Annotated in this window: 50 protein-coding genes and 2 pseudogenes (1 of these 52 running past the window's edge); 9 read left to right on the top strand and 43 right to left on the bottom strand. The window is 44.0% G+C overall.

What is annotated here, in order from left to right; all coding sequences use genetic code 11:
- On the bottom strand, positions 1-577 hold the 5' portion of the coding sequence (rlmB, locus tag BMI76_RS08845; RefSeq protein ID WP_075347214.1) for a 23S rRNA (guanosine(2251)-2'-O)-methyltransferase RlmB. The gene continues 164 nt to the left of window position 1, outside the view; only the first 577 of its 741 coding nucleotides appear in the window; it begins with the start codon at positions 575-577; its stop codon lies beyond the left edge, outside the window.
- 113 nt (positions 578-690) lie between these two features.
- Between rlmB and BMI76_RS08840 the strand changes: the two genes are divergently transcribed.
- Both BMI76_RS08840 and BMI76_RS08835 read left to right on the top strand, forming a co-directional pair.
- Positions 691-1,209, top strand: coding sequence for a PadR family transcriptional regulator (locus BMI76_RS08840; RefSeq protein ID WP_075347213.1), 519 nt, complete (start codon positions 691-693; stop codon positions 1,207-1,209).
- A gap of 2 nt (positions 1,210-1,211) precedes the next feature.
- Entirely contained in the window at positions 1,212-1,844 is a 633-nt protein-coding gene (locus BMI76_RS08835; RefSeq protein ID WP_075347212.1) for a GyrI-like domain-containing protein, read from the top strand.
- Positions 1,845-2,152: 308 nt separating this feature from the next.
- Here BMI76_RS08835 and BMI76_RS08825 read toward each other — a convergent pair whose 3' ends face one another.
- The 8 genes from BMI76_RS08825 to BMI76_RS08790 form a co-directional block, all read right to left on the bottom strand.
- Positions 2,153-2,548: a Mini-ribonuclease 3 gene (locus BMI76_RS08825; RefSeq protein ID WP_075347211.1), complete on the bottom strand. Its 396-nt coding sequence runs from the start codon at positions 2,546-2,548 to the stop codon at positions 2,153-2,155.
- A complete protein-coding gene (gene cysS, locus BMI76_RS08820; RefSeq protein WP_075347210.1) occupies positions 2,541-3,884 on the bottom strand; it encodes a cysteine--tRNA ligase in 1,344 nt (447 codons plus the stop codon). Before cysS ends, BMI76_RS08825 begins: the two co-directional genes overlap by 8 nt.
- Before the next feature lie 205 nt (positions 3,885-4,089).
- Positions 4,090-4,707 (bottom strand): serine O-acetyltransferase, encoded by a 618-nt coding sequence (gene cysE / locus BMI76_RS08815; RefSeq protein WP_075347209.1) that lies wholly within the window; start codon positions 4,705-4,707, stop codon positions 4,090-4,092.
- An 18-nt stretch (positions 4,708-4,725) separates the two neighbouring features.
- Entirely contained in the window at positions 4,726-5,466 is a 741-nt protein-coding gene (locus BMI76_RS08810) for an SseB family protein (protein ID WP_075347208.1), read from the bottom strand.
- A complete protein-coding gene (gene pnp, locus BMI76_RS08805; protein WP_075347207.1) occupies positions 5,456-7,648 on the bottom strand; it encodes a polyribonucleotide nucleotidyltransferase in 2,193 nt (730 codons plus the stop codon). The genes BMI76_RS08810 and pnp overlap by 11 nt, the downstream gene beginning before the upstream one ends.
- 345 nt (positions 7,649-7,993) lie before the next feature.
- Positions 7,994-8,263, bottom strand: coding sequence for a 30S ribosomal protein S15 (gene rpsO, locus BMI76_RS08800; RefSeq protein ID WP_003090378.1), 270 nt, complete (start codon positions 8,261-8,263; stop codon positions 7,994-7,996).
- 238 nt (positions 8,264-8,501) lie between these two features.
- The gene (gene adhE, locus BMI76_RS08795) at positions 8,502-11,171 is read right to left on the bottom strand and encodes a bifunctional acetaldehyde-CoA/alcohol dehydrogenase (RefSeq protein WP_075347206.1); all 2,670 of its coding nucleotides are present in this window, start codon (positions 11,169-11,171) and stop codon (positions 8,502-8,504) included.
- A 340-nt stretch (positions 11,172-11,511) separates the two neighbouring features.
- The gene (locus BMI76_RS08790; RefSeq protein WP_075347205.1) at positions 11,512-12,684 is read right to left on the bottom strand and encodes an MFS transporter; all 1,173 of its coding nucleotides are present in this window, start codon (positions 12,682-12,684) and stop codon (positions 11,512-11,514) included.
- A gap of 346 nt (positions 12,685-13,030) precedes the next feature.
- Here BMI76_RS08790 and BMI76_RS08785 point away from each other — a divergent pair, with 346 nt between their 5' ends.
- Positions 13,031-13,678, top strand: a complete 648-nt coding sequence (locus BMI76_RS08785) for a cyclic nucleotide-binding domain-containing protein (protein WP_075347204.1) — start codon at positions 13,031-13,033, stop codon at positions 13,676-13,678.
- A 73-nt stretch (positions 13,679-13,751) separates the two neighbouring features.
- Complete coding sequence (gene def / locus BMI76_RS08780; protein WP_075347203.1) at positions 13,752-14,366, top strand: peptide deformylase; 615 nt, start codon at positions 13,752-13,754, stop codon at positions 14,364-14,366.
- Positions 14,367-14,473: 107 nt separating this feature from the next.
- Here the strand turns inward: def and BMI76_RS08775 are convergent, their stop codons facing one another.
- The 11 genes and pseudogenes from BMI76_RS08775 to BMI76_RS08730 all read right to left on the bottom strand — a co-directional run bounded on the left by BMI76_RS08775 (position 14,474) and on the right by BMI76_RS08730 (position 31,095).
- Positions 14,474-15,463 carry a lipoate--protein ligase gene (locus BMI76_RS08775; protein WP_075347202.1) on the bottom strand — a complete coding sequence of 330 codons (990 nt, stop codon included), beginning with the start codon at positions 15,461-15,463 and terminating at the stop codon, positions 14,474-14,476.
- A 95-nt stretch (positions 15,464-15,558) separates the two neighbouring features.
- On the bottom strand, positions 15,559-17,298 hold the full coding sequence (gene lpdA / locus BMI76_RS08770) for a dihydrolipoyl dehydrogenase (protein WP_075347201.1): 1,740 nt from the start codon (positions 17,296-17,298) through the stop codon (positions 15,559-15,561).
- Positions 17,299-17,365: 67 nt separating this feature from the next.
- Positions 17,366-18,385 (bottom strand): annotated as a pseudogene (locus BMI76_RS08765) (dihydrolipoamide acetyltransferase); the annotation flags it as partial.
- A gap of 101 nt (positions 18,386-18,486) precedes the next feature.
- A pseudogene (locus tag BMI76_RS10990) lies at positions 18,487-18,736 on the bottom strand (biotin/lipoyl-containing protein); the annotation flags it as partial.
- A 238-nt stretch (positions 18,737-18,974) separates the two neighbouring features.
- The gene (locus BMI76_RS08760; RefSeq protein WP_075347199.1) at positions 18,975-19,976 is read right to left on the bottom strand and encodes an alpha-ketoacid dehydrogenase subunit beta; all 1,002 of its coding nucleotides are present in this window, start codon (positions 19,974-19,976) and stop codon (positions 18,975-18,977) included.
- A 182-nt stretch (positions 19,977-20,158) separates the two neighbouring features.
- On the bottom strand, positions 20,159-21,127 hold the full coding sequence (locus BMI76_RS08755) for a thiamine pyrophosphate-dependent dehydrogenase E1 component subunit alpha (RefSeq protein ID WP_075347198.1): 969 nt from the start codon (positions 21,125-21,127) through the stop codon (positions 20,159-20,161).
- 300 nt (positions 21,128-21,427) lie between these two features.
- On the bottom strand, positions 21,428-21,982 hold the full coding sequence (locus tag BMI76_RS08750) for an NADPH-dependent FMN reductase (protein WP_075347197.1): 555 nt from the start codon (positions 21,980-21,982) through the stop codon (positions 21,428-21,430).
- Positions 21,983-22,060: 78 nt separating this feature from the next.
- Complete coding sequence (locus BMI76_RS08745) at positions 22,061-22,489, bottom strand: MarR family winged helix-turn-helix transcriptional regulator (RefSeq protein WP_075347196.1); 429 nt, start codon at positions 22,487-22,489, stop codon at positions 22,061-22,063.
- Between the two features lie 170 nt (positions 22,490-22,659).
- The gene (locus BMI76_RS08740) at positions 22,660-27,054 is read right to left on the bottom strand and encodes a PolC-type DNA polymerase III (protein WP_075347195.1); all 4,395 of its coding nucleotides are present in this window, start codon (positions 27,052-27,054) and stop codon (positions 22,660-22,662) included.
- A gap of 402 nt (positions 27,055-27,456) precedes the next feature.
- Complete coding sequence (locus BMI76_RS08735) at positions 27,457-29,055, bottom strand: Ig-like domain-containing protein (protein ID WP_075347194.1); 1,599 nt, start codon at positions 29,053-29,055, stop codon at positions 27,457-27,459.
- A 129-nt stretch (positions 29,056-29,184) separates the two neighbouring features.
- Positions 29,185-31,095, bottom strand: a complete 1,911-nt coding sequence (locus BMI76_RS08730) for an LPXTG cell wall anchor domain-containing protein (protein WP_075347193.1) — start codon at positions 31,093-31,095, stop codon at positions 29,185-29,187.
- Positions 31,096-31,327: 232 nt separating this feature from the next.
- Between BMI76_RS08730 and zupT the strand changes: the two genes are divergently transcribed.
- Together zupT and yaaA are read left to right on the top strand one after the other, a co-directional pair.
- Positions 31,328-32,122, top strand: a complete 795-nt coding sequence (gene zupT, locus BMI76_RS08725) for a zinc transporter ZupT (RefSeq protein WP_075347192.1) — start codon at positions 31,328-31,330, stop codon at positions 32,120-32,122.
- Positions 32,123-32,143: 21 nt separating this feature from the next.
- Positions 32,144-32,875, top strand: coding sequence for a peroxide stress protein YaaA (yaaA, locus tag BMI76_RS08720; RefSeq protein ID WP_075347191.1), 732 nt, complete (start codon positions 32,144-32,146; stop codon positions 32,873-32,875).
- A 119-nt stretch (positions 32,876-32,994) separates the two neighbouring features.
- Here the strand turns inward: yaaA and nrdG are convergent, their stop codons facing one another.
- From nrdG to BMI76_RS08685, 9 genes are all read right to left on the bottom strand, one after another.
- Positions 32,995-33,600 (bottom strand): anaerobic ribonucleoside-triphosphate reductase activating protein, encoded by a 606-nt coding sequence (gene nrdG / locus BMI76_RS08715; RefSeq protein WP_075347190.1) that lies wholly within the window; start codon positions 33,598-33,600, stop codon positions 32,995-32,997.
- Positions 33,560-34,102: a GNAT family N-acetyltransferase gene (locus tag BMI76_RS08710; RefSeq protein ID WP_075347189.1), complete on the bottom strand. Its 543-nt coding sequence runs from the start codon at positions 34,100-34,102 to the stop codon at positions 33,560-33,562. Before BMI76_RS08710 ends, nrdG begins: the two co-directional genes overlap by 41 nt.
- Positions 34,077-34,247 (bottom strand): hypothetical protein, encoded by a 171-nt coding sequence (locus tag BMI76_RS10785; protein ID WP_180372838.1) that lies wholly within the window; start codon positions 34,245-34,247, stop codon positions 34,077-34,079. The genes BMI76_RS08710 and BMI76_RS10785 overlap by 26 nt, the downstream gene beginning before the upstream one ends.
- 271 nt (positions 34,248-34,518) lie before the next feature.
- Complete coding sequence (nrdD, locus tag BMI76_RS08705; RefSeq protein WP_075347188.1) at positions 34,519-36,723, bottom strand: anaerobic ribonucleoside-triphosphate reductase; 2,205 nt, start codon at positions 36,721-36,723, stop codon at positions 34,519-34,521.
- Between the two features lie 99 nt (positions 36,724-36,822).
- On the bottom strand, positions 36,823-38,388 hold the full coding sequence (locus tag BMI76_RS08700; RefSeq protein WP_075347187.1) for a DUF2079 domain-containing protein: 1,566 nt from the start codon (positions 38,386-38,388) through the stop codon (positions 36,823-36,825).
- Positions 38,389-38,430: 42 nt separating this feature from the next.
- Positions 38,431-38,559, bottom strand: a complete 129-nt coding sequence (locus BMI76_RS10900) for a hypothetical protein (RefSeq protein WP_257615263.1) — start codon at positions 38,557-38,559, stop codon at positions 38,431-38,433.
- Between the two features lie 69 nt (positions 38,560-38,628).
- Positions 38,629-38,940 (bottom strand): DUF1292 domain-containing protein, encoded by a 312-nt coding sequence (locus tag BMI76_RS08695; protein ID WP_075347186.1) that lies wholly within the window; start codon positions 38,938-38,940, stop codon positions 38,629-38,631.
- Between the two features lie 67 nt (positions 38,941-39,007).
- On the bottom strand, positions 39,008-39,427 hold the full coding sequence (ruvX, locus tag BMI76_RS08690) for a Holliday junction resolvase RuvX (protein ID WP_075347185.1): 420 nt from the start codon (positions 39,425-39,427) through the stop codon (positions 39,008-39,010).
- The gene (locus tag BMI76_RS08685; protein ID WP_003089901.1) at positions 39,424-39,693 is read right to left on the bottom strand and encodes an IreB family regulatory phosphoprotein; all 270 of its coding nucleotides are present in this window, start codon (positions 39,691-39,693) and stop codon (positions 39,424-39,426) included. The genes ruvX and BMI76_RS08685 overlap by 4 nt, the downstream gene beginning before the upstream one ends.
- Positions 39,694-39,859: 166 nt before the next feature.
- Here BMI76_RS08685 and BMI76_RS08680 point away from each other — a divergent pair, with 166 nt between their 5' ends.
- Together BMI76_RS08680 and BMI76_RS08675 are read left to right on the top strand one after the other, a co-directional pair.
- A complete protein-coding gene (locus BMI76_RS08680; RefSeq protein ID WP_075347184.1) occupies positions 39,860-40,294 on the top strand; it encodes a LytTR family DNA-binding domain-containing protein in 435 nt (144 codons plus the stop codon).
- A 14-nt stretch (positions 40,295-40,308) separates the two neighbouring features.
- A complete protein-coding gene (locus tag BMI76_RS08675; RefSeq protein ID WP_075347183.1) occupies positions 40,309-40,755 on the top strand; it encodes a DUF3021 domain-containing protein in 447 nt (148 codons plus the stop codon).
- Between the two features lie 157 nt (positions 40,756-40,912).
- On the opposite strand, the gene BMI76_RS08670 is transcribed toward BMI76_RS08675, so the two are convergent.
- The 10 genes from BMI76_RS08670 to argR form a co-directional block, all read right to left on the bottom strand.
- Positions 40,913-41,332: a hypothetical protein gene (locus BMI76_RS08670; RefSeq protein ID WP_075347182.1), complete on the bottom strand. Its 420-nt coding sequence runs from the start codon at positions 41,330-41,332 to the stop codon at positions 40,913-40,915.
- A 503-nt stretch (positions 41,333-41,835) separates the two neighbouring features.
- Positions 41,836-42,234 carry a transcriptional regulator Spx gene (spx, locus tag BMI76_RS08665; protein ID WP_027975240.1) on the bottom strand — a complete coding sequence of 133 codons (399 nt, stop codon included), beginning with the start codon at positions 42,232-42,234 and terminating at the stop codon, positions 41,836-41,838.
- A gap of 84 nt (positions 42,235-42,318) precedes the next feature.
- Positions 42,319-43,467: a recombinase RecA gene (gene recA, locus BMI76_RS08660; RefSeq protein ID WP_075347181.1), complete on the bottom strand. Its 1,149-nt coding sequence runs from the start codon at positions 43,465-43,467 to the stop codon at positions 42,319-42,321.
- 42 nt (positions 43,468-43,509) lie between these two features.
- On the bottom strand, positions 43,510-44,766 hold the full coding sequence (locus BMI76_RS08655) for a competence/damage-inducible protein A (RefSeq protein ID WP_075347180.1): 1,257 nt from the start codon (positions 44,764-44,766) through the stop codon (positions 43,510-43,512).
- 266 nt (positions 44,767-45,032) lie between these two features.
- Positions 45,033-45,593: a DNA-3-methyladenine glycosylase I gene (locus BMI76_RS08650; protein ID WP_083623734.1), complete on the bottom strand. Its 561-nt coding sequence runs from the start codon at positions 45,591-45,593 to the stop codon at positions 45,033-45,035.
- Between the two features lie 38 nt (positions 45,594-45,631).
- The gene (gene ruvA, locus BMI76_RS08645) at positions 45,632-46,225 is read right to left on the bottom strand and encodes a Holliday junction branch migration protein RuvA (RefSeq protein ID WP_075347178.1); all 594 of its coding nucleotides are present in this window, start codon (positions 46,223-46,225) and stop codon (positions 45,632-45,634) included.
- Between the two features lie 194 nt (positions 46,226-46,419).
- On the bottom strand, positions 46,420-48,384 hold the full coding sequence (mutL, locus tag BMI76_RS08640) for a DNA mismatch repair endonuclease MutL (protein ID WP_075347177.1): 1,965 nt from the start codon (positions 48,382-48,384) through the stop codon (positions 46,420-46,422).
- A gap of 72 nt (positions 48,385-48,456) precedes the next feature.
- On the bottom strand, positions 48,457-51,006 hold the full coding sequence (mutS, locus tag BMI76_RS08635) for a DNA mismatch repair protein MutS (protein ID WP_075347176.1): 2,550 nt from the start codon (positions 51,004-51,006) through the stop codon (positions 48,457-48,459).
- The gene (locus BMI76_RS08630) at positions 50,999-51,346 is read right to left on the bottom strand and encodes a YlbF family regulator (RefSeq protein WP_075347175.1); all 348 of its coding nucleotides are present in this window, start codon (positions 51,344-51,346) and stop codon (positions 50,999-51,001) included. Before BMI76_RS08630 ends, mutS begins: the two co-directional genes overlap by 8 nt.
- Positions 51,343-51,780, bottom strand: coding sequence for an arginine repressor (gene argR / locus BMI76_RS08625; protein ID WP_075347174.1), 438 nt, complete (start codon positions 51,778-51,780; stop codon positions 51,343-51,345). The genes BMI76_RS08630 and argR overlap by 4 nt, the downstream gene beginning before the upstream one ends.
- A gap of 171 nt (positions 51,781-51,951) precedes the next feature.
- Between argR and argS the strand changes: the two genes are divergently transcribed.
- Positions 51,952-53,643: an arginine--tRNA ligase gene (gene argS, locus BMI76_RS08620; protein WP_075347173.1), complete on the top strand. Its 1,692-nt coding sequence runs from the start codon at positions 51,952-51,954 to the stop codon at positions 53,641-53,643.
- Positions 53,644-53,718: 75 nt separating this feature from the next.
- Here the strand turns inward: argS and BMI76_RS08615 are convergent, their stop codons facing one another.
- The 4 genes from BMI76_RS08615 to BMI76_RS08600 all read right to left on the bottom strand — a co-directional run.
- On the bottom strand, positions 53,719-54,597 hold the full coding sequence (locus BMI76_RS08615; protein ID WP_075347172.1) for a YitT family protein: 879 nt from the start codon (positions 54,595-54,597) through the stop codon (positions 53,719-53,721).
- Between the two features lie 28 nt (positions 54,598-54,625).
- Positions 54,626-55,564, bottom strand: coding sequence for a YitT family protein (locus BMI76_RS08610; RefSeq protein ID WP_075347171.1), 939 nt, complete (start codon positions 55,562-55,564; stop codon positions 54,626-54,628).
- Positions 55,557-57,317 (bottom strand): aspartate--tRNA ligase, encoded by a 1,761-nt coding sequence (gene aspS, locus BMI76_RS08605; protein WP_075347170.1) that lies wholly within the window; start codon positions 57,315-57,317, stop codon positions 55,557-55,559. Before aspS ends, BMI76_RS08610 begins: the two co-directional genes overlap by 8 nt.
- 259 nt (positions 57,318-57,576) lie before the next feature.
- The coding region (locus BMI76_RS08600; RefSeq protein WP_142355034.1) for an IS3 family transposase at positions 57,577-57,671 on the bottom strand (95 nt) is incomplete at its 5' end.

The following is a 57,671-nucleotide window of genomic DNA, read 5'->3' as shown; positions in this document are numbered from 1 at the left end:
TCCCTGCCGTATTCCACTTATACGACGGGGTGCCGTTCATGTCTGTCCCAAAAATCCAGAAACCGTGTTCCTTTAGTTTATCAAGAGTTTGGCTGAGATTGGTCACACGGGCAATAGGCACATGCTCCACCGCACCAGTTGAAGTCTTGGCAACAACTGGTGTCACACCAACCGCACGGTGTTTGGGAATAATCACCCCGCAGACATTGGTTGCATCAGCCGTACGCAGAATAGAGCCGAAATTATGCGGATCTGTCAGTCCGTCCAAGATAAGGATAAGAGGATTATCTTCCTGCTCTGCCTTTGCCAAAAGAGCAGCCAGCTCAGTATAGGCGAACTCGGAAACACGCAGGACAAAGCCTTGATGAACAGCGCCGTCTGTCATGTCAGACAGGGTCTTTTTGGACGTCCAGGAAATAGCTACCTTTTTCTCGGCGGCCAGCGTCTTAATCTTATCAACATTTTTACCGCACAGGTCATCCTGAATGTACAGTTTATTGCCGGTATTGGCTTGGAGTGCCTCAGTTACAGCATGAACACCGTAAACAATATCTATATTGTCAGTTTTTTCTTTCATGCCCCTATTATAGCATGAAAATAAAATCTCGTAACGCAAGAATTTCATTTGACACAAGTATATTCTAGTGTTAGAATATAGTTATTCTACCACTAGAATAAAAGGAGGTATCTATGGCTATTTCACTGACTGAACAGCTCATTCTTGGTATTTTGCTTGAAGGACCGCAGCATGGTTATCACATTGAGCAAATCATTAAGGAACGCGGCATGCGCAAGTGGACAGATGTTGGTTTTTCATCCATTTATTATGTTCTTGACAAGTTGGAGAAAAAAGGATTGGCAGCTGCTACTTCCAGCAAGGGCAAGGAGAAAAAAGAATATCAAATCACTAAAGAAGGGCTGGAAATCCTAAAAAGAACTACCCAAGAACTCATCAGTGAGTGTAAACCAGCAAACGCTCACTTGATGACGGGGCTCGCGACTGCTTATCTTTTGGATGGCAATGAGCTGCGCGCAGCATTTTCCAAACGAAAAGAAAAACTGGAAACAGAACTTGCAGATATGCAAAATAAAAAAGAAAATGGGCAGCACGAAACTCCTATCGCTCAACAGCTTTTCAGCCTCGGTGAGACACTTTTAAAGGCTGAACTCGACTGGCTCAAACAGGAAGTAAAGAAATTGGAGGGCTAAAAATGGCTTTTGATTTTAAAAAAGAATTCAAAGAATTCTACCAGCCTAAGACAAAACCGAGTATTGTCACCATCCCTAAGATGAATTATCTGGCAGTGCGCGGCACTGGCGATCCTAACCAAGAAAACAGCGCCTATAAAGACTCTATTGAGCTGCTTTATGGCGTCGCCTATACTCTAAAAATGAGTCACAAAACCGACTATAAAATAGATGGATTTTTTGATTATGTCGTGCCACCCCTTGAAGGCTTTTGGTGGCAGGATGGACTAAAAGGCATTGATTATGAGCATAAGGAAAACTTTTCCTTTATTTCTGTCATTCGCCTGCCTGACTTTGTAACCAAGGCTGATTTTGATTGGGCGATAAGTGAAGCAGCTAAAAAGAAGAAACGAGATTTTTCCAAGGTAGAATTTTTCACCTACGATGAAGGGCTGTGTGTCCAATGCATGCATATGGGCCCCTACAAGGACGAGCCCAAAACCGTTGAAGCGATGCATGATTTCATGATACAGGAAGGCTGCACTCTTGACATCACCAATGAGCGCAGGCACCACGAAATTTATCTCTCCGACGTTAGAAAAACAGCACCGGAAAAATTGAAAACGGTGCTACGGCATCCAATTAAGAAGGGCTAACACCATTAAAAAGACCGATTTTCAGAACAAATCGGTTTTTTTATGCTTTCAAAATGATGATGGGCCAAACTGCTTTGGTCTCCAGTGAACCTGATATAGATGTGCAAAGCAATTCAAAAAGTACGCAGATCTCCGTTATCAAGGGGAGGAAACGGCTCCAGAACACTTGAAAATACTTGAAAACCATCGCCTATTCTTGCAGGAAAAGCTCTCCCAATACCAAACATATATTGAGAAACTGGAGGACAAAACTGCGCACTATCGCTCTCAGATCAAAACACTGCAGGACAATGAATTCCGATAATCATTTAACTTTCTACCGTCTCAATACACCAGTCCACCAGCTCTTCCAACCGACGGGTTTGCTCAGTCATGTGCAGGTAGCCCATAACAGCCTCAAAACCCGTAGACATCTTGTAAGTCACAATGTCGGTATTCTTAGCTTTGGTGTTGGCATTGGCATTGCGTCCGCGGCGGTAGATTTCTTCTTCTTTTTCGGTCAATAGCTGCGCTTCCAGCATCTTAGTGATCAACATGGCTTGCGCCTTAGCAGATACATAATGCGTAGCTTTGCGGTGCAGCTGACCGGGCTTGGTCAGCCCCTGAAAAATCAGGTGCTTGCGAATGTAAGTGGAATAAACAGCATCCCCCTCAAAGGCAAGAGCAATCCCATTGATCAGATTGACATCAACAGCCCTAGTCACGTGTCCACCTCACACCGTCTTTGGTATCCAGAAGCTTGATGCCTTGGGATGCCAACTGGTCACGAATGGCATCGGCTTTTGCAAAATCCCGAGCTGCACGCGCTGCCTGACGTTCTTCAATCAAGGCTTCAATATCACTGTCAAGAACTTCTTCCTCAAAGACAATGCCAAAGACAGCAAGCATTTTTGCAAAGGCTTCCTTGACTGTTTCTGTGTAGTTTCCGGAATTGATCCATTTGGACATCTCAAAAATCACCGTAATACCGTTGGCCGCATTGAAATCATCATCCATAGCAAGTTCAAAATCTGCCATAAACCGCTCTAAAGCAGCCTGATCAGCCCTTTCTCCGACAGGAAGCGTATAGGTATTCTTCAGATATTTCAAATTAATTTCGGCATCGTGAATAGCTTTGTCAGTAAAATTGATCGGTTTGCGGTAGTGCTGCGTTGCCAGAAAGAAACGCAAAACCTGACCGTCTACAGTCTGTAAAAGATCATGAACGGTCACGAAGTTTCCAAGGGATTTGGACATTTTTTCATCATTCACATTGACAAAACCATTATGCATCCAGTAGTTGGCAAAAGGCTGCCCTGTTTTAGCTTCCGACTGAGCAATTTCATTGGTGTGGTGGGGAAATTCAAGGTCAGCACCGCCGCCGTGAATATCAATGGTATCGCCTAAAATCGTCGTTGCCATAACCGAACATTCAATATGCCAGCCCGGACGGCCCTTGCCCCAAGGACTGTCCCAGGAAATTTCCCCCGCTTTGGCTGATTTCCAAAGAGCAAAATCAAGCGGGTCTTCTTTGAGCTCACTTTCGGCATCCACCCGGCCGCTGGCTCCGATTTCTAGTTCTTCCAAAGTCTTATTGGCAAGAGCGGCATAATGATCTGATTTACGAACCCTAAAATAAACATCCCCTGCTGCTTCGTAGGCAAAATCTTTGTCCACCAAAACCTGCACAAATTCAATAATTTCCTGCATGTAATCAATAACACGCGGATTGGCAGTTGCCGGCTTTACACCAAGGGCAGCAACATCCTCTTTGAAAGCGGCAATGAACTTATCAGACAGCTCTTTGGTTGTCATTCCAGCTTCAGCAGCTGCCTTGATGATTTTGTCGTCAACATCTGTGAAGTTAGAAACATAATTAACCCTGTAGCCGCGATATTCAAAATAGCGGCGCACAGTGTCAAAAGCTACTGCACTTCTGGCATTGCCGATATGAATGTAATTATAAACTGTCGGACCGCAGACATACATGTTAACTGTATTCTTATGAATAGGCACAAATTCACGCAGACTGCGCGTCATGGTATCGTAAATTTTAATCATCTATCAACTCTCCAATCATTTTTTAGGAGCCTTTGTTTCTCCAGTAACAAGAACAAGCACCCTTAGCCAAGCCAGACTAATAAAGCCAAACTTCCTTTATGAATGTCACCGTGTTATATTTTCTTTTAATTTCATTAAATAAAGAGCGTCTAACACCCTTAGCTTTCAAGTCTTTTTGTCTCTTGTCCTTATAATCACCTAGAATTTACAGCCCTGACGAATGCAAGCTGGCTTCCTTGGCCTCTTCTAATTTTTTGAGGTAATACTCACGTTCTTCTTCAATTTGATGAATGGCCAGCTCATCCTTTTTACCATGTACGCGGACAACCTTGGCCGGAACACCGACGACTGTTACATCTGATGGCACATCAGAAACAACCACAGCAGCGGCGCCTACTTTGGCATTCTTGCCGATTTCAACCGGTCCGATAACTTGAGCATGGGCAGATACCAGAGCTCCTTCACGGACTGTGGGATGGCGTTTGCCAACATCCTTGCCGGTACCGCCAAGTGTCACGCCGTGATACAGCATGACACCTTTTTCAATAACCGTTGTTTCACCAATGACCAAACCTGAACCGTGGTCGATAAAAACGCCTTCAGCAATTTTAGCTCCAGGATGGATTTCAATCTGCGTCCAAAAACGCCAGAACTGGCTGTGCATCCGCGCCAATAATTTTAAATGATGTTTCCACAGAAAATGAGAAATCCGATGAGCGGCTAAGGCCTTGACGCCCGGGTAGGTCAAAAGAACCTCAAGCGTTGTCCTTGCTGCCGGATCTTTTTCTTTGACAATATCAATGGTTTCCTTCCACCAACCCATGTTCGTCTCCTTTTGCTTTTAATCCATACCAGACCATTCGACAACAATTTGTTTGTCATCAAACGGATTGATAACCACTCCCAGAGCTGCTTCTTTGGTTTTTGGATCTTGAATATCTGCTATTTTCCAGGTCATGATAACACCCTGAGCTTCTCTAAATGGTAGCCCGAACTCCTTGTCATGGTACCATTTGACAAAGCTCGGCAGGTTAGAAAAAATCGGCACATAGCTTTCCCCGTCCGGATTGGACATGGTCGGAAAGCCCTTGTCAAAATCGTCGTTTTCTTTAGGGTGAATAAAGGCCGGCACCAGATAATATTTATCCAAAATATCTGCCGCTTGGTTTTCTTCACTGAAGACGGTATTCAGGATAGCAGTGTAGTTGTTGATAAACTGTACCATTTCATTGCTTTTGAAAATGGTAGAGTTGCCAAAATCTCCTGTACGCTTAATGTTATAAACAATGCCGTTTAAACCGTTGACAATGACTTCTTCCAAAACTTCAAGACTCGGGCGCTCCACCCAGTTTTGCTTTCTGGCACTGGTTTGCTGCGCCCTGAACAGCTTCAAATCTTCCATATCTGTAAAGACAGGCGTCACCTTTTGCCCTTCAAGCGAAATGGCATAGGGCTGATCGCTTGCTAAGACAGGGAAAGAATGAAGGCTGTTAACAAGGGTTAAACTGTTTAAAAAATTATCCGGTTCCTTGATAAAGCTCCGCAGAGCCATGTCAAGTTCTTTGTTAAATTTATGCATCATGTTTTTCTTCTCTATCCTTATGTTCTTTTCCAGGACGATGATGTTTTTCAGACTTATGATGGCCGAAGATTTTTTCCGCTTTCGGCGGCCGCGGAAGAAGAGCCTTCATAGAAGCATCAACACGTCCCTTGTCATCTATTTTGATGACCTTAACGGTGACCGTATCCCCTATCGCCAGCACATCTTCGACTTTACTGGTTCGGCTCCAGGCAATCTCAGAAATGTGAACGAGAGCATCTGTCTGGTCAAACAGATTGACAAAGGCTCCAAATTTTTCAATGCGGACAACCTTCGCTTCATAAACCTCACCGACCTTTGCTTCACGCACCAAGTTTTTGATAATTTCCTTAGCACGGTTGATCGCATCTTGATCGCTGGAATAAATGGCAACATTGCCTTCGTCATCGATGTCAATTTTAACGCCGGTTTCTTCAATGATTTTATCAATCGTTTCGCCGCCCTTACCGATAACAACCTTAATCTTATCAATATCAATCTTAATGGTATCAATTTTTGGTGCTGTCGGAGCCAATTCCGGACGGGGCTCAGGAATGGTTGCTTCAATTAAATCAAGAATTTCAAAGCGGGCTTTTTTCGCCTGAGCGAGAGCTTCCTGCAAAATCTGCGGGGTAATTCCGGCAATCTTAATGTCCATCTGCAGAGCGGTAATTCCTTCACGGGTTCCGGCAACCTTAAAGTCCATGTCGCCGAAGTGATCTTCAAGTCCTTGAATATCTGTCAGCACAGTGTAATTTGTTCCGTCTGAAATAAGTCCCATAGCAATTCCGGCAACCGGTGCCTTAATGGGCACCCCGCCAGCCATCAGGGCAAGAGTACCCGCACAGATAGAAGCCTGTGAAGAAGAACCGTTTGACTCTAAAACTTCGGCTACTAAACGAATAGCATAAGGGAATTCCTCCAGGCTTGGAAGCACCTGAGCAAGGGCACGCTCTCCAAGAGCACCGTGACCAATTTCGCGGCGGCCAGGAGCACCGTAGCGGCCGGTTTCACCGACAGAATACTGCGGGAAATTATAGTGGTGCATGAAGCGCTTCTTATATTCCGGATCAAGACCGTCAACAATTTGTGTTTCTCCCATCGGAGCCAGTGTCAGAACGGACAGAGCCTGAGTCTGGCCGCGTGTGAAGAGACCTGAACCATGCACCTGCGGCAGAAAATCAATTTCGGCATCGAGCGGACGGATTTCATCAACACGGCGGCCGTCAGGACGAATTTTATCCTCAGTGATAAGACGGCGCACCTCCGCATGCTCCATCTGCTCGAGAATCTCTGCCACATCACGCATGATGCGGTCGTACTCTTCATCATCAGCATAGCGCTCATCATATTCAGCAATCACACGCTCCTTAACAGCTTCCGTTGCTGCTTCACGCGCTTTCTTCTCTTCGACTTGAACCGCTTGGGCCAGCTCCGTGTTGTAGTTTGCAATAATTTCAGCCTGTAAATCGCTGTCTACCTGCAGCAATTTGACCTCAGCTTTTTCCTTGCCAACTGCTGCTGTGATTTCTTCTTGGAAAGCAATCAGCTCACGCACAGCCTCATGTCCCTTAAGAAGAGCTTCCAGCATGACCTCTTCTGGCAATTCTTTGGCACCGGACTCAACCATGTTGATGGCATCCTTGGTTCCTGCCACGGTCAATTCTAGCAGCGAAGCTTCTTTTTGTACTGCGGTTGGATTGATGATAAATTCGCCATCAATATAGGCTACCTGAACCCCTGCAATGGGGCCATTAAAAGGAATATCTGAAATAGACAGAGCCAGCGAACTGCCAAACATGGCTGCCATCGGAGCACTGGCATCTGCATCATAGGAAAGGACGGTGTTGATAACCTGAACTTCATTGCGGAAGCCTTCAGCAAACATCGGACGGATAGGACGGTCGATAAGACGGGCTGTTAAGGTTGCATCGGTTGACGGACGTCCTTCTCGCTTGTTAAAACCGCCGGGGATTTTCCCAGCCGCATACATTTTTTCCTCATAATTGACCTGCAGCGGGAAAAAGTCACCTGTTGACATTTTCTTAGACATAACAGCAGCCGTAAGAACGGTTGAATTTCCGTAACGAACGACAGCGGCTCCATTAGCCTGTTTTGCAACCTGACCAATTTCCACAACTAACTTTTTACCAGCAAAGACTGTTTCAAACACTTGTTTCGACATTATTTTCTCCTGAAAAATTGTTCTACGTGTTTTCCACAAAATTGAGGGAGTAAGTCCAAAAATGGTAAGCCAGCAGGCTTATTTCGACGGCTGATGAGTTTGCTTTGTGAACCATTCAGCAGCATCTTATGATTAGTCTTGAAATCAGGCCGAACTTACTTCTTCAACTTTGCACAAAACCACGTATCCCGTCTATTTTAACATATTTTCGAGGAAAAGAAAAAGGCAGGAGATGACTTTTCTCTCGTTTACCCTAGAAACTGTATTTAGCAGATAAACCAAAAGCAGCCCGCTGGAAATTATTCTCCAACAGGCTGCATTGCATTTTTTTCGGATGCCTTCAAATTAACGGCGAAGTCCGAGTGAACTGATAAGATCACGGTAACGGTTAACATCTGTGCGGCGAAGATAAGCCAAGAGGTTACGGCGATGACCGATTTTTTTCATCAAGCCACGGTAAGTTGCATGGTCTTTTTTATGCTGTTTGATGTGTTCGTTGAGGTGGTTGATTTCCCAAGTCAGGACAGCAACCTGTACTTCTACTGAACCCGTGTCGCCTTCGTGGCGGGCATATTGTGCGATGATTTCATTTTTTTTCTCTTTTGAGATTGCCATAATATTTTCTCCTTCTGAATCCCTAATCCGAGTGCTGGGTTTTGGCGAATCCCAGAACCAAGAAAAGGTTACTTGTCTTTAAGACAGTTCTTATTTTAGCAAATTAGCCCCCCAACGTCAACTGATTTTCTTTGCTGAGCAAAATGCAAGCTTTAGCTGACAGTATGAGAAGTATTTTTATACTAATTGAAAAAGGCCCGCCGAAGCGGACCCTGACTGCAAACTATATTAATAGAGCTTAGAACATATCAATCAAAAGCTGTTTCAATTCTTCAATGTATGGCTGACGCGGATTAGCCGGCGTACATTGGTCATCGTAAGCCAAGCTTGCCAAACGGTCAACTGCTGCGTCAAAGGCTTTCTTAGTAACCCCATTAGCTGACAGTTTTGGTTCGACACCGACAGCGTGCATCAATTTGTCAATGCGTGCGCAGAGTGCTTCAACCAATTCAGCATCGTCCTTGCCTTTAAGGCCGAGATAGCGAGCGATATCTGCATAGTCACGCTGTGCACGGTATTCTTCGTAACGCGGATAAACAGAACGTTTCACATTGCCAGAAACCCCGTTGTAGCGGATGACATGCTGCATAGCGATTGAGATAGCCAGACCATGCGGAAGTCCGAATTCACCACCTGTTTTGTGAGCCAGTGAGTGGTTGATACCAAGGAAGGCATTACCGAAGGCCATACCTGCAATAGTTGATGCGTAGTGCATGTTTTCTTTAGCTTGTTCCCCGCGAAGAGTTGGGTTCTTAGGATCGTAGTTATAAGCATCTTCCAAGTTTTCAATGATCAATTTAATCGCTTCAAGTGACCATGGACGTGTGAAGTCAGATGCCATCACTGATACGTAAGATTCAAGAGCGTGTGACAAAGCGTCAAGACCTGACCAAGCAGCTGTACGTTTTGGTACCGTCATAACAAATTCTGGGTCAACGATAGCGACTTGTGGCACCAATTCATAGTCAGCAAGAGGGTATTTTACGTGTGTGAAGTCATCTGTGATAACGGCAAACGGTGTTACTTCGGCACCCGTACCAGATGTTGTTGGAATACAGAAGAGACGTGTGACGGTTTGGTGTTTGAATTTCACAATACGTTTGCGGATATCGATGAATTTTTGCTGCAATTCAAGGAAGAATTCGCTGACGTTTTCGTAAGAATCAAGCCAAGCGTCTTCTTTATCAAGAGAAACTTCATAAATCAAACGAGCAATCTTAGATGCATCAATGGCAGAACCACCACCGATAGCGATGACTGTATCTGGTTTGAAATCGCGCATTTGTTTAGCGATTTCAATGGTTTGACCAAGCGTTGGGTCAGGTTTGATGGTACCGTAAAGTGATGTCACAACTTTTTCATCACGAAGTGCCAATTCCGCGTAAACAGTGTCAACGAAGCCAAATTGAACCATACCCGGGTCGGCAACAATGAGTGCACGTTTCATTGGTTCGTATTCATCTTGCAAATAAGAAATCGCATTTTTTTCGTAGTAAGTTTTTTCTGGCAAACGAACCCATTGAGGACGGTTACGGCGTTTCGCAACAGTTTTCACGTTCAAGAGGTCGCCAGTAGATAGATTGTGTGACAATGAATTTTTCCCCCATGATCCTGTTCCAAGAGTTAAGCTGGCTTGCAATGCATCCGTATAAACATCACCGATACCGCCGACTGAGTCTGGCTGGTTAACCAAGATACGAGATGAATTAAGCGCATCGCCATATTCAGCTACAAATGGGTCAGCTTGAGAGCCGATTTGGATGGCACAGTTGTGACCAGCTCCTTGGTAATCAAGCAATGCAGCCACAATTTCGATACCGTCTTTGCGGTCTTTGGCCTTGTAAACAGAAAGGAGCGGAGAAAGTTTTTCAGAAGACAGCTTTTCACCAATGTTTTTCTTATCCAGTTCAAACAAGAGGACATCTTTGCCTTCTGGCAGTTTCACACCAGCCTGCTCGCAGATCCACTGTGCAGACATACCAGCAACCGGTCCGTTGACACCGTGGTGATCATTGAAGACGAAGTCTTCTAATTTCTTGTAGTCTTTTTTAGGAACGAGATAAGCCCCTTTTTCCTGCATTTTGGCAAGCCATTCCTTATAGATTGGTGCTTCAACAATGGCTGAGTTTTCAGTCGCACAAATCATACCATTGTCAAAACGCTTAGAAAGAAGGAGGTCCTCAACTGCACGGTCAAGGTGGGCAGTCGCGTCCACATAAACCGCACCGTTACCAGCACCAACACCCATTGATGGGTTACCAGATTTAAGGGCTGCATTAACCATACCAGGTCCGCCGGTTGCAAGGATAGAAGCAATCTTTTTATTTGAGATCAAAGCGCTTGTATTTTCAAGAGATGGTGTTTCAATCCATTGAACAATATTTTCAGGAGCACCGGCTTTAACCGCTGCATCGTAGAGGATTTGAGCGGCATGGGCAGAACATTTTTGCGCTGCTGGGTGGAAGGCGAACACGATAGCGTTACGTGTTTTCAAAGCAACCAAGATTTTAAACATGGTTGTTGATGTTGGATTGGTTGTTGGCACGATACCAGCTAAAACACCGAGCGGTGCTGCGATTTGGATACTGCCGGCAACTTTGTCTTCTCCGATGATACCTACTGTTTTTTCATTTTTGATGCGTTCGTAAACATACTCTGTCGCAAAGTGGTTCTTGGTATCTTTATCTTCGACAACTCCGCGGCCAGTTTCTTCGTGGGCTTCTTTAGCCAATTCCAAGGATGCTTCAGAACCAGCAAGTGCCATGGCAGCTACGATTTTATCAACTTGTTCTTGGGAATAAGTTGCGTAAAGACGTTCAGCTTCCAGTGCCTTGTCTACAAGTTCACCCGTGTACTGCTGCGCCAATTCTTCAGCACTGAGTTCTGCAGTTTTAGTTGCTTTAGCCATTAAAAAATCCTCCTACATAAGTACTTTACAAAGTTGTTTCCAGAAGAATTGCAGTAGATCAAATCATTTTTAAGCTTCAGCTGATCGCTATGCTGGTCAGGCTTGCAGTTTAGCGCTTTCATTTAAAGGAAAGCTTCTCCCAATCGAGATTGGCCAAACAAGCAGCCTCTAAGCAAGATAATCAGCCGAGCACTAAGCTGGTTTAATCCCTTATGCTGTTTGTGATATTCTTCACCAATTATAATAAACTTATTTTTTAAAAAGGTCAAGTGTTTTTGTGAATTTTTTCTCAAATTTTTTATTTTGCTATTTTCCCTCTAACCAAAAAGCCCCAAAATTGCTATTTGGAGCTTTTAGACCAAGCTTTTGTACGGATCAGCAGAATGAAGCCCAAAATAAAACTTGTAAGAGCAAATATTAAAAAAGCAGCATTCAAATGCGGACTGATTTTCGTTAACAGCTGGAGGACAAGAGAAGCACAGCCGCCGCCAAGATTACAGCCAATCAGCACCAGTGTTGTTGCTGTAGTCAGCTGATGGCGAGGAATGCGCTCTGAAATTTTATGAAAAACCAAGGTCACGCCTAAACTGTATACAAAACCGGTGATCAAGGCTCCCAGCCCCAACAGCCATAACTGCTGAGCCTGCCAAAGCAGCAAGAGTCCCATTCCTAAAACTAACAGAACCAGAGGCATCAAATAATCTTTCAGCCAGCTAAGCAAAACACTAAACAGTGTTCCTGCCAGAATGCCCATCAGCATCATCAAGCTTAAAATCAGACTGGCTTGACCGGCTGTCCCCAGATGCAGCCTATCAACTAAGATTGGAATGCGCAGGGTATTGGCAGAATTCACCAAAATAACAAAGCTGGCATACAGAGCCATTCCTAAAATATAGAGCAGCTGACGTGGTGTAAAGCTTTCCCGGCGGTCTTTCCCGCTGACTGTCTGCTCTTTCTTTTCCTCCCTCTGCGGAACAAACAGCAGATACAAAACCAAAATAGGCAGCCCAAAGCCATAAACCAAAAAAGCAGCTGACCAAGAATAATCCAGCAGCTGACCGGCTAAAAAGGTCAAAACCGCCGATCCCAAAACTTCCATGGAGCCTCTAAGTCCCAGCATTTGCACGCGGGTTTTCCCCGAAAACCGTTCACTGATGATATTGATAGCACGAGCGTTGATTAAGCCAATCCCAAATCCCAAAAGCAGGCGGGACAAAAAAACGAACTCATAAACCTGAACAGCAAGCGGCACCATGCCTCCAAGAGAAAGAAGCGACAGCCCCAAAATAACACTCAAACGCTCTGAGAGCAGGGTATTCAGCCAAGGGTTGAGCAGCAGAGCCGCTAAAATAGCAAAGGAAGACAGGGATAAAAGCAATTCGACCTGAGCACTGCTGTAACCTTGTTCTTGATAAAAGGCCACCATTTTAGGCAGGGCAGGGGCGACCGCGAAAGTCGATACCAGCATTAAAGATAATGATAGAAGACTGATTTTCTCCATCAACTGTTTCATAAAAACTCCTCGAAAGCAATACTCAGCGAACATCAAAATCAGACTGGGAAAGGCGGCAAAGTTAATGAATCCAAGCGCTTCATTGACCGGCGACAGCCGCTAGCAGCGGTCTGTCTACTACTTACTGACTTAGCAGTGAAATGGCGTCAATTGCGCTTTTTCCTGTCACAACTGGCCATAGACAGTATGGAACTAGGAGACTTGAGCAGCGAAACGGGCATCAGCCGCACAGCAATCTATCATTTTGATTTTCTAAGAGTATAAAACTTGTTTTTTCTTGTAAATAGAGTATAATCAAACTTGGCTAAGAAAAATATGACATATGTCATAAACAGGAGGCGAAGCCGTGAAAACCCTAACCGATTGGATTCAAGAATTTCAGCTGGAAAATATTTTTCCTGCCCATTATTTTGAAAAGCTGCAGGTCAAATCTTTCTCAGCCGGAGAAAGCATCTGCCAGCAGGGCCAAGACTTACAGGCACTGTCTTATTTTGTCCAAGGAAAAATCAAAATTGTCCGCCGCCTCTTTAACGGCAAAGAGCATATTCTGGATATTCAGGATAAGCCTACGATTATCGGCGATATTGAATTTTTAACAGATCAGCAGACGGTATCTTCTGTGATCGCTCTTGAAAAGTCTTGGGTCATCCAGCTGCCGCTTGAAAATAATAAAAATATGCTGCTGAAAGATCCGCTGTTTCTGCTCAAATTAGGACAGGGACTGGCTCAGGCTCTCTACCAGCAGAATATCCGCGCCTCAACCAACCTTTCCTATACCGTTAAGGAGCGTCTGGCCAGCCATATTTTAGCTGTCCAAAAAGATGGCAGATTTCATTTGGAGCTGAGCACGCTGGCAGATTCATTCGGTGTCAGCTACCGCCACTTGCTGCGTGTCATTGGGGAGTTCATTGCCTTAGGGTTGATCCGCAAGCAAAAACCCTATTATCACATTGTTGATTCCAAGCAGCTGAGCCGATGGCAGATCAAGGAATAAAGGGATTCTTCTAACTTTATTTATCCCTTATTTTGTGCTATATTTAATTTAGTGTAAGAACAAGGAGAAAAGAATGTCTATTATAGAAAAACTTACTCGAGCCAGTCATTTGATTGATATGGATGATATTATCCGCGAAGGCAATCCGACTCTTCGCGCCGTTGCCCAAGATGTTACTTTTCCTTTGACCGATGAGGATATTATTCTGGGTGAAAAAATGCTGCAGTTTCTGAAAAATTCACAGGATCCTACAACTGCTGAAAAAATGGGGCTGCGCGGCGGTGTCGGTCTGGCTGCGCCCCAACTGGATATTTCAAAACGCATTATCGCAGTTCTCGTTCCCAATCCTGAAGACGAGGATGGCAATCCTCCCAAAGAGGCCTACGCCTTGGAAGAAGTTATGTACAATCCTCGGATTATCGCCCACTCTGTTCAGGACGCAGCACTTGCTGACGGTGAAGGCTGCCTGTCAGTTGACCGTGTCGTAGAAGGCTATGTCATCCGCCATTCCCGCGTGACTATCGAATATTATGACAAGGATGGCAACAAAAAGAAAATTAAACTCAAAGGATTTAACTCAATCGTTGTACAGCATGAAATTGACCACACTAACGGCATCATGTTTTACGACCGTATCAACGAAAAAAATCCTTTTGAAGTTAAGGAAAATCTGCTGCTGATTGAATGAAGCAGTACAATAAAAAGAGCGGAATACATGTTCCGCTCTTTTTATTGTTGTCAAGGCTGTTTAGCATGCTTGAAAACTAAGCATAGAAAGACAATGCCTCTGTTTATTTAAGCCACAATCGCTTTAGCCACTTCTTCTGTTGTCATGCGGCTGAAATAGTGAGTTGTATCAACCGTTTTGAGTTTTTCCAAAATATCCTTATACTCATAACGGCTGCCAACAAGGAGCTGTTCTATATCTGATACATCACCGATACCAAAGAAGTCACCGTAGATTTTGATCGATTTAATAACGGATTTTTCGACATTAGCATAGGTGGTAATCTTACCGGCAGGATAACGGACACTGCGTTTAATAGTGTATTCCGGTGCTGCCCCGTAAATCCAATTCCAGTTGCCGAACTGCTCTTTTTCAGACTGTCTGATACGCTCCAGCTCAGCTTCTGAAAATTCATATTCTGTCATATCGGGATTTTCTTCTTTGACTTGTTCAAGAAGAGCATCGCGGAAGGCCAGTACATCCATTTTCTGGGGCAGCTCATCATTAATATTCGTCACCCGAGCTCGGACAGATTTTATCCCTTTAGATTCAATCTTATCCTTGCTTACTTTAAGTGCATCTGCTAAAACAGATGTGTCCACATCAAACATGAGGCAGCCATGGTGCATCATCCGCCCCTTGTAGTAAGCCTGAGCATTGCCGCAGAATTTTTTCCCGTCAATTTCGAGGTCATTGCGGCCGGTAAATTCAGCTTTGACTCCCAATTTGGCCAGAGTATCAATAACAGGTTTTGAAAAAGTCTTGAAATCAAAGGCTCCTTCATCTGCTTTATTTGAAATAATCGTATAATTGAGATTGTTCAGATCATGGTAGACAGCTCCGCCGCCTGATAAACGGCGGACAACATGAATACCGTGAGCGTCGGTGTATTCCTTGTTAATCTCTTCAATAGCATTCTGGTGCTTGCCGATAACAATAGTCGGCTCATTAATCCAGAGAATAAAAATTTCATCTTCGTCCAGCATTTCCCTAAAAGCGTAAGCCTCTAAAGCAATATTAAAAGCCGGGTTGTTCGAATGACTGACAATATACTTCATTTTTTCTCCCAAAAATTATTTAAAGGGGGACAGCTGCATAAGACAGACACTTATTCGTCCAGCCCCCATCAGATACAATCTAAATTTCTCATTTATCAGCGGCGTTTTGGCGGATTGTGAACGGCTTCACCCAAAACATCGGCAAAGGCTTCATACATGTTTTCTGAGAAGGTTGGATGTCCGTGGATGGATTGAACTACTTCATCAACCGTCAATTCATTTTCCATGATAGTTGAAGCTTCGTTAATCAATTCTGCCGCAGCCGGACCAATGATGTGAACTCCGAGAATTTCATGGTACTTAGCATCGGCAATGACCTTAACAAATCCTTGAGCTTCATTTGAAGCAATGGCACGTCCGTTGCCTGTAAAGCTGGATTTTCCAATCAGCACATTGCCATATTTAGCCCGTGCATCTTCTTCAGTAATTCCGCACATCGCCACTTCAGGATGTGTGTAAACTGCTGCTGGCGTATAGGCAAGATGGGCCTTGCGAGTGTTCCCTTTCAGAGCATTTTCGGCAGCCACTTCTCCCATACGGTAAGCGGCATGAGCCAGCATCTTAAGACCGTTGACATCACCGGGAGCATAGATTCCAGAAATAGAGGTTTCTTGGTAATCATCCACTTTAATGCGGCCGCGTTCCATTTCAAGGTCAAGTTTTTCAAGCCCCTTCATCTGCGGTACACGTCCGATGGAAAGCAGAGCTTTTTCAGCCACAACTTCTTCGCCATTATTTAGCTTCAAAGTCAGCTGGTTATTGGCTTCAACAATTTCTTCCAAGCCGACAGATGTTTTAATCGTCATGCCCTTCTTGGACAAAATCTTTTGCAGCTCAAGAGAGACTTCCTTATCCATTGCAGGAATAATGCGGTCAGCCATTTCAATAACGGTAACTTCAACACCGTATGATGCCCAGACAAGTCCCAGCTCAATACCAACAACACCGCCGCCGATAACAGCCAGAGACTTAGGAATTTCACGCAGATCAAGAATATCATCTGAAGTCAGAACAAGCGATGAATCAATACCTGGAATGTTAATGCGTGACACTGTGGATCCGGTCGCTAAAATAATGTTGCGACCTTTGATTGTTTCCGAACCAATGGTTACTGTTTTATCAGGATTAACCTGTCCAAGACCGTTGAAGATAGTCACTTTGTTAGCTTTTAACAGACCTTGAACCCCGCCTGTTAATGTTTTAACAACTGAGTTTTTAAAGTCAACCGTTTTGTCCATATCAATAGTATAGTTGGTTGAAGCAAGGTTGATCCCGCGGCCGGCTGCAATCTTAATACCGTCAAGAATTTCAGCATTTTTCAGATAAGTCTTAGTTGGGATACAGCCTTTGTTCAGGCAGACGCCGCCGAGTTCTGATTTTTCGATGATTGCTACCTTGCCGCCCAGCTGGGCACCGCGAATAGCAGCGTAATAACCGGCAGGGCCGCCGCCAACAACAATAATATCATACTCATCATCAGCCAGCGGTGCCCGTTGAGCAACTGCCTGGTCTGCCGGTGCGTCAGGGACTTCAAGACCAGCTGCCTTGAGATCATCAGCAGAAGCTGCTGGAGCTACGTCCGTTTCAACCGCTTCACCGGCTACACCGATATAGCCAATCACTTCTGTTACCGGAACAACTTCGCCGTTCCCTTTGACAATCTTCAGCAGAACTCCTGAATCTTCGGCTTCTATTTCCATATTGGTCTTATCAGACATGATTTCAAGCAGGATATCTCCCTCCTTGACCTCATCGCCTTCTTGTTTTTTCCACTCGATGATTTCACCTTCCTGCATGTCTACACCGAGCTTTGGCATAATGATTTCAGCTGCCATTTTTTTCTCCTTTAAACTCTAGAATAATAATGTCATTTACCTGTTTATACTCACCATTTTACAACTATTAGATTAGAAGCTCAAATGGATTTTCCATTAATTTTTTCAAGTCAACCATAAACTTGGCTCCGTTCATTCCATCGACGATGCGGTGGTCAATGGTCAGACACAAAGCCATAATCGGCCGCACAGCAATTTCACCATCAACAACTGTCGGCGTCGGAATGGTCGCGCCTACACCCAGAATAGCTGAATTTGGCTGATTGATAATCGGATTGAAGGTCTTGGTGCCAAACATTCCTAAGTTAGTGATTGAGAATGTTGAACCGGACATTTCAGCCGCTTTCAGCTTGCCTGTCTGAGCTTTTTTGATGATATCCTTTGATGCCACAACAAACTCTGACAGACTCATCTGATCGGCTCCGTGGACAACCGGCACAAGAAGGCCTTCATCAAGACCCACGGCAACACCTAGATTGACAAACTTATGCAGTTCAATTTCTGTCGCATCGTTAATCAAAGAAGCATTGAGGTACTGATGTTCAGGCTTCAGCAAGGTTTTGACAACCGCCATACCAATAAGATCAGTGAAGCTGACTTTCAGACCTGTTTTTTCCATGATCGGCTCAATCAGTTTCTTCCGCAGAGCGATCATTTCTGTCATGTCAATGTCATAATTGAGGGTGAAGGTTGGTGCTGTCAGATAAGAGTTAACCATACTTTTAGCAACTGCCTTGCGCATAGCTGACATCTTAATAATCTCAACACCTTCCGGCAATTCAGCTGCCGCAGGAGCTGCTTCAGGAGCGCTGGTTTTCTCTTCGGCCGGCTGGCTGGCTGCAAGAACTGCCAGAACGTCTTCTTTGACAATCTTTCCACCAAAGCCGGTAGCTGTTATATCGGCAAGATCTATTCCCTTGTCTTCAGCTATTTTACGAGCCAGCGGCGTTGCCTTAGGCTGAGCTGCTTTAAAATCTTCAACATCATCTTGATGAATGCGGCCGTTGGCACCTGTACCCGGAACCTGACTGAGATCTACATTGAGCTCACGTGCCGTTCTGCGGGCTGCAGGCGTTGCCCGCACTTTTTCGCTTTTTTGAGAAGCAGACTGCCGGCTTACAACTGGCTGGGCTGCTGCCTGTTCTGCTGCTTGAGCTGGCGATGGCTGAGCTGCTGCTTCCTTAACATCAACCACTTCACCGGCTGCACCGATATAGCCAATCACTTCTGTTACCGGAACAACTTCGCCGTTCCCTTTGACAATCTTCAGCAGAACTCCTGAATCTTCGGCTTCTATTTCCATATTGGTCTTATCAGACATGATTTCAAGCAGGATATCTCCCTCCTTGACCTCATCGCCTTCTTGTTTTTTCCACTCGATGATTTCACCTTCCTGCATGTCTACACCGAGCTTTGGCATAATGATTTCAACTGCCATTTCTTTCCCTTCCTTTATAAAATCGAGATTAGAACAAAGTGTTCTAATTCTTATTTTATTGTTGTTACATATCGAGACTGCGCAATTCCCAAAGCTTATACTGTTCTATCCCAATAAATTGCTGCAGCCTTTTAGCTATAGCCAGTGTGATAACTGAATCACCCCGGCAGTCAAACAGATTTTGGGCAGGAATAAGGCAGTCATTTGCTCTTATTCTTCTGCTCAATTCATTTTTCGATTAGCCTTTGCCTTTACGAACCTGCTTGTAAATAGCTGTTTTAATTTTTTCCACATTCGGTAAAATTGCATTCTCCAGAACATTGGAATATGGAACCGGCACATCTTCTGAAGCAAGACGAACAATTGGTGCATCCAGATAGTCAAAGGCTTCGCTTTCAGTAATCACAGTTGCAATCTCACCAATAAAGCCGCCTGTCTTGTAGGCATCGTTGACTAAAATAACCTTGCCGGTTTTCTTGACAGAGTTGATAATCAAATCTTTATCAAGCGGAATGAGAGTTCTAGGATCCACTACTTCGACACTGATTCCCTCAGCTGCAACCTCATCGGCTGCCTGAAGCACGCGCTCAAGCATACGGCCGTAGGATACAATGGTCACATCGCTTCCTTCACGCTTGATTTCCCCCTTGCCGAGCGGAATGTAGAAATCAGGATCTAAATTGACTTCCTCTTTCTTACCGTAAAGAGCCTTAGGTTCCATAAAAATAACAATATTATTATCGCGGATGGAAGATTTTAACAGAGCCTTGCTGTCATTAACCGTTCCCGGTGCAACAACCTTAATCCCCGGAATATGTGTCAGCCAAGCTTCCAAAGACTGCGAGTGCTGGGCAGCCGAGCCAATTCCCGAACCTGATGCCACGCGGAAGGTTACCGGTGTTTTCAGGCCGCCGCCAAACATGTAATTAGCCTTGGCTCCTTGATTGACAATAGCGTCCATAGCAATTGTAATAAAATCCATAAAGGTCAAATCCACAATCGGACGAAGACCTGTCTGAGCAGCACCGACAGCAGAACCTGCAATAGCAGCTTCTGAAATCGGGGTGTCTTTAACACGTTTTTCGCCAAACTCAGCCAGCATACCAACAGAAGTCCCGAAGTCCCCGCCGTAAACACCGACATCTTCTCCCATCAGGAAAACTTTATCATCTTTGCGCATCTCTTCGCTCATGGCAAGATTGATTGCTTCGCGCAAAGCTACTACTTTTGTTTCAGTCATTTAAATTCTCTCCTCTATCAAAAAGTAAACTGCTCTTTTTTCTAAGCACAGAGCACGGGCAAAATGCTGCCCTGCCTATTAATACTCTTCAAAAATCAAAACTATAGGTTGTTGCCCAGTCTATTTTTGATTTTTATTGAGTATAACTCTTACAGTTCTCAGACTGTTTTTGACAAGATAGCTTAATCGACCCAGACATCTTCAAAGGCCACTGAAAGTTCTGGCTCTGGACTGTCCTGAGCAAACTTGACAGCTTCTTCAATTTCCTTGGCAACCTCTGCCTCAATAGCGTCGAGTTCCTCATCGCTGGCAATTTTATTGTCTGTCAAATAAGTACGGTATTTCTTCAGAGGATCCTTAGCCTTCCAGGCGTCTACTTCTTCCTTGGTACGGTAAGCACCGGCGTCAGCAGTTGAATGTCCAAACCAGCGGTAAGACTCAACTTCAATGATAGCCGGACCGTTGCCTGCTCGCACATAATCAATTACTTCCTGCATTTTTTCGTAAACAGCAATAACATCGTTGCCGTCTTCAACATAATATCCCGGAATACCATAAGCATCTGCACGCAGGTAAAGGTGAGGAATCTTAGTTGAATAATTAATATCCGTCGAGATTCCGTAACGGTTGTTGATAATAAAGAAAATAACCGGCAGATTCCAGACTGCAGCCAGATTAACAGATTCATGAAATGAGCCTTCATTTGTCGCAGAATCGCCCGAAAAAGCAATAACAATATTGCCTGTCTCTTCATACTGCTGGGTCAAAGCAGCACCAGCTGCCAGAGCATAGCCGCCGCCAACAATTCCGTTAGTTCCGTAGTTGCCTTTTTCAAGATTGGCCAAGTGCATGGAACCTCCGCGGCCTTTAGAAGAACCTGTTGCCTTACCAGCCAGCTCCGCAAAAAGCGCGGGAATATCGATCCCTTTAGCAATCGTCTGACCATGCCCGCGGTGGTTAGAAAAGATAATATCCTGATCCGTCAGTCCGGCAATCGCACCGACAGAAGCCGCTTCTTCTCCCACTGAAAAGTGAGTCATCCCTTGTACAAAACCGCGGCGTACAAGTTTATTAAGTTTCATATCAACATCGCGGATACGCTGCATTTTCACAAACATATCCAAATATTGTTCTTTAGATAAAGATACCATAACAACCTCCAAAATTCTTTCTTACTCTTCTATCATAGACTAAAATTTCACAAACCGCAAGAATTTTAACCGCTTTCTAGGCCTAAAATAAGGGTTTTTCTGTGTTCTTAATTATTTTTTTCACAAACTTTTTCTAAACCTTCCCAGACACGGCATCCAGCATTTTTGGGATTGCCTCAAGAAACAGCTATCTCTGCTGATAACTAAAAAAGCTGAGACATCGGCGAGCTCCTTTATTTGCAGGAACATCGCAAGGTCTCAGCCTCTTTCCTAAAAATTCACTTACTTAAGCAAGCTATCTTAATTCTCACAGGCAGACAGTAAGGCATCAGCTTGGTCGGACAGCTCTGCTAATTTTTCTTCTGAAACTTCAAGAATTCCCGTTTCCCAAGCCTCGGGATTAATCGGCACGCCTGTCAGCTGATCAACCAAATTCATTCGGATAAAGGGCAGCAAGGAGCGGTAATCTTTAAAAACCTCTTCCGGTGATACACCATTCGCTACAGATGAAACGGTTACTGTTTTATCCTGAAGAGCTGAAGGACCTGTCGGGTCTGACAAATCAAGAGCGCGCGACAGCCAATCAAGTAAATTTTTCATTACCCCCGGAATGGCGTAGTTATAAACCGGTGAAAAAATCCAGATAGCATCTGCTTCTTGGATTTCTTCGCGGGCGTGAGCAACTTCAGGGTGCACAGGCACCTCTAAATCCTGATTAAACAGGGGAACACGCTCGTAATCTAAATAGGAAACATGGGCTTTGTCCCCTATTATTTCTTCTGTTTTCTTCGCTAACTGCCGGTTAAACGAACTCGTACTAAATGAACCAACAATGAATAGAATTCTCTTTGACATAAGGTCTCCTTAAAAATTTAATTTATCACTAGATAGCAGTAATAAGCCATCTTTGTTTCCTACAGTGACTGCTTGTTCTTAAAGATTTTTAAATTTTTTCAGCAGGTCAATCAAAATCAGCTGCTCTTCTTTGGTCATGACCGAAAAGGATTTTTCTACCAGAGCAATATGTTCAGGCAAGGCCTTTTGAATCAGCTGTCTGCCATCTTCAGTCAGGCCAACAACCCAGGCACGCTTGTCTTTTGGATCGGGCTTGCGGTAGATCCAGCCATTGCGCTCCATATTTTTAATAACGACCGTCATATTGCCGGATGTTGCCAATATAGAAGAAATCAAGCGGCCGATTGTCATCTCTCCCTTAGCATGCAAAACATCCAAAACAGCAAACTGTGTCGGTGTCAGACCGTTATCCTTATAGCTCGGAGCAACTTGGGCATCGATTGTTCGCATCGCTTTGCGAAAAACAACCATAGCCTTGACTGCAGGATTCTTATCTAAATCACCCATACAACTCCTCCTATGAAAAATATCACTTTTTATTTTACTACTAATTAGTGTTATTTGCAAGAAAAATATCCGGTTTTTTGAGCACTGTACAGCCTGCCAGAACCCCCTTGCTCGTAAAAACCAGCATCAGCAAAAAACCGGAACAAATATATTCCGGTTTTACAAAAAGTTTAAAAAATATCGTCAAACAGTGATAGTTGATTGTCCTCCGGCATATTGCCAAGTATGCCCATCTCACTCATCTTCTCAACCAAGGTAGAAGACAGGCCGCCGCGTTTGCGCAGTTCAGTTTTGGAAAGGAATTCTCCTTCACTGCGCGCCTTGACAATCTGTCTGGCAACGTTTTCCCCCAAGCCTTCCAAGGCTACAAAAGGCGGTATTAAAGTGTCACCGTCAATAAGAAATTCCGTCGCTTCGCTGCGGTACAAATCCAGCTGGCCAAATTTAAAGCCGCGCTCCAGCATTTCATTGACGATTTCCAGAGTGGTGAAAAGGTCAATTTCAACATTGGAAGCTTCATTGTTGCGCCTTTTTTGGCTAATGTCAGCCATGCGCGCCTTAACAGCATCCAGACCGGCACTCATGGTTTTGAGTTCAAAAGCTTTGGCACGGATTGAGAAGTAAGCGCAGTAATAGTAGATAGGATGATGAACCTTGAAATAAGCAACACGCAGAGCCATCAATACATAAGCTGCTGCATGGGCCTTGGGGAACATGTACTTGATTTTTCCGCAGGACTCAATGTACCAGTCTGGCACATTGTTTTCACGCATGGCTGCTATATAGCCGTTGCGCTCCTCCTCAGAAATTTTCAGCCAAGCGCCCTTACGCACGCGCTCCATAATAGTAAAGGCCATCTTAGGCTCCAAACCTGCGTGCATGAGGTAAACCATGATATCATCACGACAGCCGATAACCGTTGACAAGGTAGCAATCCCCTGCTTAATCAGATCCTGAGCATTTCCCAGCCAAACATCTGTCCCGTGGGAGAGGCCTGAGAGCTGCAGAAGCTCCGCAAAGGTTGTAGGGTGGGTTTCATCAACCATGCCGCGGACAAAGTTGGTTCCAAACTCAGGAATCCCCAGCATACCTGTCGGTGTTCCAATCTGTTCTTCCGTAACCCCTAAAACCTCTGTTCCTGAAAAGAGTTTCATCACATCCGGATCATCGGCGGGAATTTGTTTCGGGTCAATACCGGACAAATCCTGTAACTTCCGAATCATGGTCGGGTCATCATGTCCCAGTACATCAAGTTTAAGAACATTCTCATCAATATCGTGGAAGTTAAAGTGGGTTGTCTGCCATTCAGCCGCCAAATCATCAGCAGGATACTGCACGGGTGTAAAGTCATAAACATCCATATAATTTGGGATAACAACGATTCCTCCCGGGTGCTGACCAGTGGTCCGTTTCACACCGGCTGAACCCTGGGCCAATCTGTCCACTTCGGCATCGCGGTAAAATTTTCCGTAATCCCGCTCATAGCCCTTAACAAAACCATAGGCTGTTCTGTCGGCAACAGTACCTACAGTACCCGCACGAAAGGCGTATTCTTCACCAAAAATATCACGGACGTCCAAGTGAGCACTTGGCTGATCATCACCGGAGAAGTTCAAATCAATATCGGGAACCTTATCCCCATCAAAGCCTAGGAAGGTCTCAAATGGGATATCCTGACCGTCTTTTTGATATTTATGACCGCACTCAGGACAGTTCTTATTCGGCAAGTCATAGCCAGAGCCAACAGAGCCGTCCGTAATAAATTCTGAGTTCTTGCAGTTGGGGCAGACATAATGAGGCGGCATAGGGTTAACCTCTGTAATCCCAATCATGGTTGCCACAAAACTTGAGCCGACAGACCCCCGCGAGCCAACCAGATACCCGCGCTGATTAGAGCGTTCTACCAGCATCTGCGAAGCCAGATAGATCACCGCAAAACCGTTCCCCAAAATCGAAGTCAGTTCCTTTTCAATACGCAGATCAATAATGTCAGGCAGAGGATCGCCGTAGATTTCAAAGGCTTTTTCATAGGTCATCTCAGCAACCTTTTCCTCAGCATTTTCAATAAACGGAGTATAGAGATCCCCCTTAACGACCTCAACATCTTCAAAGCGCTCTGCCATGGCATTAGGATTTTTTATGACAATCTCGCGCGCCAGCTCCTCACCCAAAAAGGCAAAGTCATCCAGCATTTCATTGGTTGTTCGAAAATGTGCCTTGGGCAAAGGAGCCGGCTGGGCATTTTCGCCGCGGCCAATCGGACGGTTGATCATAGCCCCCTGTCCCAGACTTCTGACAATGATCTCACGGTAAATGCTGTCTTCCGGTTCCAAATAATGAACATCACCTGTCGCCAGAACCGGTTTATCCAAGCACCGTCCAACTTCTATCAGGTCTTTGATAATCTGCTCAAGTCCCGCTTCATCTTTAATCAGTTCACGAGCCAAAAGGGGCTCATAAAGGGCAGGCGGCATAACTTCAATAAAATCATAGTATTTAGCCACTTCAACAGCAGCATCAATTCCATTTGATAAGACCGCATCAAAGACTTCACCATCTGAGCAGGCTGTTCCCAACAGCAGACCTTCACGATACTCATCAAGCACTGTCCTTGGTATTCTGGCCACACCGGCAAAATAAGTTACATGGGACAGACTGACCAGTTTAAAAAGATTTTTCAGGCCCGTTTGATTGAGCACATAAATAGTAGCATGCTTAACGCGGGCTTTCTTATAAGAGTCATCATCAACAATTTTGGTATTCAGATCCAAAAGATTGGTAACACCGTGTTTTTCTCTGGCCTCCCGAAGAAAAATAAACAGCAGGCGGCCGGTTGCTTCCGCATCATAATTGGCCATGTGATGATGTTCCAAAGATATTTGAAAACGTTTCGTTAAAGGTCCTAAACCATGGCGCTTGTATTCAGGATAAAGATTGCGGGCAAGCTCTAAGGTATCAATAACGGGCTGGGTAATCGTCGGCAGACCGTTGCGCTCATAATTAGCATTCATAAAGCCAACGTCAAAGGTTGCATTGTGGGCCACCAAAACCGTGTCCCGGCAAAAGTCCTGAAATTCCTGCAATACTTGCAGAAGCGGCTTTGCTCCCTTAACGTGCTGGTCAGTAATCCCAGTCAAGTCAGTTGTGAATTGACTGAGAGGGTATCCCGGATCAATAAATTCATCAAACTGTTCAACAATATTTCCCTTGTACATCTTAGATGCAGCAATTTGGATCAAATCATTATTGACAGCTGAAAGCCCTGTTGTTTCCACGTCAAAAACAACATAGGTCGCCTCGTTCATGTCCAGATCAATTTCATTATAAGCAATCGGCACACGGTCTTCGACAAGATTTGCCTCTAGGCCAAACAAAACCTTGATCCCATTCTTTTTGCCTGCGTGATAGCCATGGGGAAAGCTCTGCACATTAGCATGGTCCGTGATAGCCACCGCCTTATGACCAAACTGAGCGGCCTTAGCCACCAGCTGCTCAACGGTCGGCAGCGCATCCATGGTTGACATGTTCGTGTGAGCGTGAAACTCAACACGCTTTTCCCCTTCAGGCATCAAGTCTTTTCGCTCTTGGTGGACAATGGTCTTAACATTCTGCACATTCATAGTCAGCGCCTTTGTAAAGGGGTTATTTTCAATATTCCCCCGTACCCGCAGCCAAGACCCCTTGGTAATCATGTCATATTTTTTAAGTTCTTCATCATCTTTCACCCATTTTTGCATAGGAAAACTGGAAGTATAATCGGTCATTTTAAAATTGATAATGTGACGGCCAGTCCTTGTTGTCTTACGCTCAACATCAAAAACTACGCCTTCAAAGGTAATGCGATTTTCTTCTGTTTCAATTTCAACCATGGGCGTAATATCCGCCTTGTCAAAGGCCCTTTGCCGCTCTTTGATACGTTCTTTAAAATCATAAGCAGGTTTAGGAGCCTCTTCAGCAGGCGGCATCGACGCTTCCAAAGATTTCTGAACCTGTAGAGCTTCTTGGCTGGCCTTTTGAATCTGCTGCTCACGGGAAGCCTCAAAATGCGTCTTGAGGTCCTGAGTCATTGCCTGATCAGAAACAATATCAAAAGTCAGCTGCCCAAAGCCGAAGCGCTCAAATTGTTGTTCAAGTTTAGGCAGATGATTTTGGCGAAAATGGTTATTATTGACAAATTGCGGTGCAGCAATAAGCACCTTATCCCCATCATAAGAGACCTCTAAATGGGAAAAAGAGCTCTTAAAGCTGGCACTGCTGCAAGAAGGATGCTCGAAAGCCTCCCGATAATAAGCCTGCAAAAGCTCATCAGAAAAGTCAGGATTTTTCACCTCAATGTCAAAAACAGCCTTAATATCAGCCTTTTCAAAGCTCGAAACAAGACGGCTCGATAATTCCTGATAGAGATCAATCGGCAAGATAGCGTCAAAAGAAAAGTGAAAATCCCAAACCCGGCTCTCAGGCCAAACCTTCACTTCCACAATATCGGCAGACGAAAAAGCCCTTGAAGTTTTCATTTCAAGCGGCATTTCAATCTGATCCATCAGTTTTTTAAACATTTCTGACATATCCATTCCTCGCAATTACTATTTCTATTTTATCATAATTCAAAACGATTGACGAGGTAAAAGTCAAAACTCCCGTCCAAGTGATGAAGCAAAGCACTTGACCCAGCATCATTAACTGCTTCAGTAAAATTTTATCATATGACAGCCGATGCTCATACAATGGCAAAAGGGATGGTTAAAGGATTCAAAAACGCAGAGAAATTATAAAAGCAATCATCTGAGAGAAAAAGCCCTATAACCTCCAAAGTGGTTTTACCCACTACAGAAATTATAGAGCCGAAATTATTAGCATATTTTATAGCAAGCGAATCCTCTACAAAGACAGTCGTCAAAACTTTCTGAAAAACAAATAAAAAAGAAGATCTTTTCCAATCTTCTTTTCTAAATATTATTTCGTTTTGCTTAGCGCTGTTTGCGGTAGTAGAACACTCCTGCTCCTGAAACAAGAACAAGTCCCAGAACCATTAAGACGGCACTATTTTCTGAGCCGGTACTTGGAAGTCCGTGCTTGACAGCTTTCTTTCCAGCAGATGACTGACTTGAAGTTGTTGCAGCCGCTGCCTGAGTTGTCGTTGGATCTTTTGCTGTCGTAGTACCTTCGGTAGTAGCATTAGACACTTCTGTTGTCGTTTCACTTTCGGTCGTACTTGAACCTTCAGTGGTTGCTTCTGTAGTCGTTGGCGCTTCGGTCGTAGAGGTCGTCTCTTCGGTTGTTGTCGGCTCCTCGGTCGTCGTTGCTTTGGTTGTTGTTTCTGTTGTTGTCGTCTCTTCTGTAGTCGTTGTTGGAGATTCTTTTTCGTCAACAATGGTTACAGTCGAATTATCCGCCTTAGCCGTAACAGGATCTGCCAGTTTATAGCCGTCCGGCGCTTTTGTTTCCGTAATGATGTACTCATCACTCAGCAGGCCGCTGATTGTGGCTGAGCCGGTTGCATCTGTTGTAACAGTACCGACTACTTCTCCTGTTGACTTGCGGGTAACGGTAAACTCAGCCCCTGCCAAAACATTGCCATCTTTATCTTTCTTAGCAATTGTCAGGCTGTAGTTGTAACCGCTGGCCGTACCGCTGGCTGTTTGGTAAACAACCCCATTATTTGAGCTGACGCTGCCGTTTTCAGTTGACGTAGCTGTGGCAGTGTTAATCAGCTTTTCACCATTAACAACTGGACGGTCGATTGAAACTTTATAAGAAATGGTAAAGCCCTGTGTGATGTTTCCCAGATTAACTGTGAAAGAATTACCAGATACACTAGCAGGGTAGTTAGCCGTTACATCTGATGAATTGCTTAAAGCCCATTGATTGGAAGCATTTTTATACCAGTTTCCTGTACGAACAGAAAAACTACCATCAATATAAGACAAACCTTCTGACTTCATCTCATCTGTGATGACAACATTTGACGCAGAAGCGTTGCTGGTGTTGACGTTAATCACATAGGTGATTTCATTTTTTTCGTAATTAATATGACCGTACTTATAGAAATCAAGGTCTGCATCGCCGGTACCGACACCGTAGTCAATGCCGCCGCTGCCGACTGTAATCTCAGTACCCCCAACCTGAACTTTTGCAGGTATAGTTGTATCGCCTGTCACAACAGTCGTGTCAGCTTTTACTTGAAAGCTTAAAGTTCCTGTCACGTTATCGTGTGTGTTAACATAGTCGCCATAGGTCATGGTCAAGGTTTTGGAAGCAGCATCAATGACAGCTGTTGCAACAGTTGCACCATTTGCATCAGTGACATTGAAAGTTTGGTTTCTGCTAAAGGCCAGTTCATTTGGCAGTGTGATGGTCGTTGTATCTCCTGCGGCTGCTTCATTTGGAACGGCAAAGTCCAGAGACATCGTTGTTGTGTTTGAACCTTTAATCTCGGTTTGAGACAGGCTTGAGTTTGTCACAGTAATGTCTACTGTTTTAGCCTCTGCCCTTGTTCCCTTGCTGAATGCTATGACTAGACCGAGGAGAGCGGCAACAGCCAGCAAACATTTTAAAAATCTTTTCATTTTCGCTTTATCTCCTTCTTAAAAGAATTAGTTACTCTTTTATTTTAACATTTAATTTTTATTTTAACAAAAGGCTGGCCCTAACTCGAAAGGACTAAGAAAGAGCAGAGCCAGCTTTTGAACTAAAACTTAACTAAGATGCTTTCGATAATAAACTATACCTACCGCAGAAACACTCACAAGCCCCAGAAGTGATAAAGCAAAGCCACTTTCTGATCCGGTACTTGGAAGTCCGTGTTTAACAGCTTTCTTCCCAGCAGATGACTGACTTGAAGTTGTGCCAGCTGACGATGTAGTTACTGCCGGCGCCTGAGTGGTTCCAGACTCTGTTGTCGTCGTTTCCTGACTTGTCGTAGCCGGCACTGCTGTCGTTGTTGCTGAGCTTTCGGTGGTCGTTAGATTTTCAGTAGTGCTTGGACTTTCAGTCGTTGTCGGAATTTCCGATGTCGTTGCTGAGCTTTCAGTAGTCGTCAGCCCTTCTGTAGTTGACTCACTCTGTGTGGTTGTCTCAGCAGCGTCGCTCGTGGTTGTTGGGCCTTCAGTCGTAGTGGCTGGAGCTTCTGTTGTTGTCGGCTCTTCCGATGCTGTTGTACTTTCAGCTGTCGTGGTCGGTGCCTCTGTGGTTGTTGGCTCTTCTGTTGTGGTTGCCTCTTCAGTCGTCGTGGTTGGCGTTTCGGTAGTCGTTGGCTCTTCGGTCGTAGTCGTCGGAGCTTCCGTTGTTGTCGGCTCCTCTGTCGTCGTTGTGCTTTCAGTTGTTGTCGTTGTTGTCTCTGGAATCTTTTTATTAACAACATCTTTTGTCACAGACTTGTCGCTGCCAAAGTCATCTTCTGAAATTTTGATGCTTTCGCCTGACAGCTGGTAGCCATCCGGAGCCGTTTTTTCTGTGATGGTGTAAGAATCTTTCAGCAGACCGGTGATGGTAATATTTCCTGCAGCATCTGTCGTAAATTCTCCGACGACCTGTCCGTTGGCATCACGAGTGACAACAAAGACAGCACCTGCCAATGCATCATTATCTTCGTTTTTCTTATGAAGTTTAATAGAATACACATAACCTTCGGCCGTTCCTCCGGACTCCCTGTAGGTTTGTCCATAGGTAACATCTGTTATTTTTTCACCATTGGATGTCAGTGAAGCCGTATTTTTCAGCACTTCACCGTCACTTAATTGATAATCAACCTTAGCATCGTAGGTAATACGATAGCCGTCTGTCTCACTGATATCGCCTAAGTTAATCTCAAAGCCGGTATCGCCTTGGAAATTAACAGTAAACTGCTGGGTAACATCAACATTATTTTGGAAATCCCATTCACTTCCCTTGGTTGTCCAAGTCCCTTTTTCAATCTTAAAACTGTTTTGAATATAGGTAACCCCTGGTGATCTTAAGAGATCCGTAATAACGGCAGCAGGGAAGTTTTTACCGGAACGGTTAACCGGGATCTGATAATGGATAACTCCTTGGCTGTCTATCCAGCCGGATTTGGTCATATCAGTAACTCTTGCTTCTCCGACACCTGTAAAGTCAACATTGCCGGCATTGATGACCTTGCCTTCAACTTCGATAGTGACAGGGATTGTTTCTTTTTGTGTCACTACTGTGTGATCCACAAGAACATTGAAATAGAAACTGCCTGAAACATCAGAGTGCGTTTCGGCATAGTCTGTATAAGTCAGCGTAGCTGTCTTGGTTGCGGCATCAACCTTGGCCGTGGCCACAGTATTGCCGTCCTTGTCTTTAATGTCAAACTCTTCTGAGCGATTGAAGCGCAGCTTTTCCGGCAGGCTGATGGTCGTCGTGTCTCCTGATTTTACAGTCTTATTGGGCAGACTGAAATTGGCATTGAGACGGAAGTTTTCCCACTTATCAAGACTGCCATCCAAAGGATTGCCTTTCTCATCTGTAATGCTTACAGAAGTAATCACATTATCCCGCGCTTCTGCCTGAGTTTTGATGTTTTTGGCTGCAAAAATAGCGAAAACAAAGGCAAAAGACAGGGAAAGAAGTACAATTATCTGAGTAAGCCCTTTCTTTTTCATAACCAATTCCTTTCACATTAAATTAAAAATTTAAGAATTCTAAAAAACGCATTACTTTTTATAACTTTACAAAAAAAAAAAAACATTATGTCAATAGCTTTAACTTTAAATTAGTTTTTGTAATCATTTTGTAACTTTAAACTTCTCATTTTTCTCATTTTCCGATTTGATGAAAACAGCAATTCATATTATAATGAGAGCATACCAACATATCCCAGAGAAAGAATTTACCATGTCTCAAAATTTACTTACTGCCTTTGTACTCACTGCCATTGCGGGGCTCTCCACCGGAATCGGCAGTCTCATTGCCTTTGTTGCCAAGCATACCAATAAAACCTTCTTATCTGTCAGCTTGGGATTTTCTGCCGGCGTCATGATTTATGTTTCCATGATTGAAATTTTTCCAACTGCCCAGGATATTCTGGTGAAAGCACTGGATAAAAGAAGCGGGTCCTGGCTGACTGTCCTGGCTTTTTTCGGCGGCATGTTTTTAATTGCCATTATTGATAAGTTGATTCCTTCCGAGGAAAATCCCCATGAAATTAAAACGGTTGAAGAAGAGGAACAAAAACCCGGCAAGCTCATGCGCATGGGGCTGATGACAGCTATCGCCATCGCTATCCATAACTTTCCGGAAGGCTTAGCCACCTTTATCTCCGGTCTGCAGGACGCAAGCGTTGCTATCCCTATCGTTGTTGCCATTGCCATTCACAACATCCCCGAAGGCATTGCGGTTTCGGTACCCATTTATCAGGCAACAGGCTCTAAGAAAAAAGCCTTCACCTATTCTTTCCTGTCTGGTCTGGCCGAGCCTTTAGGCGCTCTTATCGGCTGGTTTTTGCTGATGCCTATTATGAACGACATGGTCTACGGCGCTATCTTTTCGGGAGTGGCCGGTATTATGATCTTTATTTCTCTGGATGAACTGCTGCCGGCCGCTGAAGAGTACGGCAAACACCACTTGGCCATTTATGGTTTAATCTCCGGCATGATTGTCATGGCTATCAGCCTTTTGCTTTTTATTTAAGACCAACTTGTAAGGAAAACGATGAAATTTTTAATCCCAACAGCTAAGGAAATGAAAGAAAGCGGTGCTTCTTCCCCGCAAGACCTGCCTCTTAAAGCCCAGCCTATTATGAGGCAGCTGGCAGCCTTGTCTTTGGACGAGCTTGCCGAAGTCTATAAGATTAAGCCTCAGGCTGCTGAGACCGAGTATGAGCGTCTGCAGGCCATTCAAAAGGGGCAGGCACAAACCTATCCGGCACTCCAGCTCTTTAATGGTCTCATGTATCGCCACATTAAGCGCGATGGTTTATCGCCTAATGAACAGAACTTTCTGAAAGAGCATCTCTTCATAACATCTGCTCTCTACGGCATTATCCCCGCCTTTGAGAGAATCGCTCCTCACCGCCTCGACTTTAATACTAAGATCAGCATTGGAGGAAGCTCTCTCAAAAATTACTGGCGCAAGGATTACGATCGCTTTGTCTTAGAAAATGATCCGGTCATCTCACTCTTATCCAGTGAATTTATGGACGTCTTTTCTCCCAAAGTCCGCAGCCAGCTGACAGCCCTTAAATTTTTAGAAGCCAAAGACGGCCGCTTAAAATCTCATTCCACCATTTCAAAAAAGGCCAGAGGGGCCTTCCTGACACAGGTCATCCAAAAGCAATGCCAAAGCATTGAAGACCTGCAGACTCTTTCTTTTGACGGCTTTCACTATCAGGCAAGCCTCTCAAGCGCTAAAGAACTTGTCTTTGTCAAAGAGCGAAATGACTGAGGCTTCTTCAATTTAGATAACAAAAAACGAGGCAGAAAACCTGCTTCGTTTTTATTGTTGTTTTATTTCGGTTTCATGAAGAAGCGACAGACTTATTGGATTAGACAGACCGCTTAGGTTTAAATCAAATCCGTCCTGTCAACCTGTTCATAACTTTGCTTGCCATCATTGAGCTTATCCCAAATAACGACCTCGCCCGCAGCCAGTGACTTAGGAACATCGATGATCCGCTGATTTGAAGAGCCGCGAAACTGCAGCATGAGATTCTTTTTCGATTTATCAAAACGGCCGTCCACCAGAATGTCAATCAGACCAAGCATCTCCAGCTTATCCGGTGTCTCCAGCATCAGCTCTTCCCAAGTATAGCCTGTCCAGGACCAGATGTCCTTTTCAGGCAGCTCTTTACGAATGCGTTTGAGCAAGGGGATGAGAATTCCTGTATTTAAAAAGGGCTCGCCGCCTAAGAGCGTCAGTCCCTGTACATAGGGCTGAGCCAGATCTTCCATAATCTGCTCTTCCAGCTCCTGTGTATAGGGAATGCCGGCCTTAAAAGACCAGGTTGCCACATTATAGCAGCCTTCGCAGTGGAACATGCAGCCGGATACATAGAGCGAATTACGCACGCCTTCTCCATCAACAAAGTTAAAGGCCTTGTAATCGATAATACGCCCCCGACTCAGCTCCTCACTCTTCCATTCTCCGGGTTTGGGTGTGTTCCATGTCATATTTCTCCTCCAAATCTATCCAATAGCGCTCTATATGGTCTCTGCTATCTTCTAATATACCGCCGTTAGCCACAATAACTGCCCGGCTGGCTGGATTGTCATCACGGCAGGTCAGAAGAACCTTGTTAATATTTTTCGCCTTCGCTTCCAGCAGGCCCAGACGCAGCATTTCCTTGGCATAACCTCTGCCGCGTGCAGACGGCCGAATGGAATAGCCAATGTGCCCTCCTTGATTTAACAAAAAGTCATTGAGGCGCAGACGGATATGCAGAAAACCCAAGGCACGCCCCTCATTGTCAAAAGAGACCAGCTGAATGGCAGGAACGAACTCCTCAGGAATACCAATCCCCATTTCATAGGCTAAGTTGGTCTGCAGCCAGTCATCATAGTTAAAATCTTCCTTCCAAAAGCCGCCGTCGTGGGCGGAATGGCTGTCAGTGAACTCTTTCATCATCTCAAGAATGGCTTGTTTATCTTTAGGACTTGGTCTTCTTAACTCCATGGGCAGCCGTCTCTTTTCTTAAAAATGTTTCACGCAGGGCCTGAACGCGGGCTTTTTTAGTTTGAGCATTCATGCCTTGTGAGTGTTTTTCATGGAAGCGCTGAACCTGTGCTTTCCCTTTATCGTCTAACTGGTACTTCCCCATTTTCTCCTTCTTTCTGTCAATATCTAAATACGAGGCCGCTCTGCAGCCTCTCCCTGCTTATTCCCCTGAAGCAGCAGCGTAAAAAAGGGACGGGAAACAGCAATTTCCCAATCCCTCTCACCATTTGGCCAGCTGACAGCTCAAATCTAAATCTTTGATGTTCTGCCACAGCCAGAAATTAAGCAATACGTACCGTCAGTGCACCCAGGCAATCTGCTTCCTTGCTCTCGAACAATCATCTGACAAAAGCCTGACAGCATGCGAAACAAGCCTAGTTTTTATGTCCCGGATTCTTGATGGTTGAGCCGTTCATGTGTTTGACACGAGATGAAATCTCCTTGTGACGGCCATTGACCATAGGACGGGCTTGCGGATTGCCAAGATAGCCGCAGGTTCTCTTTACCACATCAGCAGTCTTAGGGTCTGTATTGCCGCAGTTCGGGCACATAAAGCCACGTTCTGTCGGTGTAAAATCACCCTCAAAACCACAGTCATAGCAGCGGTCAATCGGCGTGTTGGTTCCCAGATAGCCGACGCGGTCATAGGCGTAATCCCAAACAGCTTCAAGCGCTTTAGGATTTTGCTGCAGAACAGGGTATTCACAGTAGTGAATGAAGCCGCCTGTAGCTCCTGCTTCCGGATAGTCTTTTTCGAAGTCTAATTTTTCAAACGGTGTTGGATTTTTACGCACATCATAGTGGAAGGAATTTGTATAATATTCTTTGTCCGTAATATCTTTAATCACACCAAACTTTTCAGTATCTAAGCGGCAGAAGCGGTCTGTCAAGCTTTCAGATGGGGTTGAATACACGGAGAAGTGGTAATTATACTCATTGGACCATTTGCCGCAGAGATCCTTCATCTGACGGACAATATCAATAGTAAAATCCTTGGCAGCCGGATTGGACTCCCATTCACCGCCGTAAAAGACCGTCGCTACTTCGTAAAGACCGATGTAACCAAGGGAAACTGTCGCCCGACGGTCCTTGAACAGTTCATCTACTGAATCTTCCTTGCCAAGACGTTTGCCAAAAGCACCGTACTGATACAAGATAGGAGCATTGGCAGGAGTTGCTTCTTTAACACGGTTGACGCGATAAACAAGGGCATCTTTGGCAATAGCCATTTTCTCGCTGAAAATATCCCAGAATTTTTCAATATTTCCGTTGGATTCAAGGGCAATACGCGGCAAATTAACCGTGACCACACCGAGATTCATACGGCCGGAATTAACTTCAACGCCATTTTCATCCTTCCAGCCTTGAAGGAAGGAGCGGCAGCCCATAGGCACCTTGAAAGAACCTGTCAGTTCGATAATTTTTTCGTAAGACAGCATGTCAGGGTACATCCGCTTAGTCGCACATTCAAGAGCTAACTTCTTGATGTCATAGTTCGGTGTTCCCGGCTCCAAATTCAAACCGCGTTTGACTGTGAAGATGAGCTTAGGGAAAATAGCTGTGCGGTGCTCACTGCCCAGCCCCTTAATGCGGATGTTAAGAATAGCCTTTTGAATTTCGCGTTCAAACCAATCCTTACCCAAACCAAAACCTAGCGATGTAAACGGTGTTTGACCATTAGATGTGAAGAGAGTATTGATTTCATACTCCAGACTTTGCATGGCATCGTAGATGTCTTTTTTGGTCTTTTCACGCGCATACTCTTCCTGCTTGTCCTCAGCCACCCATTTTTGAGCATCTTTTAAATGCTTGCGATAGTTGAGTTCTGCATAAGGAGCCAGCGTTTCATCAATGCGGTCAGCCGAGCAGCCGCCGTACTGACTTGAAGCAACATTGGCAATGATTTGTGAAATTTGAGCTGTCGCTGTCTGGATAGACTTAGGACTTTCGACCTCGGCATTGCCGATCTTAAAGCCAGACCCCAGCATGCCCTTAAAATCAATCAAACAGCAGTTGGTCATTGGGGTATAAGGGCTGTAATCCAAGTCATGATAATGAATATCACCCTTCAGATGGGCATTGGCAACATGTTCAGGCAGCATCTTAAGACCGATAGATTTGCCAACAATACCAGCCGTTAAATCCCGCTGCGTATTGAAAACATCGCTGTCCTTATTGGCATTTTCATTGACAACGGTCTGATCCTTATTAATCAATTTATCAATCGTAAAATTGATATCAGTTGCCTGAGAGCGCTCAAAATCACGTTTTGCACGATAATTGATGTACTCCTGAGCAATGGCATACTCACCAGCCTCCAGAAGTTCATGCTCTACAATATTTTGAATTTCATAAATTTTAATATTTTCGTTAAAACGCTCATAGATTTCAGCGACAACCCGATCAGCAATATCCGACAGTTTGGCCTCAATAAAAGGTGTCATCTGTGTTACCTGATTACTTGCCCTGACGATAGCCTGATAAATTTTGTCTTTGTCAAAAGCAACTTGGCGGCCATCCCGTTTAATTACGATCATAGCAGGTTTAACAAAAATATTTTCTTTTTCGAGTGCAATCATATGTCTCTCTCCTTACAAGAGATATTATAACACAAGAAAGAAAAAAATCAATATGTTGTGCCAAAAAAAGTAATTAGACACAATATATTGATTTTTAGCCTATTTTCGCTTGTAAACAGTGAAGTTCGGGCTTGTCTTCAGGGAAATCGCTTTATAATTTTTATTAAAATTATTTTTTAAGACAGCCGGAAGACGTTCTGCCTTTTTATTAACCAGAACATAGGAAGCTTCATTTTGCAAAAGTTCATCTTCCAGCGCTTTTTTATTAGACGCTTTAACTGTATTGATTGTCGGCAGAGGAAACTGTGAACTGGAAAGACGGTTGGCGTCCAAATAAATCTTTGCACTGGAATCCCAGACATAAATCGTTGATGTTTTCTCAGTATTTGCTCTAATATAATCAGCTGCCTGTGCTCGTTCCTGATTTAAACTGTAGGAAGAAATGTAATGAATAACCGGCTGAGCCAAACCGTAGACAAAGAGCAGGCAGGGCAGGTAAAAATGCCCCAGTAAAAACAATTCAAAGACCCTGCGCGACAGCCGCCTGTGCTGCTTACGGCGGCGCGACCTGCGCCTCTTGGACTCCTTATACTTATCATCAAGATAAAGCCCCGTCAAAACCAAACCAAAAGGCAGAAGCAGTAAAAACTGATAGGTAGCAAAACTTTGTGACAGTAAAATGAAAATCAGGCTGAAAACAAAGCTTAAAAAGACAATTGACTTAACCAGGTCATCTCGGTCCGTCTCACGCTTAATATGATTAAAGAAGGTTAGGGCTCCCATTAACAAGCCCGAAGCAAAGAGCACAAAGAGCTGGAAGAAAATTGTCAGCAGGATATCCTCGCTGCCCAGAGCAAAATAGGTAAAATAATAAGTCCCGGCCTGCGATACATAGGATGACAGAATCTGCATGTTCAAGACAAAATAGCCGAAAGTATAAAAGACCAGAAGACCGCCAAACAGCAGGCAGAGAAACTGGTAAAAACCGTGGGCATAACGATGATTTTTAATGTTATAGACACAGATGACAGCCAAGGAAACCAGCCAGAAAAATAAAGTCCTAGGCTCAATCAGGTAAGCAAAGGCTCCGGTCAGGCCGTAAACAATAAAGCCTTCATCCCTGGTCAGTCCTGCAAAATATTTGGTCAAGAACCACAGCGACAGCAAGACAAATGGCATGGCAAACTGAACGGGATAAAGACCGCCAAAACCTAGGGCAAAATTGCCCAGATAAAAAAGCAGTATGGTATTAATGGCCACTTCCTCTTTATCAGTCATGTGGTAAACAATCTTATAAAGGAAGATTCCCGAAAAGTAAAAGGCCGCAAACTGGACAAAAATCAGCCAGAAACTGCTTCCCAGCAAATAACTCAAGGAAATCAGCCCATAATAGACAAAGCCGCCCGTCGAAAAGATATCACTGTAAGGCAAATGGTTTTGTGCCATCATAAAGCCCGTATAGAGATTCTGAGACTGCACAGCGTTACCAAAATCAGTGAACACAGGCATAGCCACACTAAAAAAGCTGACAAAAGCGCTGAATATAATAATATAGAGCCTATGCAGCGAATCAACTTCTGCAGGACCTTTGTTCTTGTCAGAGTCTGTGCGGACACTTTGGTCTGCCAAGGTTTCTTTGCTGTATTTATCTTGTCGTTTATCCAAACTCGTTCTCCTTGAATTTTCCTATTAAAAGTATAACAAAATCTACTTATTAGTCAATTTATCTAAGATAGAAGCATAGATTAAAATATCTCTGAAACGATGGCAGGGCTTTTCTTTATAGGCTTTCAAAAATAATTCTTCCTCCCGAGTCAGCTCCTTCTTCTTGTCCATTATACACCCCTTTTAAACTATTCGTAAAAGGCAAAAAGAAAAAGCCTGATTGTCTCAGACATTTCTAGATTAGTTCTCGTCTTCATCCAAGAAACTGTTGAAAACTTCTTCAATCATATCCCATTCAGCATCAGCGTCTTCCGGAATCGGCTGCAAATCGCCTTCTGTACCGTCTTCATTTTCAGTAAATGAATAGGCTTGAATTTCAATCTGGCCATCAGCATCTTCTTCAGCTCCGGCTGGTACTAAAAGAACATAATTTTTCCCAAATTCTTCTTTTCCGTCAATCGTTAAGAGAATTTCAAACAAAGTCTCATTTCCCTGCTCATCAACCAGGGTGATAAGGTCATGTTCTTGCTCATGATCATGATGATGTGACATAATCGCCTCCTATTATCTTTTATAAATCAGCTTTCTTTCCTGTGCAGAAAGCAGCTAAATAATCTGCTTAAAACAGTCGATCTAAATAATTTTGCAAAATCAGCTGAGCAGCCAGCTTATCAATAACTTTTTTACGTTTACCGCGGCTGACATCGGCCTGCTCAACCAGCATTCGTTCTGCCTGAACAGTGGTTAGGCGTTCATCCTGATAATCAACAGGCAGCTCAAAAAGCTTCTTGATTTTTTCTCCATAGGCTCTGCTGGCTTCAACGCGCGGACCGCTTGTATTGTTCATGTTTTTAGGCAGGCCTACAACAAATTTTTCGACCTTGTATTCTTTAACCAGAGCAGCCAGGCGCTCAAAGCCGAATTCTTCGTTGGCTTCATCAATAGCAATAATTTCAAGCCCCTGTGCTGTAAAACCAAGAGGGTCGCTAACAGCAACACCAACTGTTTTTGAACCGACATCCAGCCCCATTATTCTCATCCTAAATCAATCCCGTTTCCTTGCAAATAGTAACGCACCAATTCTTCAACAATTTCATCGCGTTCGTACTTACGGATTTGATTGCGGGCATCATTATAACGAGGCACGTAGGCAGGGTCACCGCTCAAAACATAACCGACAATCTGATTGATTGGATTATAACCTTTTTCTTCGAGTGAACGATAAACATGCGTCAACGTTTCGCTGATTTCTTTTTTATTTCCATCGTCAAGGTTAAAACGAACTGTTTCATCTGTAAATCCCACAATAACACCTTCTTTCTCATAGGGAATATCATGTTACATTATATCTTATTTTCAGCATTTTCACAAGGATAAGAGCCACATATCTCAAATTAGAAGCCACATAGCCGCAAACGCTGGTCTCCTTTTCAAAAAATCTATATACTAAAGACAAAGGAAGGAAAGCTATATGAAACTAGAAGTTATTAAGGATGCTCAGCTAAAAGAAACCTTGATTAAAATTTATACAGCGCAGATTGATTTACAAACTCAGGAAATTATTGATTTTATTGAGAAAAAACCTTATTTTATCTATGGCTACAAAAACAAGCGGCTGGAATTTATCAAACCTGAAAATATCATTCGGATTTTCACTGAAAACAAGCAAGTCTTAATTCAAACACCGACAGATACCTATTTGGCTAAACAAAGGCTCTACTTTTTCGAGCAAGAATTGGGGACACATTTTATTCGTATTTCTCAAGGAGAAATTATTAACATCAAGTACATAAAACAACTGGATCTGACCATTAAAGGCAGCATTGAAGTCACTTTAAAAAACGGCTTTGTCAGTTTTGTATCCAGACGCAGTTTAAAGCGCTTTAAAGAAAAATTAAAACTGTAAGGAGAGAAAGCAGCATGAAAACACTTAAGTATATTATCCGTAATGCCTTTATCGGAATGGGAATCGGCTCCTTGGTCAGCTGTCTCATCACCATCTTCTTTTTCCAAAACAGCAACTCTCTGGGAATACCAAGCTTCACTCAGATGTTCTCATCAAATTCCCAAGCCAGCGCTGTCCAGCTTTTGATTTTCGCTGCGCTTGGCATACTCCAAGGAGCTGCCAACAAGCTGTTTAAAAACGAAAGATTAAGTTTGTTAGCCGCAACTGCAATGCATTATTTTCTAATCCTCATTCCCCTTATGCTGTCTGGTATTTACCTGCATTGGTTTGCAATAGCCTGGTCAAGTTTTGTTCCATTCTTACTCTTTGTTTCTGTCATTTACTGCTTCATTTACCTCTTCCTCTATTTAATGCATAAAAAAGACATTGAAAAAATCAATAGGCGCCTTAAGCAGCTCTAAACAGCAAAATTATGGAGCATTTTTAGGCAGTTTTCTGCGTCTTTATTAAAAGAAAAAGAGAGCGGGACAGACAGCCATACTGCCATCTGTTCCGCTCTCTTATTGCTGGGTAAGTATTTTTGTCGCTAGTCAATCTTCCTTGCATCGCCAGCTAAAGCTAAGTTCTTTTTCTATAAGCAAAAAGGAAGAGCAGGAGCACGATAACCCCTAACAGTATTCCTGAAAAAGGCATGGTCGGCTCAAAAACAAGAGCAAAGAGCCGATACGGTGCTATTAAAGCTTCTTTTATGGCTGCTCCCTGCTTAATATCTAAAGCGACAAAGGCACCGTAAGTCAGCGTAAAAAAGATAACCGCATAGCGAATGAAACTCAGCACAACCAAAGGCCAGCCGCTTAATTTAGTTCTGGACAGTAACAACAGAATTCCCGATAAATAAGCAAAAGGAAGAATAATCAGCCACTGAGACTGGTAAAAGTAAAGCGCAGCCAATGAGGCAATAAAAACCAGACCAAGGCCGATTTTATAATACAGCCAGAACGGAGCTAACTCTTTTTGTTTCTTGTTACTTCTTCTCATAATTCGTCTCCTCAATTCCAGTATAGCATAATTTAAGGGAAAAACAGCAGGAATACTGAAAAAATTAAGGCGGCATCTCATCATTTTTATCTTTAGCAACTTCTGAAACAGTCTGATAACCTTCCGATCCCATTTATGTTACTTCAGCCCAGACCTCCGTTTTTGCTGTAGCCATCCTGCCATCCTTTTAGGCTGAAAACAGACTTCATTATTGGCAGCAGCAAAAAGAGAGAAAGCCATAATTCTTCGCAATCTCCCGCAAAACGGTGCAAGCTAGAAAGATGACCTATAAAAAGCACCTCATCTCTCGTTTTTTCATCGTCATTATCCCTAACGCAGCGGTTGGTTGGATGTTCTTAATCTTTGTTCCAGCCCCATGAATATCCGTTCATGTCCATTACTAACCAACTGTGTGAAAGTGGGAGCGAAACTCCTCAACATAAAAAAGCAGAACGGAAATCACATCTTGGAATGACTGATTTCCGTCCCACTTCTTTTACTTTTTACAAAGCCGCACGCAGACGAGCTTCTGTATTTTCAACATTGCGGATAGCCCGCGGCAAGAAAGCGCGAATATCATCTTCTTTGTAGCCGACCTGAAGGCGTTTATCATCAATCAGAATAGGACTTTTCAGAATTCGTGGATTTTCCTGAATCAAATCGATGACCTCATTGACACTCAAATCGTCAATATTACAGTTGAGAGCCTTCGCATAACGGTTTTTTGAAGATACAATACTTTCAATCCCATTTTCTGTTTTTGAAAGGATATTGAGAATTTCTTCCTTGGTCAGTATATCTTTTGCTAAGTTTTGTTCTTTATAAGGGAGTTTGTGAGCATTAAGCCATGTTTTTGCTTTCTTACAGCTTGTACAGCTTGAAATTGTATAAATTTTAATCATGTTTCAATCTCTCTTTCCTTACAGGATAATACTATCTTAGCACAATTCATTAAATAAATAGTCGGTCTCTGGACCTATTTTTATTTAATCTTCCAATTCAATAGCATCATCCAGTTCGAGAACGAGATCTTGATCGGACTGATCCGTATTTTCTTCTGCAGAGACCTGTTTTTGACCAGGTTCACTGTCTTCAATCAGACCGTACTGAACACGTACTTTATGGTCAATTTCATCAAAAATTTCAGGATTATCTGCCAAGAACTTCTTGGCATTTTCTGAACCTTGACCAATCTTTTCACCATTATAAGAATACCAGGCACCGGCCTTTTGAATGATTCCTAAATCGCTGGCAATTTTGACCAGTTCGCCCGTACGAGAAATCCCTTCTCCATACATGATTTCGACAAAGGCTTCCTTAAATGGCGGAGCAACCTTATTTTTGACAACCTTGATTTTGGTTTCCTTACCAATATTGCTGTCTTTTTGATCGCCGGTTCCCTTAATTTGAGTATTGCCGCGAACATCCAGACGCACAGAAGCATAAAACTTCAGCGCACGTCCGCCAGGCGTTGTTTCAGGATTGCCAAACATCACTCCGACTTTTTCACGCAGTTGGTTGATAAAAATGGCGATAGTTTTTGTCTTATTGATAGATGCAGACAGCTTACGCATAGCCTGACTCATCATCCGTGCCTGAAGACCGACATGGCTGTCACCGATGTCCCCGTCAATTTCTGCACGCGGTACAAGAGCCGCAACTGAGTCAACAACTACCAAATCAACAGCTCCTGAGTCAATCAGCTGACCGGCAATTTCCAGCCCTTGCTCTCCTGAATCCGGCTGCGACAGCAGCAGTTCATCAATATTAACTCCCAAGGCTGCAGCATAGGCTGGATCCAAGGCATGCTCGGCATCAATAAAAGCAGCAATTCCGCCATCTTTTTGAGCCTGTGCCACGGCATGAAGAGCAACCGTTGTTTTACCTGATGATTCGGGACCGTAGATTTCAACAATACGCCCTTTAGGATAGCCGCCGGCACCTAGAGCAATGTCAAGAGCCAGACTGCCTGAGCTCATGACTTGAACCTTTTGTTCAGCTCGTTCGCCAAGGCGCATAACGGCACCTTTCCCAAAGTCTTTCTCGATATTCTTTAAAGCAGTATCAAGCGCTTTTTTACGCTCATCTCCAAATTTTTTGGTAATTTCTTCTGTCTTTTTTGTTTTTTTTGCCAATCTTTTTTCTCCTATTTTTTAAGTTCCAAGACCGTCTTTTTATTATACTAAATTTTTATCAGATAATAAAGTTTGACGCACTAAATTAAAAGCATGCAAAACAGCAATATACCGTACATCCGAACGGCTGCGGCCCCCAATCAAGACCTTGCGCGACAGAGTGCCCTGAGCGCTTGCCAGCCCGATAAAGACCGTCCCTGCCGGCTGATCTTCCAGCTGATCGGGACCGGCAACTCCAGTCAGGGAAACGCCCAGATCTGCTCCTGTCAGAAGCCGTGACTGCTCTGCCATTTTTTTAGCGGTAAAATCACTGACAACACCGTGCTTTTTCAGCTCATCAAGCGGAATATTCAGCATTTTAGCTTTTTCTTCTATACTATAAGTGACAAAACCGCCCTTAAAAATATCCGAAGCTCCTGCAAAATCTGCCAGCCTTGCTTGAAATAAACCTGCCGTTAAACTTTCAGCTGCCGTAATTGTTTTTCCCTTCTCTTTGAGCAGGTCAAAGACCACCTGAGCCAATGAATTGTCCTCCCCGTAGCCGTAAAGATAGTCAGACAAATGGTCAACGGCTAAAATTTCTTTTTCCACTTGATCCAGTTTGGCGTCTGCTCCTTCCTGATTATAAGCTTTCGTTGACAGCCGAATCGTTACTTCTCCTGTTTTGGCATAAGGAGCAATAGTGGGATCTGTCTGCCCGTCAATCAAATCGTGCAGCAAGGTCACCAAACGGCTCTCGCCAATACCGAAAAAGCGCAGCACGCGCGAATAGAGCTGCTCGGACGTCTCAGACAAATAAGGCAGGAGCTCCTGATTGACCATAGGTTTCAATTCGCTCGGCGGTCCCGGCAGTACAATATAAGTCACTCCATCAGCCTCTAAAATACCGCCGACAGCTAAACCGGTCGCATTAGGGAGCGGGCTGCTTCCTGCTACAATCTGTGCCTGACGTTCATTATTGGGAGTGCGGGCTGAGGCCGGACGGGAAGCAAAAAATTCATCCAAACGAGCCTGAGCAGCCTGGTCAAAAACCAAATCTCTTCCTAAAAATTTTGCCAGAGTCTGCTTGGTTAAATCATCTTCTGTCGGCCCTAAGCCGCCGCAAAGTATCACTAAATCGCTGCGGCTCTTAGCAATCTCCAAAACAGACAAAAGGCGCTCCTCATTATCGCCTACTGCCGTCTGAAAATAAACATCAATGCCCAGCTGTGCCAGCTTTTCTGACAAAAACTGCGCATTTGTATTGACAATCTGCCCCAGCAAAATCTCTGTCCCTACAGCAATAATTTCAGCTTTCATATTGTTACCTACTTACCTATTCGTAATTTCGTTTTATTTTATCACAAAATAAACTGAATTTCTCATTTTTTCTAAAAATCATTTTAGACCGATCAACAGCCAAACAATACAGCAGCAGAGCCCGTTTTTACCACCCTAAATCAGAAAAAGCCTTTCTCTGATGATAAAAAAGACAAGGACTGCTGTCCCTGCTTTTTATCATTATTCACTTGCTTCAACTGACGTTTACAGGTCTGTCAAGCCCATTGTCAATACAAATTTCTATCTTACTTGCTGGGGTTGAAATCACAGTTGATTTCATGGTCATTGATTAAACCAGCTGCCTGCAGATAAGAATAAATACAGACAGGCCCGACAAATTTAAAACCTTTCTTTTTTAAATCTTTCGAGATCTTTTCAGATAAATCTGTCTTGCTTGGTGCTTCTCGGTAGTTTTCTATGTTATTATTAATGCTCCTGCCATTCACAAAAGACCAGAGATAGGCATCAAAACTGGAATAGTCTTTTTGAAGTTTTAAAAAGGCCTGGGCATTAGCTCGGGTAGCATAAATTTTGAGTTTATTGCGAATAATCTCAGGGTTCTCCAGCAGCCGATCTAAATCCTGATCTGACATGCGGGCTACTTTTTGGGCATCATAGTTATGAAAAGCTTTTTTAAAAGCGGTGCGTTTATTGAGGACGGTCTCCCAGGACAGTCCCGCCTGATAGGTTTCTAAGCACAGTAATTCAAATAGTTTTTGATCATCATGAAGCGGTTGGCCCCACTCTTCATCATGATAAGCGATATACAAAGGGTTGTTGTCCTTAACCCAGCCGCAACGCTGCATAATAACCTCCTGTAGTAAAAACAGTCAAGCCCTGATTGTTACTTAATAAGCATTTTTAAGGCTGCCTTGATGTAATTTTCAGCTGTGTCTTTAGTTCCTTCAAAGAAGGAACGGATTTTTTTCAGTTCTTTAGCCTTATATCCCAGTGCCAAAAGAGCTTCCATAGCTTCTTCCAGATCCTTATTTTCTTGAACCGAAGGCTGGCTCCTTTTTCCGACTGCCGGCTGTGCAGCAGCTGCAAATTTGCCAGCCAGATCTAAAACCATTTGCTGGGCTGTTTTCTTGCCGATTTTCGGAAATTTCATTAAATAGGTAACATCGCTGTTATCAATAGCGGCTACCAAACCGTCATTATCATCGGCCGCGATAATGGCAAGTGCAGAAGTCGGCCCAATCCCTGAGACTGAAATGAGATTAAGAAAGACTGACTTTTCGTCTTCTGTATGAAAGCCGTAAAGAAGCTGGGCATCTTCACGCACCACCTGATGCAGGTAAATTTTCAGCTCCTGATTCATCTGCTCTGAAAAACTATAAGGGTTGGCAACATTGATGATATAGCCCAAGCCATGCGCTTCAACAACAATGTATTTGGCTGTGATTTTTGTCAATTTTCCTTTGATGTAATCAAACATGTTTTTTCTTACCTCTCTTTAATCCCTATCAGTATAGCATAATTTACGACTTTTCGAAAAACTGTCGGCTAAAAATATCATGCGCTTTTAATGAGGTTTAAGAAAGGGAGAACAAGCAAAATGGCATCGATAATCCCTGAAAGCTGATTTACCGAGATGTCAACGAGTCACACTTCTTTTTCCTAGTTAGGTTATCAGTACTTTCCTAACTCTCGCAGGCTGGTATGGTTTTCCTGAATCCGGCGGAACATCTTTTCCATGTCAGACTTGGTGAAATTGACTAAAACCGGCCGGCCGTGCGGACAATTGTAAGGATTTTTACACTGGGACAGCTGATTCAAAAGATTCCTGGCAGAATAATCGTCTAAGGCATGGTTGGCCTTGATACTGCGCTTGCAGGACATCATAATAGCCAGCTCTGCCCGATAATTTTTTATGGATACTTCATTGGTCAAAAGCAGCATGTCGCACATTTCATAAATGGCAGATTCAATTTCTTTTTCCTGCAGCCAGATAGGGTGCTCTCTTAGAATGAAGGTATTTTCTCCATAAGCTTCCAGATAGATGCCGACTTCGTTGAGAATCGGCATTTTTTCCTGCAGGGTCATAAAATCATTAGCCGGAAACTCAAACAAATAAGGTACCAAGAGCTGCTGTAAACTGCTGTCAACTTCTCCGATTTTTTCACGGTAATACTCATACTTTACACGTTCCTGTGCAGCATGCTGATCAATAATATAAAGGCCGCCTTGCCCTTGAGCAAAGAGATAGGTGCCGTGCATCTGGCCAAAATAATCCAGCTCGGGGAAAGATGAAACTTCTTCATTTTCCAAATCTTTAACAAGTTTGCTGAGCTGTCTCTTCTGACTTTTATCCTTTAAAACAAGATCAGGATGATCTTTGTCATCTTGGCTGTAAACACTACGTTCGGCATATTTAACGGTACTGGCTGCCGGGCTGTCAACAGGCTCCTTTACAGAGCTGTCAACTTGTGTAAACTTGGCTGATTCTTCTGCGACAGTTGTTCCTTTTGTTTCTTTAAGGAAAAAGTCGTTCCTGTCCTTATCATAATAAATACTGGACTGCTTTAAAGGCAGAGAAGTTTGTTCTGCTTTTTGATTGTGACGGGTGCTGGCTTTAGCCAGATTTTCCAGAGCATCAGGAATTAAGTCTTGTTCCCTGAGACTGTCAGCAATAGCAGAGCTGATAAGCTGCATCAGCTCCTTTTCCTTAGAAATGCGGACTTCCTGCTTGGTTGGATGGACATTGACATCCGCCAAGTAAGGGTCAATCTGAATATCAATAACCGCAATCGGAAAACGCCCCACCATCAGCTTAGAACCGTAACCGTCTAAAATTGCCCGGTTCAGCAGAAAATTCTTAATATAGCGTCCATTGATGAGAATGGTGATGTAGTTGCGGTTGGCCCGCGTCAGCTCCGGCAGGCTGATATAGCCGGATACTTCAAAATCGAGATCAGCATTGGAAATTTCAATCATCTTTTTAGCCGTATTCAGGCCGTAAATGCCTGCAATAGCTTGGCGTAAATCACCGCTGCCTGAAGTTCTTATTAGCTCACGGCCATCATTAATTAAAGTAAAAGCAATCTCAGGATGGGCCAGACTGAGACGGTTGATCACATCAATAATATGGGCTAGCTCAGCCTGCAGACTTTTTATATACTTAAGCCGAGCCGGAGTATTAAAAAACAGATCTTCGACCGTTATTTTTGTTCCGACCGGCGTACTGACAGCTTCTTCTTTTTCAACCTTGCCCCCATTAGCAAGAAGAAAAGTCCCGTGATTTTCTGTCTCACTGGCAGTTTTGATGCTTAAACGGCTGACCGAAGCAATGGAAGGCAGAGCCTCCCCGCGAAAACCAAGCGTACGAATTCTAAAAAGATCAGCCTGACTCTTGATTTTACTGGTCGCATGACGGTGCAGGCTCATCGCTACATCAGCCTGCTCCATTCCTTGACCGTTGTCTATTACCTGAATCTGTTTAAGACCCGATTCCTCAATGTCTACTGTAATCTGGCTGCTGCCCGCGTCAATGGCATTTTCAACTAATTCTTTAACGACACTGGCCGGTCTTTCGATGACTTCACCGGCAGCAATCTGATTGGCTAATATTTCTGGCAATTCAATAATTTTTGACATATGTTACCTCACTGGAATGTGTCTATTATAACATAAAACAAAGGAGCAATCTCATTTGAGACAGCTCCCTTGCTATAGCATATCTTTTAAATCAAAGAGAACATTCATGGCCTCTCTTGGGGTTAGACTGGCAACATCCAGCTGCCTCAATGTTTCCAACAGCTCTTTATAATCGTCATCAATGTTAAAGAGCGACAGCTGTTCTTGAACAGGCTGTTCAGAGGTTTTATCATTTTTCAGATTAACTGAAACGGCAGCACTGGTCTTTTCCAAGTCTGCTAAGATATGGTCGGCACGGTTCAATAAACCTCCAGGCAGACCGGCAATTTTTGCCACGTGGATTCCATAAGATTTATCGGCCGGACCATCTGTGATTTTGTGCAGGAAAGTCACTTCGCCATTTTTTTCCAGAGTCGCAACATGGACGTTGACAAGGTTTGTCAAGCTAGTTGACAGGTCTGTCAACTCATGATAGTGAGTAGCAAACATGGTTTTAGCATTGATTTTATCATGAATGTATTCAATAATTGCCTGTGCCAGAGCCATCCCATCATAGGTAGCTGTTCCGCGTCCCAGTTCATCAAACAGAATCAGAGAGTTTTCGTTGGCAGCCTTGATGGCATGATTGGCCTCCATCATTTCGACCATAAAGGTGGACTGTCCGGAAATCAAGTCATCTGCTGCACCGATACGAGTGAAAATAGCATCAAAAACAGGCAGATCAGCCAAATCCGCTGCAACAAAAGAACCCAGTTGTGCCATGATTACAGTCAGAGCAAGCTGGCGCATGTAGGTTGACTTACCGCTCATATTGGGACCCGTAATCAGCTGGATACTGGTGTTTTGATCAAGATGAATCGTATTAGGAATATACTCCTGAGAACCCATGACTTTTTCAATCACGGCATGGCGGCCGTTTTCAATGCTGATGACCTTATCATCATTAAACACCGGCCGGACATAGTGGTTGTTTTCTGCGACCACTGCGAGACTTTGCAGCACATCAACAGTTGCCAGGTATTTAGCCAGTCTTTGCAGGCGTTCAATATAAGTTTCGACCTGTGCTCTGATCCGCATGAAAATATCATACTCTAAATTAGCCGATTCTTCTCGCGCTTCCAGCATCTCACCTTCAATTTTAGCCAGCTCTGCAGTACCAAAGCGCTCAGAATTTTTCAGGGTTGCCTTTCTGAAGAAATGCTCAGGTACCAAAGGAAGGTTGGAATTGGTGACATGGAAATAGTAGCCGTCTTTTTTATTATAATCGATTTTCAAAGTGGAGATGCCGCTGGCTGCTCGTTCTTTGGCCTCGATATCAGCAATCCAGCCTGTTCCCTCACGCATGACCTTGCGGTATTTATCCAAGGTCTCATCAAAACCTTCGCGGATAATACTGCCTTCTGTAATCGTCATCGGCGCGTTAGGGTCAATAGCTGAGCGAATCAGCTCTTCTAACTCTGGCAGGGGATCAATTTGACCGACCAAATCCTCCAAAGCAGGGCTGGCAAAACTTTCTAAAACTGCCTTAATAACCGGCACCTGCGCCAAGGTCTGACCCAGCTGCAAGAGATCTTTAGGATTGGCTTTGCCAAAAGAGACCCGGCTGGCCAAGCGTTCAATATCGTAGACTCCTTTTAAACTGTCGCTTAGATCACTGCGCTCAAAAAACTGATCCAAAAAGACCTGAATAATATCCTGACGCTTGCTGATAAGCTCGCGGCTAACCAAAGGACGGTCAATCCAAGTCCGTAAGAGCCGTGTTCCCATGGCTGTCTTTGTCTCATCTAAAAGCCAGTAAAGACTGCCGTGCTTTTTGCCGCTGCGGGCATTTTCTAATAGGTCCAAGCTGGATTTGGTGGTGTAGGTCATTTGCAGATAGTCTTTAATTTCATAGTGTACAAGCTTTTGCAAATGACTGAGTTCTCGTTTTTGGGTTGTGTGCACATACTGCAAAAGCTTACCAGCTGCGGCAAGCTCCAAGTCGGTCAGCTGGCTGTCCAGCAGATGAAGGTCCTCATAAACTGTTTCTTCAACAGACAGTAAAAGGTTCATCTGCTTGCGGAAAATGTTTTCTGCTTCTTCATCAAGATCAAAACCAAGAACCAGCTCACGCGCCTTGAGGTTAAGCACCTCACTTCTGACCGCTGTTAGATCTGCTAAGGTCGTCGCATAAAATTCCCCAGTTGATAAGTCCATGTAAGACAAACCAAAATGGCTGCCATCTGTATCCAGAGCAACTAAAAAATTGTTGGCACTGTCCGGTTTAGACGAATCCACCAGTGTTCCCGGTGTGATGACCTGAACAACTTCACGCTTAACAACGCCGACAGCTGTCTTAGGATCCTCCATCTGCTCAGCAATAGCAACCTTATAACCAAGCTCAACTAAAATATCAATATACTGCTGAGCTGAGTGGTATGGCACCCCCGCCATAGGAATGGGATTGTCCGCATTTTTGTTGCGGCTGGTCAGACTGATCTCTAAAATTCTGGCAGCCTTGATAGCATCATCATAAAACAGTTCGTAAAAATCTCCCATGCGGAAAAGCAAAAAAGCATCTGGATAATCTTCTTTGATATCCAAATACTGTTTCATTCCCGGAGAGAGCTTTTCCTTAGTCATTTCCTAACTCCTCATTTATCCTGTCTTCCAGCGTCTTTGTGACATACTGCAAAAGATCGCTGGCATCCTGCATCTTGGCTCGATAATCTTGGACAATTGGAAGACCGTCTAAATCTTTTCCCAGTTTCTCCGCCCGCTGATCGGCTTCTTTTTGGGCCTTTGTCTTTTCAATTTTTTGAAAAAGCACGGCATCCTGCTGATAGGCTTTCATTTTATGAGCTAAATGGCTTAGCTCAGGCAGGGACTTAATCTTTTTTTCAACAGCTTGATAAGCGATGACACTGTCGTGTTCTCGCAACAGTGCCACCAGGGCTTCAAGGGCTTCTTCAAATGAACTCATAGACTTGACAGAATATCGTTTTCCAGCCGGCTGGCAGTCTCTTCGTCTTTACAGATGACTAAAAGAGTGTCCGCACCGGCAATAGTTCCCAGAATCTCGGACTTTTTGCTGCCATCAATCAGATTGGCCAAAACATCTGCCTCACCCAAATTAGTATGCAGCACCAACATAAAACCAGCACGGGCAACACTTAAAACATAGCTCAAAATAAGGGGATCAAAGTAGGTCGATTCTCCTTCTGAAAGGCTGTAGTGAAGCCGGCCTGACTCATCCCGCAATTTTAACAAACCAATCTCCCGCAGATCCCGCGAAAGGGTTGCCTGTGTTACCGAAATGCCTTCTTTTTGCAGGTGGGCCTTGATGTCTTCCTGAGTGCCGATATGATTGGCTTGAATGATACGCTTTATCTGCTGCTGACGGTCTTTTTTATTCATTAGTTTCCTCAATTATCTGATTATCTCTAAAATTATATCAAAAATCAGGGCTTTTTTCATCCTTTCATTATTTAAAAACAGCAGCAGGAAAGATGATAGATTTTTTGTCATTTTCAGCAAAAGCACGGTAATTTATGTTAAAATAAAATGATTACTTTTGAGGAGACAGAAATGGATAACAAACAATTCGTTGCAGAAGAACTGGCTAAAGTTATTAGTGATTTAGATACTGACAGCATTTTAGAGCTTCTGGAAAAGCCTAAAAAATCCGACATGGGAGATTTGGCTTTCCCAGCATTCAGCTTGGCTAAGACCATGCGCAAAGCACCGCAGATAATTGCCAGCGAGCTGGCTGAACAGATTGATGCCGGCCGTTTTGAAAAAGTTGAAGCTGTAGGCCCTTATATCAACTTCTTTCTCAATAAAGCCGAGATTTCAGCCCAAGTTCTAAAAGAAGTGATTGCAAAAGGCAGCGGCTACGCTCAAAAAACAATCGGGCAGGGCCGCTCAATTACCATAGACCTCTCCAGCCCTAATATTGCAAAACCTTTTTCTATCGGCCACCTGCGCTCAACGGTTATCGGGGACGCCCTGTCCAATATCTTTCAAAAACTGGGCTACAAAACCATTAAAATCAACCACCTGGGCGACTGGGGCAAGCAATTCGGCATGCTGATTGTCGCCTATAAAAAATGGGGTGACGAAGCAGCTGTCCAAGCCCATCCTATTGACGAGCTTTTAAAACTTTATGTCCGCATCAATGCTGAAGCTGAAAAGCATCCGGAAATTGATGAGGAAGCCCGCGAGTGGTTCCGCAAATTAGAAAACGGCGATGAAGAAGCCCTGTCGCTCTGGCAATGGTTCCGCGATGAAAGCCTCGTTGAATTCAACCGTCTGTACAAGGAGCTGGATGTTCATTTTGACAGCTACAATGGAGAAGCCTTTTACAATGATAAGATGGATGAAGTCGTTGAGCTGCTGACCGAAAAAGGGCTCTTAGAAGAGTCTGACGGGGCTCAGGTTGTCAATCTTGAAAAATACGGCATTGAACATCCTGCCCTAATCAAGAAATCGGACGGAGCTACGCTTTATATTACCCGTGATTTGGCTGCCGCTCTCTACCGCAAGCGCGAGTATGACTTTGCCAAGTCTGTCTATGTTGTCGGGCAGGAACAATCAGCCCACTTTAAACAGTTAAAGGCTGTTCTGACAGAGATGGGATATTCTTGGGGAGAAGATATTAAACATGTCTCCTTTGGTCTGGTGACTAAAAACGGGAAAAAATTATCCACCCGTAAGGGCAATGTTATCCTGCTGGAGCCAACTATTGCTGAAGCTGTCAAACGCTCCTTGGCGCAAATTGACGCTAAGAATCCTGATTTGGCAAACAAGGAGGAGGTTGCTCACGCTGTCGGTGTCGGAGCCATTAAATTTTACGATCTGAAAACAGACCGCAACAACGGTTATGATTTCGATCTTGAAGCCATGGTTTCCTTTGAAGGAGAAACCGGGCCTTACGTCCAATATGCCCATGCCCGCATTCAGTCTATTCTCAGAAAAGCTGACTTCCAGCCTGATGAAAGCTCTGTTTACAGTTTACATGATGCCGAAAGCTGGGAGATTATTAAGCTTATCCAAGCATTCCCAGACATCATTAGCAAAGCAGCGGACAATTTTGAACCGTCTGTTATAGCTAAATTCGCCATTAACCTAGCACAAAGTTTCAATAAATTCTATGCACATACACGCATTCTCGATGACAGTCCAGAACGCAGCAGCCGTCTAGCACTCAGCTATGCAACGTCAACTGTTCTCAAAGAAGCTCTGCGTCTGCTCGGTGTAGAAGCTCCGGATGAAATGTAAAAAATAAAAGGTCTGAGATTAACAAAAATCTCAGACCTTTTACTCATTCTTCCTCTCAAACAATTGGAAAAAAGGCTACCTATACGCACTTCTGCGCTCACGCCTACTGATAACGAAATCCGGGCTGATAACTTCTTCCACATTTAAAATGGAGATAAAAGCATTCGGATCCAATTCTTCCATGATTTCCTTAAGAACTCTGACATCTGAAGGATTCAAGGCAACATATAGAACATTTTTCTCCTTGCCGGAATAGGCACCTTGTCCCTTTAAATAAGTAACCCCGCGGTTAAGATCCCTAAGAATGACCTCCGCCGCTTCCTCGTGTTTATCTGTAATAATCAAAACACCGCGGACAGAGTAACCGCCGTTTTGAACTAAAATAACAACCTGACTGAACATGAAACTGGCGATCAGTGCGTACATCATCTGAGGAATCGACACATAGGTCAAAGACAGCAGCATCACAAAGATATCGAATCCCAGCAAGGCCTGACCCAGCTGAATCCCGTATTTATCTTCTATGATACGGGCGATAATATCAGAGCCGCCAGTCGTCCCTCCATAGCGAAAAACAATACCGCTGCCAATACCTGAACAGATACCGGCTACCAGTGCAACAACTAAATTGTCATGCTGTAAATCAATGTAGAGCGGCATTCTCTGAAAAGCATAGACAAACAAGTACATCACGCTGGTGCCATAAATCGTATAAAACATCGCCCTGCGCCCAAAAACATGAACACCGAGCAGCAGCAAAGGCAAATTCATCAGATAGCCGGTGTAGGTTGGATCAATCTTTAAGAGAGCATGAAAAACAAGCGTTAAACCAGTAATGCCGCCTTCAGCAATATGATTGGCCATGTTAAAATTGACAAAACCAAAGGCATAAACCGCGGCTCCTAAGGCAATAAAAATAAAATTCCTCAAATGCAGCGTATAATCTATTTTCATTGAAGCTCCTTAAATCACAAAATAACCGTTAATCGTCTTCCACAAAACGGCCGATAATATTGACATTATCCGCAACAGAGACAAAGGCATCCTTGTCTGTTTTTTTCATAATGTCCTTAAAATCATTAAATTCTGCGCGCGTGATGATCGTGATAAGAACAGCCTTGTGTTCATGATTGTAGGTCCCTTCAGCATCATTGATAATAGTCACACCGCGGTTAAGCCTCTTATGAATCATGCGAATGACACGGCTGGGTTTACCGGTGATAATCATGGCCTGCATCTTCTTTTGCTTAACGAAAACAGCATCCGTCATTCTGCTGGATACAAAGATGGTAACCATCGAATACAGCGCATACTGCCAGCCGAAAGTCATGCCCGCAACTGCCATAATCAAAACATTGACTACCAAAGAAACTGTTCCGACCTTACGTCCTGTTTTTTTACGGACTAAAAGGCTGACAATATCCGTTCCGCCGCTTGAGACGTTGTTGCGAAGCGCAAAGCCGATTCCCACACCCATAACCAGACCACCGAAAATGGCATTCATCATCGGGTCAGGCGTCAGCGTCATCTGGGGAATGAACTGAATGAAGAGTGAACTCAAAGTGACTGTAATAAAGGTAAAAACGGTAAACTTATGACCGATAGTGTACCAAGCCATAACCAACAGCGGTATATTAACAGCGTAAAAGGTCACCGAAACAGGAACAGTGATGCTCGTGTACTCAGCTGACAAGGCCGACACAATCTGCGCCAGACCGGTAGCACCGCTGGCATAAACCTTCCCCGGCTGAAAGAAGAAATTCACCGCAATAGAAGACAGCAAGGCATATATAATAGAGCCTGAAATCCGCTCACCATATTTCTCCCGCGAAATCGACGAGAGCACATGGATGAGCTGATAACGCTTGGCCCAGCGTTTGAGGCGGTGTTTAAAAATGATAGCAAATTTATTTTTAGTCATTATTTTTAGAAGGGTCTAATACATTTAAAGAAAGTTCATCAAGCTGCTGATCAGACACGGGGCTTGGAGCCTGGGTCATTGGATCAGAAGCCTTGTTGTTTTTTGGAAAGGCAATAACTTCACGAATATTGTCCTTACCAGCCAGCAGCATGACAAAACGGTCAAGCCCAATCGCCAGGCCGCCGTGAGGAGGAAAACCATAATCCATGGCTTCCAGTAAAAAGCCAAATTGCTCCTGAGCACTGTCTTTTGTAAAGCCGAGAGCTTGGAACATGCGCTCCTGCAGCTCTCTTTGATTAATACGCAGGCTTCCGCCGCCAAGTTCATAGCCGTTAAGCACAATATCATAGGCGACAGCCCGAACCTTGCTTAGATCTCCCTCCAGTTCCTGAGCTGTATCTGCCTGCGGCAGTGTGAAAGGATGGTGGGCACTGGTATAGCGGTTCTCCTCTTCTGACCATTCAAACATAGGCCAGTCAACTACCCAGAGAAAGTTAAACTTGGACAGATCAATGAGTCCCAGCTCTTTGCCCAAGTGACTGCGCAGCGCTCCCAAAGCATTATTGGCCACATCCAAACTGTCTGCTACAAAAAGGACTAAATCATTTTCTTCCAGCTGTAAACTTTCTGTCAACCTATCAGCAAGCGGCAGGAGAAACTTCGCGACGGGGCCTGTCAAGTCCCCATTGCTGTATTTAACCCAGGCCAGACCCTTAGCACCAAATTGCTTGACAAAGTCTGTCAACTTATCAATAGCCTTGCGAGAATACTGATCAGCAGCATTTTTAGCGACAATAGCCTTGACAGCAGGAGCTTCTGCAAAGACTTTAAAGTCAATTCCCTTGACAAGATCTGTCAAGTCTTGTAAAAGCATGTCAAAACGAGTATCCGGCTTGTCCGAGCCATATTGATTCATGGCATCATCATAGGTCATCCGCGGGAAAGGAAGGCTGATATCAAGACCTTTCGTATCTTTCATGACTTGGGCAATCATGCCTTCTGTAATGTCTTGAATCTCCTGGTCTGTCAAAAAAGAAGTCTCCAAGTCCACCTGTGTGAATTCAGGCTGACGGTCGCCCCGCAAGTCTTCGTCACGGAAACATTTAACAATCTGATAATAGCGGTCAAAACCAGCATTCATTAACAGCTGCTTAGTAATCTGCGGACTTTGAGGAAGGGCATAAAAGTGTCCGCGGCTGATACGGCTCGGCACCAGATAATCACGCGCCCCTTCCGGCGTGGACTTAGCAAGCATAGGTGTTTCAACGTCTATAAACTCCTGCTCATCCAGATAATTGCGAATTGAGTGGGTGACTTTGGCACGCAATTTAAAGTTTTCTAACATCTCAGGGCGCCGCAGATCAAGATAACGGTAACGCAGGCGCGTTTCATCTGCAGCTTCTACACCGTCTTTGATTTCAAAGGGAGTTGTTTTGGCAGTGTTGAGGACTGTCAGCTGGCTCACTTTCAGCTCCACAGCTCCAGTTGGCAGTTTGTCATTGACTTGCTCACGCGCAGATACCTTCCCCGTCGCCTCAATGACAAATTCATTACGAAGACTTTCAGCAGTTGCCATGACATCCGCAGATACTTCTGCCGGATTGATAACCAGCTGCATAATGCCTTCACGGTCGCGCAGGTCAATAAAAATAAGGCCCCCCAAATCACGTCGGCGACCAACCCATCCTTTCAAAGTCAGTTCACTTCCGATGTGTTCACTGCGAACACGGCCAGCATAGATAGAACGCTTCATAAATTAAGATACCTGAATCGTTAAAATAGCTTAAGGGACTACTTCAAGCGGCAGCTGCCGCGGCAAAAAACAAGTGAAAATTAGACTGCCTGCCCGACTTTTTCCTTCGCCAAGCAGCTCCAATCATTCTCCGGTTTTCCTGCCCGAATTCATTTCCTTTCAACCATATATCATTTATTCATTCCCATCTATTATAGCAAAAAGCACACAAAAACCCCACCCATATATGTACTGACCCCAAAAAGTTGGACAAGAACTATTATTGAAAGGATTTGGTTCTGTATTGAACAGGGCTAAATCCTTTTAATTTTGTCTTAATGCGTTTGTGATTGTAATAAAAAATATAGTCTGTGA

The organism is Streptococcus sp. 'caviae' (genome assembly GCF_001937065.1).
Classification (GTDB): domain Bacteria; phylum Bacillota; class Bacilli; order Lactobacillales; family Streptococcaceae; genus Streptococcus.
Note: the sequence above shows the minus strand (reverse complement) of the source record. Positions and strands in the feature narration are given on the sequence as shown.

Excerpts from the sequence above, each read along its gene's own strand:
- BMI76_RS08840 (WP_075347213.1), top strand. The coding sequence starts at position 691 with ATGGCTATTTCACTGACTGAACAGCTCATTCTTGGTATTTTGCTTGAA.
- BMI76_RS08835 (WP_075347212.1), top strand. The coding sequence starts at position 1,212 with ATGGCTTTTGATTTTAAAAAAGAATTCAAAGAATTCTACCAGCCTAAG.
- cysS (WP_075347210.1), bottom strand. The coding sequence starts at position 3,884 with ATGATTAAAATTTACGATACCATGACGCGCAGTCTGCGTGAATTTGTG.
- cysE (WP_075347209.1), bottom strand. The coding sequence starts at position 4,707 with ATGGGTTGGTGGAAGGAAACCATTGATATTGTCAAAGAAAAAGATCCG.
- BMI76_RS08810 (WP_075347208.1), bottom strand. The coding sequence starts at position 5,466 with ATGATGCATAAATTTAACAAAGAACTTGACATGGCTCTGCGGAGCTTT.
- pnp (WP_075347207.1), bottom strand. The coding sequence starts at position 7,648 with ATGTCGAAACAAGTGTTTGAAACAGTCTTTGCTGGTAAAAAGTTAGTT.
- rpsO (WP_003090378.1), bottom strand. The coding sequence starts at position 8,263 with ATGGCAATCTCAAAAGAGAAAAAAAATGAAATCATCGCACAATATGCC.
- adhE (WP_075347206.1), bottom strand. The coding sequence starts at position 11,171 with ATGGCTAAAGCAACTAAAACTGCAGAACTCAGTGCTGAAGAATTGGCG.
- BMI76_RS08790 (WP_075347205.1), bottom strand. The coding sequence starts at position 12,684 with ATGAAACAGTTGATGGAGAAAATCAGTCTTCTATCATTATCTTTAATG.
- def (WP_075347203.1), top strand. The coding sequence starts at position 13,752 with ATGTCTATTATAGAAAAACTTACTCGAGCCAGTCATTTGATTGATATG.
- BMI76_RS08775 (WP_075347202.1), bottom strand. The coding sequence starts at position 15,463 with ATGAAGTATATTGTCAGTCATTCGAACAACCCGGCTTTTAATATTGCT.
- lpdA (WP_075347201.1), bottom strand. The coding sequence starts at position 17,298 with ATGGCAGCTGAAATCATTATGCCAAAGCTCGGTGTAGACATGCAGGAA.
- BMI76_RS08760 (WP_075347199.1), bottom strand. The coding sequence starts at position 19,976 with ATGACTGAAACAAAAGTAGTAGCTTTGCGCGAAGCAATCAATCTTGCC.
- BMI76_RS08755 (WP_075347198.1), bottom strand. The coding sequence starts at position 21,127 with ATGGTATCTTTATCTAAAGAACAATATTTGGATATGTTTGTGAAAATG.
- BMI76_RS08750 (WP_075347197.1), bottom strand. The coding sequence starts at position 21,982 with ATGTCAAAGAGAATTCTATTCATTGTTGGTTCATTTAGTACGAGTTCG.
- BMI76_RS08745 (WP_075347196.1), bottom strand. The coding sequence starts at position 22,489 with ATGGGTGATTTAGATAAGAATCCTGCAGTCAAGGCTATGGTTGTTTTT.
- BMI76_RS08740 (WP_075347195.1), bottom strand. The coding sequence starts at position 27,054 with ATGTCAGAAATGTTTAAAAAACTGATGGATCAGATTGAAATGCCGCTT.
- BMI76_RS08735 (WP_075347194.1), bottom strand. The coding sequence starts at position 29,055 with ATGAAAAGATTTTTAAAATGTTTGCTGGCTGTTGCCGCTCTCCTCGGT.
- BMI76_RS08730 (WP_075347193.1), bottom strand. The coding sequence starts at position 31,095 with ATGAAAAAGAAAGGGCTTACTCAGATAATTGTACTTCTTTCCCTGTCT.
- zupT (WP_075347192.1), top strand. The coding sequence starts at position 31,328 with ATGTCTCAAAATTTACTTACTGCCTTTGTACTCACTGCCATTGCGGGG.
- yaaA (WP_075347191.1), top strand. The coding sequence starts at position 32,144 with ATGAAATTTTTAATCCCAACAGCTAAGGAAATGAAAGAAAGCGGTGCT.
- nrdG (WP_075347190.1), bottom strand. The coding sequence starts at position 33,600 with ATGACATGGAACACACCCAAACCCGGAGAATGGAAGAGTGAGGAGCTG.
- BMI76_RS08710 (WP_075347189.1), bottom strand. The coding sequence starts at position 34,102 with ATGGAGTTAAGAAGACCAAGTCCTAAAGATAAACAAGCCATTCTTGAG.
- BMI76_RS10785 (WP_180372838.1), bottom strand. The coding sequence starts at position 34,247 with ATGGGGAAGTACCAGTTAGACGATAAAGGGAAAGCACAGGTTCAGCGC.
- nrdD (WP_075347188.1), bottom strand. The coding sequence starts at position 36,723 with ATGATTGCACTCGAAAAAGAAAATATTTTTGTTAAACCTGCTATGATC.
- BMI76_RS10900 (WP_257615263.1), bottom strand. The coding sequence starts at position 38,559 with ATGGACAAGAAGAAGGAGCTGACTCGGGAGGAAGAATTATTTTTGAAA.
- BMI76_RS08695 (WP_075347186.1), bottom strand. The coding sequence starts at position 38,940 with ATGTCACATCATCATGATCATGAGCAAGAACATGACCTTATCACCCTG.
- ruvX (WP_075347185.1), bottom strand. The coding sequence starts at position 39,427 with ATGAGAATAATGGGGCTGGATGTCGGTTCAAAAACAGTTGGTGTTGCT.
- BMI76_RS08680 (WP_075347184.1), top strand. The coding sequence starts at position 39,860 with ATGAAACTAGAAGTTATTAAGGATGCTCAGCTAAAAGAAACCTTGATT.
- BMI76_RS08675 (WP_075347183.1), top strand. The coding sequence starts at position 40,309 with ATGAAAACACTTAAGTATATTATCCGTAATGCCTTTATCGGAATGGGA.
- BMI76_RS08670 (WP_075347182.1), bottom strand. The coding sequence starts at position 41,332 with ATGAGAAGAAGTAACAAGAAACAAAAAGAGTTAGCTCCGTTCTGGCTG.
- spx (WP_027975240.1), bottom strand. The coding sequence starts at position 42,234 with ATGATTAAAATTTATACAATTTCAAGCTGTACAAGCTGTAAGAAAGCA.
- BMI76_RS08655 (WP_075347180.1), bottom strand. The coding sequence starts at position 44,766 with ATGAAAGCTGAAATTATTGCTGTAGGGACAGAGATTTTGCTGGGGCAG.
- BMI76_RS08650 (WP_083623734.1), bottom strand. The coding sequence starts at position 45,593 with ATGCAGCGTTGCGGCTGGGTTAAGGACAACAACCCTTTGTATATCGCT.
- ruvA (WP_075347178.1), bottom strand. The coding sequence starts at position 46,225 with ATGTTTGATTACATCAAAGGAAAATTGACAAAAATCACAGCCAAATAC.
- mutL (WP_075347177.1), bottom strand. The coding sequence starts at position 48,384 with ATGTCAAAAATTATTGAATTGCCAGAAATATTAGCCAATCAGATTGCT.
- mutS (WP_075347176.1), bottom strand. The coding sequence starts at position 51,006 with ATGACTAAGGAAAAGCTCTCTCCGGGAATGAAACAGTATTTGGATATC.
- BMI76_RS08630 (WP_075347175.1), bottom strand. The coding sequence starts at position 51,346 with ATGAGTTCATTTGAAGAAGCCCTTGAAGCCCTGGTGGCACTGTTGCGA.
- argR (WP_075347174.1), bottom strand. The coding sequence starts at position 51,780 with ATGAATAAAAAAGACCGTCAGCAGCAGATAAAGCGTATCATTCAAGCC.
- argS (WP_075347173.1), top strand. The coding sequence starts at position 51,952 with ATGGATAACAAACAATTCGTTGCAGAAGAACTGGCTAAAGTTATTAGT.
- BMI76_RS08615 (WP_075347172.1), bottom strand. The coding sequence starts at position 54,597 with ATGAAAATAGATTATACGCTGCATTTGAGGAATTTTATTTTTATTGCC.
- BMI76_RS08610 (WP_075347171.1), bottom strand. The coding sequence starts at position 55,564 with ATGACTAAAAATAAATTTGCTATCATTTTTAAACACCGCCTCAAACGC.
- aspS (WP_075347170.1), bottom strand. The coding sequence starts at position 57,317 with ATGAAGCGTTCTATCTATGCTGGCCGTGTTCGCAGTGAACACATCGGA.